Source organism: Mesobacillus subterraneus, from assembly GCF_000934845.1.
In the GTDB taxonomy this organism is placed as follows: Bacteria; Bacillota; Bacilli; order Bacillales; family Cytobacillaceae; genus Mesobacillus; species Mesobacillus stamsii.
This window is the reverse complement of sequence record NZ_JXIQ01000001.1, coordinates 1-56,773: the sequence shown is the minus strand read 5'-3', so window position 1 is coordinate 56,773 and position 56,773 is coordinate 1. Positions and strand designations below refer to the sequence as shown.

The following is a 56,773-nucleotide window of genomic DNA, read 5'->3' as shown; positions in this document are numbered from 1 at the left end:
ATCTTTAGTTCCGTCTATATAGAAAACCATCCTAAATGAGAAAAAGCTGTACAGGAGAATCTGCACAGCTTTTTCTGGTTACTATCAACACTTTTGTTTTTGGATGTCTAAGCTTGTTCTTGTCAATCTTTTATTAGAATGTATGGGCTAAATCCTTCGCACGCGCAATTCCGTTTTCTTTGATTTCCTGTGCTTTTTCAGGGGTTGCGTTGTGACCTTCAAGAATCAGGGATTCAATTGATGGTACGCCGAAGAAGTTCATGATTGTTTCGATGTACCGGTGTCCCATTTCTATGTCCGCAGCTGGTCCTTCTGAGTAATATCCGCCGCGAGCCTGGATGTGAAGGGCTTTTTTATCGGTCATTAAACCAATAGGGCCTTCTTGTGTATATCTGAATGTTTTGCCTGTGACTGCGACTGCATCTAGGTATGCTTTCATGACTGGCGGGAATGAGAAGTTCCATAGCGGTGTCACGAAAACAAATTTGTCTGCTGCTGTGAACTGGTCAACCAGCTCTGCAAGACGGCCGATTTTGGCCTGTTCTTCTGCAGTTAGTGCGGATAATTCAGTGCCTTTTTGCAGTTTGCCCCAGCCGCCTAAAACATCGGCATCAATGTATGGGATGTTTTCTTTGAATAGATCCAGATGAAAGACTTCATCATGCTGATTTTGTTCCTTGTATGTGTTAATAAAGGCTTTGCCAGCTGACAAACTGAATGACTGTTCTTCAGTCAGTGGATGTGCTGTGATGTATAAAACTTTTGCCATGATGTAATTCCACCTATCTATCTTATTTTTGGCATTTCGATTAAAATATGTCTCGAAATGAAAATAGTCCACTTCGAGATATTAATACGTCTTTTTATACTGGTCAATTAATTCGCTCAGTAAGACCTTTTTCGGAATTTTACCTATTTTCTCTATGAATAGCTTTTTTCCAGACCCTTTTCAGTAACACTATGTGCTCGTACCCGGGGCAAAAACTAAATTTCTCCATAAACTATACATAAAAATAAGTAATTTTCGCCAAACTATGCATAGAACTGGAGGTGTATGATTTTGAGTTTATTCAATGCGCTTAATCAATGGAGAAATACTAGATACGAAAACCACCTGACCAATATGAAGGATCAAAATAAATGCCCTGACTGCCATGGCAAGGGTTACTACGCTTTTTCCGCGAATGAATTTGTTTATTACACGGCACCGTATGAATGTCCAGGTTGCAATGGGAGCGGATTATATTCTGATTGGGATGAGAGCACAACTTAAAAATGGCGCTGCATAAGCAGAGCCATTTTCTTTATGGACAATTCTCACATTCTAAAAAGCAGACCCTGCCCTAACTGTGATTATTTCACCAATTTTTTCATCGCATGAATTTGGCCTAGGTGATAGGATTCGTGGAACAAGGCCATATTGGCTAGCTCCCCAAATGTCTCCAGTCCGAGAATAGGCTGTTTCAGTTTTTGATCGAGCATGGATGCCGGCACCTCATTGATTCTTTCGAGCTGCGCTTTCAATTGGTTAGCCAATTCCTCAACGGATGGAACATTTCCAGTCCAGTCTGACGGGCGTGTGCCCTTGCCAAAAAGCTCTATGTAATTTTCCGGAAGATGATTCGATTTTTTAGGATAACCCATCATGAACTGTTCTGTCACCGTCAGCACATGGCCTGTATTCCAGTGGATATTATTATTGAAGCCCTCCGGTTGAAAACTCGCCTGCTCAGGGTCTAATCCCTCTATCTCCTGCAAAAAATTTCGTCTCGTTAATGCAAATTGTTTAAACAATAGTTCGCTCATTATTTTCCCCTTTCCTGGCTTTTAATGTTTATTTTATCCATTCCTTATCTACTTGACAAGAAAAAAGCCTTATACCCTTAAGGGTATTTTATCCAAAAAGGGAAATGGTTGTCAAAAATTGTTCAAAACATTATGGCTGATGTGTGTCTTCACACTTTTTTCACAGATTTTCCTTCGTTACTTTGATATTTTATAAGTGTAATCATTATATTGTGAAGGGAAGCGATTTAGATGTTCGCTAATTGGTTAAGAGAAAACAATATTGCTGCTGGCCTGTTGACTGTGATTCGTGTTTGGCTCGGTTACAACTGGATGACTGCCGGATGGGGAAAATTGACTGGTGAAGGTTTTGACGCAACTGGATTTTTGAAAGGCGCTGTCGCCAATCCAGTGAAAGGTCCAGATGGACATATGGTGTATGGATGGTATGTTAATTTCTTGGAAAACTTTGCAATTCCAAACGTTGATTTATTCAACTTTATCGTGCCGCTTGGAGAGTTCCTTATCGGTCTTGGACTGATATTAGGTTGTTTAACAACTGCTGCAATGTTCTTTGGGCTTGTGATGAACTTCAGTTTCTTCCTGGCCGGCACTGTATCTCATAACCCAACGGACATCTTCTTCGGATTTATCCTCCTGTTTGCAGGCTTCAATGCTGGCAAATATGGCTTGGACCGCTGGGTCGTTCCTTTCATTCGCAAGGCTGTCTTCAAACAAACACCAGAAGCAGCACATAAAGCAGTTTAACCATTTCATATATAGAAAGCCCTCTGCCAAGCCGGCAGAGGGCTTTTTGTTTTTTCTTTAAAAGCAGCGGACAGCGTATGGTACAATAACGATAGCATGGAATGATACGGAGGAGTCAAGATGGATACACGGCAATTGGCTTATTTTGTGCAAGTCGCAAAGGATAACAGTTTTACAGTTGCAGCAAAGAATCTACATCTCTCTCAGCCTGCTTTAAGCAAAATGATAAAAAAACTGGAAGAGGAACTCGGAGTCCAGCTCTTTGATCGTTCCGAGCATAAAATGGCATTAACTGATGTAGGAGAAAAGCTTTTCGAAGAGGGTCAAAAACTGCTCCTGGAGATGGATTCCATCACGGAAGCGATTCAGGATACTAAAAATTTAAGGACCGGAAATGTGAGTGTTGGCATTCCTCCTGTCATCGGGACAAGCTATTTCCCTCCACTGATTGCAAATTTCAGAAAAAAATATCCTGGTATCAATCTTTCGATCATTGAAAACGGGGCTGTGACCGTGTATGAAATGGTGGAAAAAGGCTTTGTCGACCTTGGGCTTGTGATTTTGCCTAAGCTTTCTGACCAAATTGAATACATTCCTGTAACGGTGGATGAGATTGTTTTAATCGTCCATAACGATCATCCGCTGGCTGAAAAGGAGACAGTAGTATTCGAGGATTTGAAGGATGAAACCTTTGCTCTCCTGGATGACACCTTTCTTCTCCACCATCATGTCATTAAAGCGTGCCGGGAAGCTGGCTTTGAACCGAATATTTATTTTAAAAGTTCGCAATGGGACTTTCTTACGGAGTTGGTCAGTCTTAACCAAGGAATTTCGATCTTGCCACGGCCCATCCTCGCTAGATTCAACAGCAAAAATATTAAGCAAATCCGAATCGATCATCCGGAAATGAAATGGCGGATTGCCGTCATTGTAAAAAAACAGCGATACGTCTCTTTTGCCGCAAGGAAATTCATTGAATATATTAAAGAAAATATAGCAAAACAATAGTTCAGTATTTCAGCAGGAGTGCAAGGATCCCCAACCTTCACTCTTTTTTTATTCCATAACCAAAAGTTATTCATACTATGATTTATATGTATTTTCTTTTATTCGTGTTACCGCTTACATTATTAGTGTACTCATTTTAATTTACGTAGGGGGTTTACATTATGAACAGAATGGAAGATAAAGTTGCCATTGTCACAGGAGGAGCACGGGGCATTGGTCGCCAGATTGTGGAAACGCTTTCTCGCGAGGGAGCTAGACGCATCTATTCACTCGATATGGGAATCGGTGAATATGATTTGCCGAATGTACAGCAAGTTCAAGTAAACGTGACGAATCGTGACCAGGTAGCGAAATTTGTCGAAAATGTGAAAAATGAAGTAGGGAAAGTGGATGTTCTTGTAAATAATGCCGGTATCACTCGAGATGCGCTAATTCAAAAAATGACGGAGGATATGTGGGATGCAGTTATAGATGTGAATCTAAAAGGTGTCTTCAACCTGACTCAGGCAGTCGCTCCAATCATGATGGAAAATGGCAAAGGCTCCATCATTAGCATTTCCTCCGTTGTTGGCGTTTATGGAAACGTTGGCCAGACGAATTATGCAGCCACAAAAGCCGGTGTAATCGGCATGACCTATACATGGGCGAAAGAATTCACGCGCAAAGGTGCTGCAGTACGCTCCAATGCGATTGCACCAGGTTATGTAGAAACAGAAATGATGGCTACTGTACCTGATAAAGTCCTTCAGCCAATCAGGGATAAAACTCCGCTCGGACGTCTTGGGCAGCCGCAGGAAATTGCGAATGCTGTATTGTTCCTAGCTAGTGACGAGTCGAGCTATGTTAATGGACACGTTCTTGAAGTAAATGGCGGTTTAAGGCTTTAATCATACTTTTAGACAGAATGAGAAAACGACAATGAGGTGTTGAATATGTCTTCTGTTAAAATCATTTCATCACAGGATGCAGCGAATCTGATTACCGACAATGCGGTTGTTGGCTTAGGCGGGTTTATCGGCGTAGGAGTTGCAGAAGAGATTTATATAGAAGTAGAAAAAAGATTCCTTGAAAACCACTCCCCTAAAAACCTTACCCTGGTTTATGCAGCCGGGAATGGTGATGGAGTGGATCGCGGCATGAATCATTATGCCCATGAAGGATTAGTAAAAAGAATCATTGGCGGACATATGGGTCTCGCTCCAAAGTTCCAGCCACTAGTAGTAAATAATAAAATCGAAGCCTATAACCTGCCGCAAGGTGTAATTTCACAAATGTTCCGTGACGGAGCAGCTGGTAAGCCGCGCACTATTACACATGTCGGCCTTGGAACATTTGTCGATCCGGATATTGATGGCGGCAAACTGAATGAAACCACCAGCGAACAAATAGTCGAGAAGGTACATTTCGATGGTAGTCCCTATCTTGCCTATAAAACTCAGAAACTTGATTTCGCGTTGTTGAAAGGTTCGGTTGCTGATGAAAATGGGAATATCAGCTTCGAAAAGGAACCGCTTACCCTGGAAATCCTCTCCATTGCCATGAATGCACGCAACAGCGGCGGGAAAGTAATTGTCCAGGTAGAAAAGATGGTCAAAAATGGTTCGATCGACCCTAAGCTTGTTGCTATACCAGGGATACTCGTCGATTATGTGGTCATTGCGGAAAACCTGGCAAACCATATGCAAACCTTTGGCACGCAGCATAACGAAGACTTTTACCGAAGCGATGTCGTTCACAAGCAGTCAACAAAAAAATATCCACTCAACGAGCGCAAAGTGATTGCCCGCCGTGCCGCGATGCTATTGAACGAAGATATTAAAGTAATCAATTATGGAATTGGTGTTCCTGAAATTATCGCAAATGTCCTGCAGGAAGAAGGAATGAATGATCTGTTCACTCCTACGCTTGAACCAGGTGCGATTGGCGGCACAGCTGCTGGCGGATTGGACTTTGGCTGCTCGATCGGACCAGAGGCCATCATTGACCAGCCGTACATGTTTGACTATTACGATGGCGGTGGAATTGATGCCGCATTCCTTGGCCTCGCTCAATGTGATACAAAAGGAAATATTAATGTTTCAAAGTTCGGACCTAAAATCGCCGGATGCGGCGGATTCATCAATATTACCCAAAATGCTGGGACGATTGCATTTTGCGGAACGTTCACTGCCGGAAGCTTGAAGGTAGCGACAGGCAGTGGGAAGCTGGAAATTCTCCAGGAAGGCAAAGCAAAGAAATTCATTGAAGAAGTCGAACAAATTACGTTCAGCGGAGAAGTAGCACGGGAAAATCGCAAAAAGGTTATCTATATCACCGAGCGTGCCGTCTTTGAACTTTTTCCTGAGGGATTAACACTGACAGAAATCGCCCCAGGCATCCATTTAGAAAAAGATGTTCTGTCCCAAATGGGATTCAGGCCATTGATTGCGAAAAGCTTAAAATTGATGGACAGCAAGATTTTCACCGATGAGCCAATGGGTTTAAAAGATATCACGACTTCTGGTTTTCACAATCTAGCAATTTAATAAAAAAAACGATGTATTTGAGAGGAGTTTTCCAATGGAACTATTTATTATACTTTTGGCCTTGGGTTTACTGATGTTTACGGCTTATAAAGGATTTTCTGTTATCCTTTTTGCACCAATTGCCGCCCTTTTGGCTGTACTGCTGACGGACCCAAGCCATGTGCTTCCTTTTTTCAGCAACATCTTCATGGAGAAAATGGTCGGATTTATCAAGAGCTACTTCCCGGTATTCCTGCTGGGAGCGATTTTCGGTAAAGTCGTTGAAATGTCTGGGATAGCGGAGTCAATCGCCAAATCCATCATTAAATTAGTCGGCGGCACGCGCGCTATCCTGGCCATTGTTCTAATGGGCGCAATTTTAACATACAGTGGTGTCAGCCTGTTCGTTGTCGTTTTCGCCATCTATCCATTTGCTAAAAATTTATTCCGAGAGGCGAACATTCCGAAAAGATTAATCCCAGGTACCATTGCACTTGGGGCTTTTACCTTCACAATGGATGCACTTCCTGGAACACCACAGATTCAAAACGTAATTCCAACCAGCTTTTTTGGTACTGATATTTACGCGGCACCTGTACTTGGAATCCTTGGAGCAATTCTTGTGTTTACATTAGGAATGCTCTACCTGGAAACGCTCCGGAAAAAAGCGGCCAGACAAGGAGAAGGATTCTATGGAATGGATAATGCCGAATCTGCCGCTGCTGCGGAAGCTGATGCACTGGAGGATGGTGGCAGCACCATTGATATGTCAGCTAAAACAAACACCTATAGAGCTGTTTTGGCATTCGTTCCATTGGTCCTTGTAGGAGTTGCCAACAAGTTCTTCACAGTGAATCTGCCAAAATGGTATCCGAACGGTTTTGATTTTTCCAAAATTGGCCTTGAATCATACGGAACAGTCCAAATGTCCGGAGTGGTCGGAATCTGGTCCGTTGAGCTAGCCTTAATCCTTGGAATCTTGGCTACCCTTCTCTATAACTGGAAAAAGGTTACCGGAGGCTTTAAAGTTGGAATCAACGCAGCAATTGGCGGTGCCTTGCTTGCATCAATGAACACGGGAGCTGAATATGGTTTTGGCGGCGTTATTTCCTCTTTGCCTGGCTTCTCGGTTGTCAGCAAAGGTATCTCTACTACTTTCACAGATCCTCTGATTAACGGAGCAGTGACGACGACTACCCTTGCCGGTGTGACTGGATCTGCTTCAGGCGGAATGGGAATTGCTTTGAGTGCAATGTCAGAAACATATATGAAAGCAATCAATGAGTTTAATATTCCCCCAGAGGTTATGCACCGGGTCATTTCAATGGCGTCTGGAGGAATGGATACCCTCCCGCACAACGGAGCAGTCATCACATTGCTTGCAGTTACAGGATTGACTCATAAGCAATCTTACAAAGATATTTTCGCTATCACTGTCATAAAAACTTTGGCTGTGTTCTTCATCATTGCAGTTTACAAGTTAACGGGACTAGTATAATGATAACAGGAGAGGAGGAGCAGATCCTCCTTTCTAATTTCAATTCGGAAGGGGCAAGAAAAATGGAAAATACAATAGTGATTGCAAGTGCGGTAAGAACAGCTACTGGAACGTTTGGCGGGGCTTTGTCGAAGGTAGCTGCAGTTGACCTCGGAGCTGCTGCAATTAAAGCAGCATTGGAAAGAGCGAATGTAAGCACTGATTTGGTCGATGAAGTCATTATGGGAAATGTCCTTCAGGCTGGACTAGGTCAAAATCCGGCTCGACAGGCTGCATTAAGAGCGGGATTGCCTGACACATGTCCATCGATGACGATTAATAAACTTTGTGGATCAGGGTTGAAAGCTGTTCACTTGGCATATCAGGCAATAGCAGCCGGTGAAGCGGACATCATCGTCGCTGGCGGAATGGAAAACATGAGCCTGTCACCTTTTGTTCTCAAAGGTGCCCGGGAAGGCTTTAAAATGGGCGACCAAAAGCTTGTAGATACTTTGCTTAGCGATGGCCTCGTATGTGCAATCAATGATTATCATATGGGAATTACTGCTGAAAATCTTGCCGAAAAGTATGATATCTCCCGCAGCGAACAGGACACTTTCTCAGTCAAAAGCCAGAATAGGGCAGAAGCTGCAATAACGTCTGGGCGCTTTAAGGATGAAATTATCCCTATCGAAGTAAAGCAGCGAAAAGGTGACCCTATCGTCGTCGACCAGGATGAGCATCCTAAATTCGGCAGTACGTTGGAGAAGATTAGCAAGTTAAGGCCTGCCTTCAAGAAAGACGGAACAGTCACTGCTGCCAATGCTTCTGGAATCAATGATGGTGCAGCTGCAGTTGTCGTCATGAGTGGCAAAAAGGCAAAAGAACTAGGAATCACTCCGCTAGTAACAATCAAGGCAAATGCATCCGCAGGCGTTGACCCGTCCATCATGGGGATCGGACCCGTTCAGGCTGTCAAGAAAGCTCTTAAGAAAGCTGACATGGAGTTAACGGATATCGATTTAGTTGAGGCAAATGAAGCATTTGCTGCACAAGCTCTATCCGTCATGAAGGAACTGGGCATGAGCGAGGACAATGTCAATGTCAACGGCGGTGCCATTGCACTTGGTCATCCAATTGGTGCGAGCGGCGCAAGAATTCTCGTCACACTAATTCATGAACTGAAGAAACGCGAACAAAAATACGGTCTGGCCACCCTCTGCATCGGCGGCGGAATGGGCGTAGCAACCATCATTGAAAATATTTAATTAAGAATTTTATACTTTCTTATTCCTAAAAAAGGACGGATGCCAATTCATAACGGGTTCGGTTACTGGGGAGAAAACATTAAATAACAACCTAATTGAGGACATCATTCGCATATGAATTGGTGTCCTCTTTTTTGTTGTTATATCAATGATTTAACAGATTTAGCATACTAATTAGCACATAAATACGCATGCAAATTAACAACATCACATAAATTTATGCGATGTTGTTAAAATCAGTGCTAAAACTGGTGCTAATCAGGACACTATTTTTGAAGTAAATGGAAATTTTATGTTAATATAGAGAGAGTTTGTGAAGAGTTATTCTTAAACTAAAGAGCAGGTTAGTTGAACAAGAATATTACACAAATCAAATATTTGAGGTAGGGTGAATTATGAGTATTGATAAAGATAGACTTTTTTTAGAAATGGCATTGGTAGAGGCAGAGCAAGCATTAAAGGAAAATACATACCCAGTAGGGGCAGTAATTGTTGATGAAAACTTTAATTTAATTTCAACAGGACGAAATAGAGTACATCCAGCAAAAGATGTAACTGCCCACGCAGAAATTGATGCTATAAGAAATGCGGGTAATGCAATATTTAATGCAAAAATAAAAAGAGAAAAATTCACAATATACACTTCCTTAGAGCCTTGCCCTATGTGTACGGGTGGGATTTTATTTGCAAATATTAAAAGAGTTGTTTGGCTTCTAAATGACGACTTAGGATTTGGTGGTTATAAAAAAATAAAAGATTCAAAGGTCTTTGATGAAAGGTTTAATCTAGTAGAAATGATTGAAGAACCATATGAAGATTTAAAGAATAGGCAAAAAGATCTTATGAGTAAATGGGCAATTAATCCAAATAATGTTATAAACTTACGAAATGCAATAAAATAGATTTTCTTTATTCAATGAACGGAGCAGGTTAGTTGAATAAATGTACTTCAATATTTAATACAGAGAGGAAACAATATGAAGGGTTTAATTATAAAATCACTTTGGATTGAACTTATCTTAGAAGGAAAAAAAGTATGGGAGATTAGGGGTTCAAACACAAATATAAGGGGTCCAGTTGCTCTAATAAAGAGTGGTTCAGGTAAGGTGATTGGTGAAGCGAATATCATTGATAGTAAAGAGTTGACCTTGGAAGTTTATCAAACAAGTAGAAAATTTCACTGTGTTATGAGTGAAGATTCCGCCCAATTACCTTATAAAAGAACGTATGCTTGGGTGTTTGATAAAACTAATATATATAAAGAGCCAATTCCTTATAAGCATCCTATGGGTGCAGTTATTTGGGTCAATCTTTCCGATTCCATTTTTTAAGTCTTTATTGTGCTTACGGGTGCTTTACTTCAAGGGAATAATGCCTGCCCTTATTGAACTAAAGAAGCAGGTTAGTTGAACAAGGAATGATTGTAACTGAACAGGATAAACTAACCCTAAAATTAATAAAGGGTGATAAAATTGGATAAAAGTAAACCTCTACTATTTGTTTTATTTAGTATACTAATTTGTGGGTTGTATTATGGGACCGTATATGCAAAACCAAACGATACTCCTCCTTCTTTTGAGAAAATATTTGCTGAAGTAGGGTACAAATCAGTAGCTGATGCATTAGACGATTTTGAACATCATATTAACCAAGAACTTGAGTTACCGACAAGAGTACCACCAATTAGCTTTACTCATTACTTTGGTAGGTTTAATAATCTTGATGGCGAGATAAACGATACTTTAGAAGTTAAATTTATAAGTGACCAATTACCTGATAATCATTTCAAAATAGATGTTCGACCTATTCAGCATAAAATCACATTTAAAAAGTATAAATCAAAAGTCTTTAAGTTAAAAAATGGAACTAATGCAACATATATTTATGACCTGAAATTTGGTTTTAATTTGTTAGTCTTTGAACGAGATAATTGGCAATATGTGTTTAGTATTGATGAAGACGTATCTGATAAAGTGACACCCGAAATCCTCGTTCAGATAGCAAATTCTATTGATTTCTAAATAATTCTTATTCAGCTAACGGGTGCGTTAGCTCAATAAGTATAGTAAAAAACTACATCAAAAAACGCTCAGAAATCTGAGCGTTTTTACTTACCATTTATATTGCCAATTCACTGTAAATATCTATGCTACTTAGCATGATATTTACAGTGTTATTTGCATTTTTCTCTCCATCAAACGAACCCGTTAGCCAATTCATCCGTCCTTTTTTTATCTTCTATCTTTTCATGCATAATAGCTACGCTTTTTTCGACCAGCGCAGCTTGCTTGTTCCTTGTTATTTCTGCCACCAGGAGTCAAACATGGTTGCGGGCATCTGCCGTTTATGCTCTGAAGCAAGGTATCTGCCTTCAATTTTCGCAGCGGCTGCTTCCTCTATTTGCTTTCCTTCCAAATAATCATCAATTGCTTCATAGCTGACACCAAGCTCCGTCTCATCGGACTGAAGCGGTTTATTGTCCAAAAGGTCCGCAGTCGGCTCTTTTAAGTAAAGTTCCGGGCCAGCGTTCAATGCCTTGAGCAACTCCCGGCCCTGTCGCTTATTCAAGCCCGATAATGGCAGCAAATCGGCCCCTCCGTCGCCGTATTTCGTGTAAAAACCGGTTACTGCCTCGGCAGCATGATCTGTCCCAACTACCAGCATGCCTTCCTGTCCGGCAATAGCATACTGGGTAATCATTCTCATCCTTGCCTTTGCATTCCCTTTATTGAAATCCGTCATCTTGCCGCCGATCGCTGCTTCGAATTGTGTATTGAAAGTATCGACAGCAGGCTGGATATTGAAGGTGATTGTTTGGTCAGGCTGAATAAATTCCAATGCTTTCTGGGCATCATCCTCGTCCTTTTGGACAGCATATGGAAGTCTGACAGCCACGAACTTTGCCTCCTTGCCTTCCGACCGCAATTCCTCTGCAGCCATCTGGGCAAGTCTTCCACTGAGAGTGGAATCCTGGCCGCCGCTGATTCCAAGTACAAATCCTTTTGCCTGTGCTGTAAGCAAATATTTTTTTAAAAAGTCAATTCTGTTCCTGATTTCTAGCTGGGGATCAATTTGCGGCTTCACATTCAAAGCCGCAATGATCTGTTTTTGCAAACTCATGATAACCCTCCTCGAAAATCACGTGAAACTATTTAACCGTAGCATATCCAATTTAAAGTTCAAAGTCTAGATGTTAGTCAGAAAATCTGACATCTAGACTCATTTTACCCTTACGGTTTAGGAACGTAACATTTTGTCTGTTGCCTGTTTTTTGCTAGACTAGAATACATACAACTATTTGAAAGAACGGGAGGCAATCCATAATGACGAATCACGAAACATTTAAAGGATATTTCGGTACGTATACAAAAGGGGACAGTGAAGGCATCTACTCTTTTACACTGGATGTAGCAAATCAAAAGATTCTTAATGTAGCACCAGCAGCTGCGCTGGAAAATCCTACTTACCTGACCATAAGCGAGGATAACCGCTTCCTATACGCCGTTGCAAAAGAAGGTGGTAACGGGGGAGTGGCAGGCTTTGATATTCTCGAATCCGGAAAATTATCTTTCATCAATTCGCAGCTTGCTCCAGGATCATCTCCCTGCCATGTGAGCGTGAATCCGGACAACACCCTGCTTTTGTCCGCCAATTACCATAAAGGTTCTGCAGATTCTTATTTATTGAACGCTGAAACAGGAAGGATTTCGGCAACCTTATCCAGCGTGGCCCATGAAGGATCGGGGCCTGATAAGCGCCAGGAAAAAGCGCACACCCATTTTGCCGGTTTTACCCCGGACGGGAATTACGCTGCCGTGATCGACCTTGGCATCGACCAGTTGATTACCTACCAACTCGACAATGGCCAGCTGATAGAAAAGAGTAGAATGCATGTAAAACCAGGCAGCGGTCCAAGACATCTTGTTTTCCATCCAAATAAGAAAATCGCTTATTTGATGACCGAATTCAGTTCAGAGGTTCTTGTCTTAACATACGAGCGGGAAAATGGCAGCTTCGAACAGATGCAAGCGATCTCCACCCTGCCAGCAGATTTTACCGAAAACAACCAAGGCAGCGCGATCCATATTTCAACTGATGGAAGATACGTCTACGCAGCCAATCGTGGGCATAATAGCATTGCTGTTTTCCTGGTGGATCCAGAAAGCTTTAAGCTTACTTTTATTGAAGATACGTCAACAGAAGGAGATTGGCCAAGGGATTTTGTGCTTGATCCAAGCGAAAACTTCCTGATTGCCGCAAACCAGAACTCCAGCAATGTCGCGCTCTACTCTCGTGATGTTGAAACAGGCAGGTTAACTTTATTACAGTCTGATATAAAGGTTCCAGATCCGGTTTGCGTAAAGTTTTTAAATTACTAAAAAGGTAGGCAGGTGCTAAAACAACCTGCCTACCTTTTTAGTGATCGCTTGGAAATTTGACTCCCATTTGGTGCCTAGCCTCATCGAGAATCTTCATCGTGATTCGCGAGTTTTCGAGCGAATTGTTTTTGGATTCCATTTTCCCTTGCTGAATTAAGGCAATGAATTCCTCTGCTTCATAAAACATCTGATCTGCTAGCTGCTTTCTTGCTAGATCTTCTCTTCTGCCATCACGGTAAAAAATTTCCACCTTTTCAGGCGAGCTGATTTTATCAATGCGGATGTTTCCATTCTCTCCGTGTATTTCTGAAGGGAGCGTCGAATCCGTGATCTTTGAAAACAGGATGACCGCATCCATTTCATCGTATTTCAATAACAGGCTGCCTTCTCCATCGACACCAGACTCAAGTATGTAGCCGTTCGCCTGAACGGACCTGGGCTCTCCAAACAACACTATGAGCGGGTATATGCAGTAAATTCCGATATCCATCAGCGAACCAGCAGAGAATTGCGGATTGAAAGCATTCAGTACGATTCCTTCTTTGTATTTATCATAGCGAGAGGAGTACTGGCAATAGCTTGCAAAGTACCTTCTGATCGGACCGATTTTGTCCAGATTCTCCTGGACTGCCTTGAAGTTTGGCATTAAGGTTGATTTCAGCGCCTCCATCAATACCACTTGATTGTCTTTTGCCGTTTTGATCATATCGCCAAGTTCATGGCTGTTGGACGCAATCGCTTTTTCGGATAAAACATGCTTGCCGTTTTTCATAAAGATAATCGCCTGGCTGGCATGCAAAGAATTGGGGCTGGCAAGGTAGACGGCATCGATCGCATCGCTTTTGGCCATCGCTTCCAAATCCGTAAAAATAGTTTCCACACCGAACTTGTCTGCAAACTTAGCAGCACGTTCCTCCGTACGGGAATACACTGCAGCCAACTTGAAATCCATATGATGGCTTGCCCCTTTTATAAAAGCTTCCGTAATCCAATTTGTTCCTACCACTCCGAATCGCACCATCTCGTTCATCCTCTCCTTCAGCTCGTTTTATATCTTACCGAAAAGGTAGTTCAATCACAAACTTTGTCCCTTTGCCGTGTTCGCTCTCTACTTTAATTTTTCCCTTATGCATCTGTACTAGCTGCTTGACGATGGATAAACCTAGCCCAAATTCCCCGAAGGGATTGCTCGTTCTCGAGAGATCTGCTTTGTAGAACCGATGCCAAATTTTTTCAATTTCAGCCGGGTCAATGCCGATACCGGTATCCTCAATTTCCATTACAGTCATCTGCTCCCTCTTCCTGCCTCGTAGCGTGATCATCCCGTTTTCAGTGAACTGGATACTATTTTTCGTAATGTTAATCAAAATTTGGACAAGGCGGTCATAATCTGCATGAACTTTTGCCGAATCCTCCACTTCTATTCTAATTTGGTTATTGCGCTCCCCTGCCTGCAATTCAAGTTGCTCCTGGATGATTTCAAACACCTCTACCAGCTCAATATCCTCTAAATGTAGCTGCACTTGATTGGAGCGTATTTTATCATAATCAAGATTCTCATTGACGAGGCGAATCAACCGCTTCGTTTCCTGGCTGACAAGATTGATCCCCCGTTCTTTTTCCGCCTCGGGAATCATATCATTCCTTAGTCCTTCGACGATTCCGCTAATGGTAGTAAGCGGTGTTCTCAATTCATGGGACACATCGGACATGAACTGGCGGCGCCGATTTTCCAAATTTACAATTTCCGATTTCGATTCATTCAGCTTGTCAACCATGCTGTTAAAATCTTTTGCCAATTCGCCAATCTCATCAAAATCGGAACTCGGTACTTTTACCGTATAGTCCCCAGCTGAGACTGTGGAAGTAGCTTCCTGAAGCTTTTTGATCCTGTTGACGTGAATCCGCGACAGAATCCAGCTTAGCAAGAAAGAGACGAACAGACCGATCAGCATCGTATAAAACAAATACTTATTGATTTCGGCAATCGTTTCCCGTGTCCCGCTAATTGGCGAGGTCAGGAGAATACCACCAACAAATCGCCCACGATCTAAATATGGCAAAACCACAAGGGTCACAGCACGGTTATACCGTTCCAAGTCATAATTTTTGACAATTGGCTTCCCGTTTGTAAGCTGACTCCACTCTTTTTCCGTTAATTCAATTGCTGGCCCTCTCCACTTGATGGGATTCAGCAGCTGAATATTTTCATCAAACACACTGAATTGGATATCGCGGCCAAACAGAACTCGTGCATATTGATTGATCACCTGATCCGGCAGTTCCACACCCCGATCCAGGTCCCGCAGAATATTCTCGCCATAGGAAACAAGCTCCTCCGTCTTGTTTTTATAGACCAATGTTTCCACATACTTTGTAAAAACAAGACTCAGGATCAGGAAAGCAACAATGATGATGCTGATATGGCTGAGGAATTGCTGATAAATATACTTAACCTTCATGCACATCAACACTTTCATCGAATTTATAGCCGACTCCCCAAACCGTGTGGAAGAACGGTTGGTCAACACTACCCAGCTTCTTCCTTAACCGCTTAATATGGACATCCACCGTCCGTTCATCTCCGTAATATTGATAACCCCAAACACGCTCGAGCAGCTGTTCTCTAGTAAATACTTGACGCGGATGCTGGACGAAGAGGAGGAGCAGGTCGAACTCCTTTGGCGTCAAATTCGTTACCGGTTTGCCGTCGAGGCTTACCTCCCGTGTATCTTTGTTGATTTTCAAATGGCTCGTCCCGACATCACTGTTATCTTGCTTATGATACCGGCGCGTAACAGCCTTGATCCTCGCCATCAAAGTAAGCGGGCTAAATGGCTTCGTCACATAATCATCCGCCCCCATCTCAAGTCCTAGAACCTGGTCCGACTCGCTATCTTTCGCTGTCAGCATAATGATCGGAATCTCACTGCCCTCCTGTCTGACCTTCCGGCACAAGCTGACCCCATCCATCCCCGGCAGCATCCAGTCGACAATCATTAAATCCCAGTTCCCCCTCTTATATGCCTCATACCCCTTGAGGCCATCATTCACAAACTCTCCTTCCATTCCCTCTTTTAAAAAAAACATCTCAATCATTGCACACACACTCTCATTATCTTCAATCACTAATATTTTCACGGCAATCCCCTCTATTACATAATCAGTTATCTAAAGTCTATCATACAGAAAAGCCAGCTCACAGAATGAGCTGGCTTTCCTGTTATTCTTTTTTAACTGGAAGTCCTTCTGCTTCCCAAGCGTTGAATCCTCCTTCGAGATTGAGCACATCTTTATAACCATTTTTCAGAAGCAGGCTTGTTCCGATCGCGGAGCGTGCGCCTGACTGACAATGGGCAATGATTTTCTTGTCTTTTGGCACTTCGTCAAGCTTGTCGGTCAGGTTGCCGAGCATGATATGATGGGCACCAGGGATATGGCCGCTATCCCATTCACTCTGGTTGCGGACGTCGATGACAAAGTAGGTATCGTCCTCCATCATTTTTTTTGCCTCGCTGGCGGTGACGGTCTTGTATGCTTCCAGACTGCCGGCTAATTCTTTCGAATCAATGTATGCTGTTACCTGATCAAGCCCGATGGACTGCAGGGATTTTTTCACTTCAGCTAGTTCTTCTGGATCTGCAATCAATACAATGTCCTGATCGTAGCTTAATAGCCAGCCAGCCCAGTTTGTGAAGGATTTATTGTACGGGATGTTTATTGTTCCTTCCGCATGCCCTGCGGCAAATTCATTTGCCGGTCGGGTATCTACGACTACTGCATTCCCAGTGTCGGACGGCGACACTTTAGTGTCGGACGGCGACACTTTAGGTGTCTCTTCCTGTCTGAGCAATTCTGGACCTTCCTTGTTCAGTTTCTTCATCTGGGCGAAGTATTTCGGAGGTTCTGGCTGACCGGCTAGCAGCTCCTCCACAAATTTATTCTCCTCTTTAATCTGGAAAGCCCAATTAAATTTTTTCTCATAACCTAAAGTGGTCATCGGAACGGCACCGAGTGATTTTCCACAGGCACTTCCTGCTCCGTGTGCTGGCCATACTTGCAAGAAGTCAGACAGCTTTTCCACTTTCCGGAGGGACGCAAACATCTGGCGAGCGCCAGCCTCGGATGTATCTTTGATTCCTGCTGCTTTTTCGAGAAGATCAGGACGGCCGACGTCGCCGACAAACAGAAAGTCGCCCGTAAACATGCCCATTGGTTCATTGGCACCGCCACCTTTATCCGTCAATAAGAAGGAGATGCTTTCCGGGGTATGTCCCGGGGTATGGATCACTTCAAAATAAATATTCCCGATATGGAAGGTTGATCCTTCCGTAACTAATTCATGCTCATACTGGTCAACATATTGATACTTCCAGTCCTTATCCCCTTCATCCGATACATACAGCTTGACTCCATGGTGGTGGGCGAGCTCTCTTGCACCTGACAGATAATCTGCATGAATATGGGTTTCCGTTGCGGCAGTGATCGTAAATCCCTCTTTATTGGCTGTATCCAAATAAGGTTGAATATTCCTTGCCGGGTCGATAACAAGCGCCTGTCCCGTCTTCTGACAGCCGATGAAGTATGACATATGGGCGAGCTGGTCATCAAAATATGACTTGAAATACATCTAGATTCCCCCTACATTTTTATGTGCCTATATTCCTTTATACCCCTCTTCCTATTTTTTAAAAACAAGAAATTTAGGCTCTAGCTGGTTTTTTCATCATCAAAATATAGAGCAGGATCGAAACGAAAACGGAAACAGCGGAAGCGATGTAGATACTTCCATATCCAAGCCAGTGGCCAATCTGACCGAAAGCCATTGCCCCAACTCCGACACCTAAATCGAAAAAGGAGAAAAAGGTGGCATTCGCCATTCCTTTCCTGTTCATCGGTGCCTCCTGGACAGCCCAAGCCTGCAATGCGGGCTGGACAGAACCAAAACCGAATCCATATAGGCCGGCCGCAATGAACATCACCAGGCTGTTTGGAAGCCAAGCCAATAGAATCATCGCGATCATGATCAAAAATGTCCCAGGCAGAAAAACAGCACCATGGCCTCTTTTATCATAAAGTTGGCCGGCAAAAGATCTTGATAGCATTAACGTCACCGCAAAAATAAAAAAGTACCATTCGATCCCTGCAATTCCCTTCTGGGCTGAGTAGAGCGGCAGGAAGGAAGCGATACCTCCAAAGGTAATTGTTATGAACAACAACAGCAAGGATGGCTGCAGGGCAGTTTTCTCATATAAATCCCATCTGCGCTTCACCTGAACCTTTTCCGCTTTCTCTGCCTTTTTATAGGTTATCCTTGATGCGAGAACAAATGCAGCTAGACCAAGAGCGGCACTGATTAAAAATAATTGCTTAAAGGAAATAGCAGCAGCCAAAGCAAGTCCAAGCGTTGGTCCCATCGCCAATGCGACGTTCCCGGAGAGTCCAAAAAATCCCATTCCTTCCCCTCTCCGTCTCGGCGGAATGAGGTCCGTTGCGATTGTGCCAGACGCGGTTGTTGAAAATCCCCAGCCAACTCCTTGGATGATTCGCATGAAAAATAGCAAAGCCATTCCCGAAGCAAATCCAAATGAACCAACAGATACAACGAAGATGGCCAGTCCTGTCAGGTAGATGATTCCTCGCCCTTTCGTTTCCAGCATCCTGCCGACAAATGGCCGCACGAGTAATGCGGAAAATGTAAAAATACCAACGACAAAGCCGATTAACTGGTCATTGCCGCCTAAATGCTCGACGAACAGAGGAATGGTTGGCAATGTCATTTGAAATCCCATGAAGATAAAGAAATTCGCTAAAAAAATAAGCAGAAAATCCTTGCTCCAAATTTTCTCAGTGCCGTGATGCTGTTGAGCCTCTTTTGCTGGTTGATTCATGTCTTTCATCCTTTCTGACTATATGAGTGAAGGCACTGTGGCAAATTTTCTTTTTTATAAAATCTACGAAGTCACCGTGTTTCTGATTATTTTTTCACTACTTACAGAACAATAAATTTGAATATGGTTAAGCCTATTCCAATCAGAAAGCCGCACACCGCACCGTTGACCCTGATCCATTGCAAGTCTTTTCCTACATTATTTTCCATCATGTCAATGAGTGTTTCGGTATCAAGCTGATCCAAATTTTCCTTGACCAGTTTTCCAATTTTCGAATGGTTTCTGTCAATCTGTTCCGCAATTTTCCCATGAAGCCAGCTTTCGATCGCAGTTACCTTTCCTTCATCTGCTTTGATTTCGTCGAAAAACCTTTTCACTACTGGAATCACCATGTCATCCATAAAACGATCCTTTTCGATTTCCGCTACTAGGCGTTCCTTTGATTTTGCCAGGACTCCCTTGATTTGTCCGGTCACATTCATTTCCTCGATCATCTTATCTTTCCAGGACTGGATTTCAGCCATCAGGGCATCCCGTTCACTAATGCTTCCCAGTTCTTTGCGGAGTTTATCCAGGATCATATGGCGGTATCGATTATCATCCTGCTGCAGATTTTTCATTCTTTTTAAAATGAAGGATTGTAAAATCGTTCCTACTTTTTCTTCGGTAATCATATTGCTGAATGATTGAATGGCAAATTTCAAGAGACCATCAGCTTCGGTTGTATCAATGGCCTGTTTTCCGAGCTTGCCTAGAACCATTTTCGCTTCAGCATCAGCTGCCCATTTTTCTGTTTCTTGCAAAACATAGTCGAATGCAGCCGAATCATATTCTTTTTCCAGGATATGACTTCCTGCCTTTTGCAATAAATCGGAACTATCGGCTGAAAGCAGCATGTCTTTGATTTCTTTTTCGATCATCGGGGCGAACCGTTCAACGTCTATTTTTCTAACCATCTCCAGACTAAACCGATGAATGCTATTTTTCACAGCGTCAGAATGAAGCCCCTTCTCAGCTGTTTCAATGATTTTTTCCAAAATAGGAATTTGCTTGAACTTTTCCATGATACTTTCTTTTGTGAGCCAATCATTCTCAAGCATATTGATTAACGCACCCGTTACCTTATCACGATTTTTCGGCAAAAGCGCCGTATGCGGGATTGGGATGCCGAGCGGATGCCGGAACAGCGCCGTCACTGCAAACCAATCGGCTAGCCCGCCAACAAGACCGGCTTCAAAGCCCCCCATCAATAATTTCCCGACCAGCGACTCCTGAAATGGAATCATTGCAAGGAACCCTACTCCCATAATCGCCAGCGAAATAGCCGCTAAATGTCTAGATGTATTCATTCGTTTTTCCATATATCTCCCTCGGTTACTATTTGATTGATTCCCATCTATTTTACCCAAATGACCAGGGAGAAAGCTATTAAAAAGAAAAGCCCCCCAGAGAGGACTTTTCTTTACACGAGGACAAGTGCCCCATAAACGAGTGCTCCAGCGATGACATAGGCGGGGTGGATCTTCCATTTTTTCATCAGAACGAAGCTAATTCCGCCGATCAGGATGGTCTGGGTTACTCCTATCCCTTCATAGGAGGAGAATACAAAATCATAGGTCATCACTCCCATAAGCACTGCAATAACTGGTCTAACGACAATTGTCAGTCTTTTGACACGCGGAGAGTCCTTGAATTTCATCAGTAGTCCGAGCAGGGTGATCATTAATATCAAAGAGGGTGCTACTGTTGCAAACACGCCGACAACGGCACCGAGAATCCCCCCTTCTGAATAGCCAATGTATCCAGCCATCTTGGTTGCAATCGGCCCCGGAAGCGCATTGCCCATCGCCAGTACTTCACTAAATTCGTTGACCGTCATCCAGTCATATCGGTCAACGACTTCATTTTCAATCAGAGGGATCGAGGCAGGCCCACCCCCATAGCCTAAAATACCCGGAATGAAAAAAGCCAAAAATATTTGGAAAAAGATCATTTTCGCTCTCCTCCCATTTGTTTCTGTTCAGATGGGGAGGAGTCTTTTTTTACTAAAGCACCAACTAGCAAGATCAAAATTAATATTGCCGGATGGACATGAAGGAACTGAAGCAGCACGAGACTGGCAATCAGCGAAATACCTGTCCATGTCCAGCCCAGCTTCGATTTTCCCGACTTTTTGATAAAATCCCATGTCAGGACGCCCAGCATGACAGCAACAACTGGGACGACTGCTTCCGCCATTCCTTTTACCCAAGGTTGGTCCTTGTATGAGTTTAGAGCAGTCAGCAGGAAAATCATCAAAATAATGGTTGGGATCATCGTGGCACAAAGAGCGTTGACCATGCCCAGGACTCCCCCCACTCGAAAGCCGATATAGCCAGCCATTTTTGTCGCAATCGGACCTGGAAGCGCATTTCCCAGAGCAAGAATATCCCCAAACTCATCTGCGTCCATCCATTTATATTTATCGACTACTTCCTTATGTACAAGCGGAATCGATGACGGCCCACCGCCATACCCGAGGATCCCTACGCGGAAAAACGCCAAAAATAATTCCCTTTGCTTCAAAACTTCACCTTCTCTTATACAGTCTTCTATCAAGCTTATTTCCTTTTTTTTATTATAGACTTATATAATGGAAACTGTATAGGATTGCTAAAATTTAAAGGCTGAAACGGATTCATTCAATTCATTGGTCAGTTTTCGCAAGTCTGTAACCTTTCCTGAAAGCGTGCCGAATGCCGATAATTGCTCTGTAGTCGAGGCTGAAATTTCTTCGCTTCCAGCTGCTGTTTCTTCGACGACAGCACTAATCGATTCAACATTATGCAAAACCTTTGCTCCAAGTTCCTTAGAGGTTTCCATCCCGCCTACAAGCTGGGCGATTTTTTTCGAAATGCCGCTGACTTTTGCTTCAATATTTTCAAAAGCTGACATTGTCATGTTCATTGACTCCATTTGCTCATCAGCAATGACTCCGCCTTTGTTCACCGCTTCCCCAACTTCATCAAGTCCAGTCTTCAACAGATTGACCATATCGAAAATTTGCGTGGTTGCCTCGTTTGATTCCTCGGCGAGCTTCTTGACCTCTGACGCTACGACCGCAAATCCTTTGCCGGCTTCTCCTGCCCTAGCTGCTTCAATTGCCGCATTCAATGCAAGCAGATTTGTTTGCGCTGCGATTGCTGCAACAGATTTAGCCATGTCTTCTATATTTGCGGCATACCCAACAAACTTGCCCGTAGCCGCTTGGATGGAATAGGACGCCTTCTTATTTTCTGTAATCAAACCTTTTTGCCCATCAATTGCTTTTCTCCCTTCCCCAATTGCTATAACTGCTTCCTGGCTATAGGAAGAAGACTCCCGACTGTAGTCCAGGTTCAGCATGATTTCCTTATCCATTTCGTCAATCAACTCAACGGATTGCTGCAAGTCTTCCGAGACGGTTTGGGCACCTGCTGATAGCTCGTCCGTCGATACAGCGACCTGGTTCGAAATCTCGATAAGCACAACATTTTCCTGTTCAATTTCCTCTGCAAAATCTTCCACTTCTTTGCTTGCCTGATTCACCTTTTGCAGCAAGGAAGTCAATTGGGCAGCCATAATGTTAAAGGACTGATTTAAGGTCCCAAGCTCATCCTTATGCTTGTAGGATACACTTTCTATCTTTAGATTCCCTTTGGCGATTTCTTGGGCATTGATGGAAATTCGCTTTAACGGTCCTGTAATCGAGCTTGTCAGCCTCACTCCGATTCCTCCAGCAACAAGAACAAGCAGAATGCTGCCGAGGATTGCCGAGAAAATAATGAATTGAATCTGACTTTGTAAATCCTCCTGAAGAGCATCATAATAATCGTTTACCTGGATATTTAAGAGGTATAGATCATTCAAAATCCCTTCACTGCGGAGCGATTGCCGTTTCACTTCCTCACTGATTTTGCCATCAAGGGATTTTTTTGCTTCGGTGTTCAGGTCAGAAAACTTTTCTAAAGCCTTATCGAGGACTTTTCTGCTGTCCGCCTCTTGGATCAATCCTTTTGCCTCTGTGAAAATTTCCGATGTTTTCGCGATTTTTGCCAATGCATCCTGCCTGTTTCCATCGGTTGGATTAAAGGAAAAATTGCTTAGCGATTGTTTCGTAGCCGATGTTTCAGCCTGCAGGTTCTGAACGGTAAGCAATACCTGAACATAATCTTGATTCGATGTTTGAATCATCAGCATTCGATATATGATAAAAGAAATCATCACAATCGATAGACCGATAGCGACCAATAAGTTCAACAGTAATTTTCTTTTGATTGTCATGTTGGCTCCCCCAGTTGCAGCTGTTAGTCAAGCAAAATGGACACTTTATTTGCAGCTAATTTTGTTTCTAGTTCTTTCAAGTTCCTTTCCTGTTCCGGACTCAGCTTGATGACTCTAACTGGCGCAAGTCCGACTCCTTGTTCCTCTATCCCAAGCTCGATTTGTCTATCTCCAAGCTTCTTCCCATTTTTAAATTCCTTTATTGCATCATAAAGTGCGATATCCACATTTTTCAGCATAGAAGTAATGATCGCCTTTTCGGCGAAAAAATATTGGTCGCTATCTACACCAATGGCAAATTTTTTCCTCGCTTGTGCTTCCTTCAAAACACCTACTCCTGTAAACCCAGCAGCTGCATAAAGAACATCTGCACCTTGATCAATCATTCCAGCAGCAATCTCTCCCCCAAGATCTGCATTGCCAAAATCCTCTGAATAAGCGACCTTCACCTCAGCAGCTGGATTCACGGTTTTCACACCCTGTTCAAAACCAGCCTTGAATTTATGGATCAGCGGTACATCCGCACCACCCACGAATCCGACAACTTTTGATTTGGTTACCATTCCTGCAACAGCTCCAGCGAGGAAACTGCCCTGTTCTTCTTTAAAAGTAATCGATGTGATATTCTTCAATTCAGATACGGAATCAACCAGGATAAACTGTTGCTCCGGATATTTTTTTGCAACTTTTTCAAGATCTGCAAGAACCATGAACCCAAGCCCGATGACAAGATCATTTCCGTCCTCCACCAGCTCAGTAAATCCCTTTTCATAGCTGCCTGTCTGCTGCAGTTCCCGATAATCAAATAAGATATCCAATTCATCTCTTGCTTTCGTTAAACCGGCAAATGCTGCATCGCTAAAGGATTGGTCTCCTAGTCCGACGTCAGACAACATAATGCCGATCTTCACCCTTTCCTTCGCCTTCCTCTCTGTATTTCCACAGCCGGCAAGTCCTCCCGTTAGTAAAACAGCGATAAAAAGCATATACATTATTCGTTTCATCTTGATGACCTGCTCCCTTTTTGAGTAAATTCACAGTACTTTCATCGGTCACAATCTATATTTGTTAAGGACAGAAAAAAAGTAAATATTTTCTCTATTTTCAAACTAAAATAAAAAAAGCAGGCTGGTCGCTGCCATCCCACTTTCCTAATTATTTTAGTTTGGCGAATTTATTCAGGTCGCCATTTTCTCCGAGTACAATCAGAATATCCTCTGCCCGAAGTGTTTTTTCTGGATCTGGCGAAATATCTACCCTATCTGCCGTTTTAACGCCAATTACTGTGATATTGTATTTGGCACGAAGATTGATTTCAATCAGATTTTTGCCAGCCATGCTCATTGGCAGCTTGATTTCTTCGATACTGTAATCGTCCGAAAGCTCGATGAAATTCAATACATTTGGCGATGCCATCAGCTGATGAGCAACCCGTTCTCCCATGTCCCGTTCTGGAAAGATAACTTTGTCCGCGCCAACCTTGAACAATACTTGTGCATGGTGCTTGTTGAGCGCTTTTGCGACAACATTAGCAACTCCCATCTCTTTTAAAATCAGGACGGTAAGAATGCTCGCCTGAATGTCATCTCCAATGGCAACAATCACCGTATCAAAATTTCTGATTCCCACTGCCCGCAATGTTTGCTCATCCGTTGAATCCCCGATTACTGCATGGGTAACAAACTCTTTATAGTCCTCGATATGTTCCTCATTTTTGTCCAACGCCAGTACTTCATTTCCTTCATTATACAAGGTGGTGGCAACACTCGAACCAAAGCGCCCCATCCCAATGACTGCATATTGATTTGCCATACTAGTATCCTCCTACCCGATCATCAGAATGACCTTTATTCTTTGTTATCGCTGAAAGGTTGAAATGATTTTGCTATGTGAAAGCCCTACAGCACCAGAATACTGAAACTGTTGTTATCATACCTCCTTCTCATCTAGGTTGTAAACAGGAGTCGGGTTGAAATACAGCGTTTTTTTCAAACACAGACTGCTATTCCTGTAATTCACATTAATTTTTTCTAAATGGTTTATTAATAGAATATCAAAGGTAAATAACTGAGATAAGTTATCATAGATTGGAGGTTGTTCGCATGAAAACAATGATTATCTTAAATCCTTCTTCGGGCAAGGAAAAAGCGGAGGAATACGCAGAAAAAATAGATGTAACCTTGCGAAACAAATATAAAGACATACAGTTTAGAACAACCGCAAAAGAGGGGGATGCAGCTGCATTTGCAGCGGAAGCAAGCGTTTCTTTTTTTGATGCGGTTATCGCTATGGGTGGGGACGGAACGATCAATGAAGTGATAAATGGACTAGCCGATCAGGCTCACCGGCCCAAACTAGGAATCATTCCCCTCGGAACTGTCAATGATTTTGCCAGGGCACTTCATATTCCTTTGGAACCATATGAAGCCATTTCTATTTTAGAACACCAAAATCTTCGTCCCGTCGATATTGGAAAGGTTAATGAATCTTATTTTGCCAATGTTCTTGCAGTTGGGGCGATTGCAGAAGCCTCTTACAAGGTGAGCACGGACCAAAAAACGAAACTTGGACCGCTTGCTTATTTTATCGAAGGAGCAAAATCTTTCCTAAATGGGAATGCGATTACCATTAGTGTGGAACATGAAGGAGGAAAATGGGAAGGGGAGACCTTCCTTTTGCTTACAGCCCTTACGAATTCCGTTGGTGGCTTTGAGGCACTTGCTCCTGAAGCGGACGTGAATGATGGGGTATTCCACACGTTTATCATCAAAAAATTATCCATCCCAAAAATTGCAACCCTCATCCCTTCCCTTTTGAAAGGAGAATTGGCAGAAAGCAAGGATATCGAATATTTCCGCTCCGCCTATCTTACTGTCGCTTCGGATCAAGAACATGTGGTGAATGTGGATGGAGAAGAAGGTGAGTCTTTGCCTTTTTGTGCAAAAGTACTCCGAGGACATCTCGATGTTTTTGTTCCAACAAAAAAAACCTGAACAGGAATTTATCCATGCTCAGGTTTTTCGCCTTATTTTACACTTGAATCAAAGTTATAGAAAAACTTAGCGGTAATCGAGCCATCTGCATTTTCTTTGATACCAGTTACATGGATACCGGAATCAGCAGGTGTAGCACCATACCCTTTCCAGAAGTAGTAAGAGCCTGTGTGGACATTTCCGGAAACAGGAGTGATTTTGCTGCCAGACTGAAAGAAGTCCCCAGCATCTCCGCGGTTAAGATTCTTTTCCAAATCATATTTTCCGTCTGCTTGAAGAACGGACAGACCATAATGCGTTACCACATCTCCATTGCTTGCCGTCTGTGACTGGTTATACTGGAAGCGCTTGTTCATCCAGTTTTCCACGTTATTCGGACGGAAACCAGCTGTCTGATATAGGTTAATGACATTTTCATCCACATGCCATGCTACTAGACCATGAGCATCTTCTCCTTGACGAATCATCCCTTTGTTGAAGCCATCCTGCTGCATGTTTTCAAAAAGAAAGTATTCGGTCCCGTTCGATCCTGGAACTTCCATTTTCACGATTCCGTTGTCAGCTGTTGCTTTGTTTACAGCTGGTAAAGTGATTTCCTGCACGCCGTTTTCAGGAGTTACTTCGATTGGATTAGCCCATCCCAGGAAAATCTTTGAGAACGGATCGAAGTGTGTCGGTGAATTTCCGCCATATTCAGCCTTGTCAGGATAACGCATCCATGAGCCACCCGCCATCATGGAGTAGTTCCCTACCCCTTCTGAGGAGTAAAGAGTATCATAGAAATCAGGCAATCCTAACGCATGCCCAAATTCGTGTGCATAAACACCAGTTTGAACTGGGAATGGACCTGTTTTCGCTTCTTCTTTATACATGTTAGTCGCTGCATCGAAGCCAGCTACGTTACCGCCAATTCCCGGTTGGATATTGTAATTGTTAACGACGACGCCATCGTAAGTCATGTCTTCCTTGATTGTATCTGCAATCCACTGGTCTTGATCTACACCTTCATACTGAGGAGCTGGTTTGCCAGTTTCATAGTATTTTCCATAGTATAGTGCGCTAAGGATATTCCACTTATGAGACCAGAATTGTCCCGGGTCCCGGCTGTATTCTGCTCCAGTCCCTTCATGGATGACGAAAACATTGGGAACTTCACCATTTTCATCTGCATATTTGGAAAAATCGACTTGGCTATCCGCTGCTTTTAAAAGGTCCCGGATGAATTCGCCAGTATGGGCATCTCCGTTCACATTGCCAAGCTTATAGACACCGCCTTCTGCGTATTTTCCTTCCTGGTCAAGATAATAAGAGGCACCTTTAGGCATCTCTACCCAAACAAATTCCGTATTTTCTTTACGGACTAGATTCACTTTTCCATAACTTGATTCCTTGTAAGCATTTTGCATCGTACGGTTTTTGGGAACATCCAGACCATCATATTTCTTAAACTGTGGCAGTTCGTAAGGATTATATTCCGCACCAAAAATGAGATCTTCAAAGTAATGTGCCGGAACTTGTCCTGGCATATCACCTATTGGTTCATCTCCATTAGGATATTTCGCTAAAAGAACGAGCACCGGAATATCACCAGACGCCTCTTTATAGGCAACATGATTATCACCCGGTTGTTGGAATTTCACTCCAGTTTCTGCCGTTTTTTCAGCAGGATCAACTTTAGAAATATCGATACCTAACTCCTTTGCTCTATCAACAAGCTCTGGAGCTGCACCTACATGATGCGCAAGACTCAGTTCATATTTGCTTTGCGGTTTAACCTCGGAATTACTTGCATTTACTCCCGCAAACACTGCGCTTCCTGCTAAAGCAACAGACAACGCCGAAGCTGAAAGGACTTTTAACATACATTCACTCCCTATCAGAAAATTTCCACTACCTAAATAATATAAAATATTAAGTAAATTCAAAATAGGGATTGCGACTTATTTAGTAGTTTCTCCGATGCATCAAAAGCCTTAATTTCTGGCAATTTCATGTTTATATCATGATTATTCGCTAAGAGGGATAGCACCGTTGAGGGTTCTTGACAACTTTTACCCTTTCCATCCGAAAGTTGTCAAAATAACCTCTCTTTCTTGACAACTTTTACCCTTTTCACCCGAAAGTTGTCAAAATAACCTCTCTTTCTTGACAACTTTTGCCCTTTTCACCTGAAAGTTGTCAAAATAACTACTCTTTCTTGACAACTTTTGCCCTTTTCACCTGAAAGTTGTCAAAATAAGCTCTCTTTCTTGACAGCTTTTACCCTTCCCACCCGAAAGTTGTCAAAATAATAGATTCGATTCAAGACAATTATCCCAGTACCACAACAAAAGACTCCGCTTCCGCGGAGTCTTTTCCATACCTGAATTTTACAGGATATCCATCCAGATTTTGATTGCTGTACCAAGGATTAGTACTGCAAGGATATATTGAAGAATTTTTGTATTTACTTTTTTTCCTGCGTTTGCTCCTAGTGGAGAGGCAATTAGACTTGCTACAACCATGATGAGTGCCGGCCAGAAGTCTACTTGGCCAGTGGCTATTTTCCCAGCTGTTGAACCGATTGAGGAAATGAATGTAATGGCCAGTGAAGTCGCAATGGTCATCCTTGTTGGAATTTTTAGAACGACGAGCATAATTGGCACGAGCAAGAATGCACCAGCTGCGCCGACAATACCAGCACCAACTCCGACGATCAAGGCGAAAAAGGCGGCAAGCCATTTGTTAAATGTCACCTGATCAAGCGGAATATCATCGATGTTTTTCTTAGGGATGAACATCATAACTGCGGCGATTAAAGCTAGAATACCGTAAACAAGGTTGATGCCGCCTTCGGACATGAATTGGGAACCGTAACTTCCGATCAAAGATCCAACCAGGATGGCAGCACCCATGTAAATGATCAATGTTTTGTTCAGATATCCACCTTTACGGTATGCCCAGACACCGCCGATGGTCGCAAAGAAAACTTGGACCGCACTGATACCTGAAACCTCATGTGCGCTGAATGTCGCAAGACCAAATAATGGCGGAATATATAATAGCATTGGGTATTTTATGATCGAACCGCCAATTCCAACCATCCCGGAAATATAAGAACCGATAAAGCCAATTAAAAATATCACGATAAAAAATGAAAAATCCATCGGGCTTTCTCCTCCGTTTCAGTAACTGCTGTATATTTCCTTCACCGTGTTCTTCAACCCGGTCCGTTACGCAAAAAAATCACAAGAAAAAGGGAGACAAGCTCCCTCGTTCCATTAGGCCTTCTTCATCCAGAACATGAACACACCGTTTTCTTCTTCATGCTTCAGTAGTTCATTTCCAGTTGATTGTGCCCAAGCTGCAAGATCTTTTACAGCACCTTTATCAGTTGTATGAATTTCAAGTACCTCTCCAGATTGAAGGTCCGTGATAGCCTTCTTAGTTTTTACGATTGGCATCGGACATGCAAGTCCTTTTGCGTCTAATACTTTCGCTACGATCATGTTAACATCCTCCTTGGTTGATAAAAAAGTTTCCGATACTGGTCTGGAAGCAACAGCGCCCCGTTGCCAGTTTATCTCACTGCACATCGGTTTGGTCCGATTTCCATTTCTCTTTGATTTTCAATGTCTGGGCTGATTTTGCCCATGTTCGTTTCGCGGATCTCCTGGTATGCATTTGGCTGAGGAGGCAGGTTCTCTGTTACAAGTCTGCGGAATTCCGCTTCGTCTTCAATGTTCAATCCATGGTTTTTCGCAAACAGTGTCCCTAGTTTTTCCGATACGCTGCCATTCTCATTCAACTCATCGATGATCATGAAGTGTGCTGGAAGAACAAGTAGGTCATCAGAAAGCTGCTTATAACGGTTGTATAGGGAGTCTCTTAAATCTGCTACCCAGTCTTCCGCTTTGCCCGCAAGGTCCGGGCGTCCAATTGAATCAATGAATAGGATATCCCCGGAAAGAAGATACTTTCCATCAACTACAAACGATGTAGAACCAATTGTGTGTCCTGGTGTATAAAGCGCGTTAATGTCAATACTAGTTTTTCCAATCTTTACAACATTGCCATCTTCAAGAGGCTGATATTGAAAGCTTACTTCATCTGCATCTTTTGGAGGCAACCAGTAAGTTGCACCTGTAGCTTCGGCAATTTTTCTGCCGCCAGAAATATGGTCTGCATGCAGATGGGTATCGAATACATGCTTGATTTCAACGCCCTGTTCTTTAGCGAAGTCCAGGTAAACATCCGTCATTCTTGTAGCGTCAATCAAAGCAGCTTCCCCGTTGGAAACAACTGCATAGGAAAGGCAGCCTTTCCCAATGCGGACGAACTGGTACAAAGAACCTCCGTCCTTCAGTTCCCCAACCTTCACTGGCTCAAGATGTTCGCTCCATGCTTTCATTCCGCCTTCAAGATAAGATACATCACGGCCAGCTTCATCAAGCATTTCAGCAATCATTACAGAAGATCCTTCTTTTGCGCAAACAACAAGCACTTCTTTATCAGTTGGCAATTGATCGAGAATTTCTTCTACTCCATCAAGAAGATCAAAGTATGGAATGTTCAAATGTTCGAAGTTCTCGCCTTCAATTTTCCAGTCTTGGAAGTCGGTATCATTACGGACATCTAGGATAAATAAAGGCTCTTTATTGAATATTTTTTTTGTTACTTCTTTAGACGTCATTGCTTTCATAGTGTATGTTACCTCCCTGGGTATATTTTTCTTTAAAAAAATTACTTTACCTGCGTTTCTGTTGGTCCAGTCCATTCAGACATGCCTGGAACGACATTCCAAATCTTTGTGAAACCTTTGCTTGCGAGTGCTTGGGACGCCATGTCACTTCTGTTGCCAGTGCGGCAAACAACAAGGATTGGTTTGGATTTATCTAGTTCTTCCATCCGGTTTTCAAGATCGCCGAAAGGAATCGAAATTGCATGTGGAATATGTCCAAAGGCATATTCAGCTGGTTCCCTTACATCAAGGACAAGAACATCTTCGTTCGCTTCCAGCTTTTTCAAAAGCTCCTCGTTTGACACAATGTTCTCGAATTTTGTTTCTTCCTGATCTTCAACTGAACCGCCTTTGCGGATGTAATGCTTAAGAACGTCGCCTTCTTCAATCGTTCCCAGGTACTGATGGCCAGAACTTTTAGACCAAGCTTGGATATCTGCCCTTGAACCTTTATCCGTTGCGAGCACTTCTATCACTTCGCCAGGATTCAAATTATTGATAGCTTTCTTTGTTTTGACAATCGGCATTGGGCAGGCAAGCCCTTTAGCATCGACTGTAGTATTTGTCTTAACAGTTTCCATTTTTTGACCTCCAATGAAAAATCTATTTGATGAACAGGCTGTCATTGCCTTGTTTAGCATCAAGCTGCACTAGCAATTCGACCTCATCGATAATTTCTTCTCGTCTTAGACCAAATAAGTCTACTGTTAACTGCAAACTGTTCTTATGCCATTTCCTTTGCAGTATATAAATTATATGTTTGATAACGTGATTACAGTGCTAAATCGCCAAAATACCTCACAGGGTATATACTATAAAATATTTACCTTGTTGTCAACCGTAATTATGAATTTTTTTTGACATTTTTTAAATAGGGCGCTGCACAGCGAATCACTGCTTTTTTACACAGATATCATCATTCTATGCAAAACAGAGGAAAAGTTGTGAAAGATTTTCTAATTCTTTTACTAGGGGAAAAGGTTTTCTAGTATAAAAATAATTGGAAAGGCCGGGGCATTCAAAGGCGGGAAAACTGCGGAAATAAAAAAACCTAAAGTGAAGCATCTTTCAATTAGCAGATTGTAAAGATTTGCTTCAGGCTCATTAATCTTCGTCTAGCATTCTATATTTAACACTTTCATCGTAAAGCCCATTTTTCTTGCTCCATGCCCAGATGATTCCTGCTGAAGCAGTAAAGGCGATCATGACGCTCAATAAAATCCATGCTCCCGGTACCATTCTTCCACCCCCTTTTCTTAATATCATTACTTTCGAAATACTTTAACAGAAATTTTCGAAACCGTCCAGGGGTTGTAAAAAAAAAACGATCGGATTACAATGTGATCATCTAAAAAAGGAGGCTGAAAAATGGATCATCAATCCCTTGGCTTTTTCTTCGATTTTTTCTACTACATCGGAGTGCCCATCCTGATTATCTTCATCCTTGATACACTCCGAAAAAAGTATAATAAAAAGGAAGAGCAAAACTAAATCCCCCTCCACAGAGCGATTAAATTTCGTTCTGTTTTTTTTTGCCCCAACTCGCTTAAATAGACAAGGATAAAAGAATTAGATAACACGATAAAAAAATTGAATAACTATAATTCCTCATGGGATGTATCATGTAACATAGCAGATTGTGAAGAAATTGTGAAATTTTTATGTTTATTTTATGAACAAGGGAGTGGAAAAATGTTTACAGACGAAAAATGGAGTTCTTCCAAGAATTGGTTCATTGCTGCTGTTATTTGGATTATCATCGGCATGAGTATGGGACTTCTTACTGCAGCAAAACAAATCTGGCCTGATCTATTGAACAATCGCTGGACAACTTACGGTCATATTCGCTCAGCCCATGTCATGCTCGTCATCTATGCATGGTTATCAATGGCTTATGTAGGATCGATGTTCTACATGATTCCTAAGCTTGCTAAAACAAAAATATACAGTGAAAAGCTCGGGAATTTTTCTTTAGTATTTTACAATATTGTCATTTTAGAAGGGTTCTTCGCATTGCTTGACGGGCAAACCTCTGTCATTGAGTACGGAGAATTCCCACTCTGGGTGGATGTTCAGCTCCTGATTGCAATCGTAATTGTTGCTTATAACCTTTTCAAAACAGTTGGCCAAAGAACAGAGAAAATGCTGTATGTTAGCCTGTGGTACTTTCTCGGATCTTTGCTGTGGCTGCCATTGACATGGATTGTTGGAAACTTTCCGGCACAATGGATTCCAAGCGGCGTACAGCAGGGCTTGATGGGCTGGTTTTTAGGGCATAACGCAATTGGGCTTTGGATGACAACAGTCGGTGTTGGACAAATTTATTACCTGCTTCCTAAATTGACTGGACGTCCGCTTTACAGCCACCAGCTATCGATGATTGGGTTTTGGGCAATTGCCACCTTTTATGTTTGGAATGGCCCTCACCATTTGATGAATGGTCCGATTCCAAGCTGGATATCAAAAGCTGGCGTTATTCCTTCCATTGTGCTGTTAATTCCGGTTTGGGCCGTATTAGCCAACTTCTGGGGAACGATGAAAGGATCATGGGCACAGACTAGAACAAACGTACCGCTTCGCTTCACAATGGCCGGGACAATTTTCTACCTTTTCGCTTGTCTTCAAGGTCCTTTGCAAGCCCTTCCATCTGTGAGTTCTGTCATTAAATTCACGCACTGGACTGTTGGGCATGCACATATGGGACCATTCGGTGCATTCTCTTTCACCTCTTTCGCTGCCATTTATTACATCCTGCCAAAAATCGTCGGACGGGAAATGTTCAGCAAAAAAGCAATGGAGGCGCACTTCTGGTTCTCTACAGTCGGGTTTCTTGTATTCGCTTTCTCGCTGTGGATTGCTGGCGTTGTCCAAGGATTCGCATGGATTGAAGGCGTTCCGTTCCTGCAGACTGTATTGATGATGGAACCATACGTGCAAGGCCGCGCAATTGGCGGAACGATGATGTATGTCGCCCAGTTCTTCCTGGCTTGGAATATGTATAAAACAATTAAAGTTGCAAAACAAGAGAAAAAACAGCAAGCACTGCACCAAGCTGTTACTGCTTAATGAGGAGGGAATAAGTTGGAACGTAAACCATCAGCTGTATTAATGGTTGCATTGATTTTATGGATGTTCGGTGTCGCCGGAACGGTCATCCTTCCGCTTTTCGACCAGGAAATCAATTCTGCAACAGCAAGCGGGGAACTTCGCAACTATCCAGAGGATTCTGCTGAAGCAAAAGGACGGGAAATTTATATTCAAAACGGCTGCCAGACATGCCATACACAATTTGTACGTGCATTGCCTGCCGATACAAACCAAAACCTTGGACCAGTTTCTCAAGGCGGTGACTACAAATATGATTTGCCACATCTTTTAGGTTCTAACCGTACAGGTCCGGATTTAATGTGGGTTGGCCTGAAATATAACGAAGACTGGCATCGCCAGCACTTAATTGACCCTCAATCCACAAGTCCTGGTTCGATTATGCCATCCTTCGATTACCTGACAAATAAGGAACTGGATGACCTAGTTGCTTACTTGATGAGTCTTAAGCCAACGGAAGAAAGATTAGCAGAGTACAAGAAAGAGCGGGAAGAGCAAAATTCAATGAACGATAAATAATATTGGTCCCATTCTCCTTGCCTTGAATCCCTGCGGCTGAAGGCAAGGAGTTCTATCACAGCTTTAAAAGGCAGGTGTAAACCGTGAAAAAAGAAAATCAGCAACATGATGAGGATCGCAAAGACGAGGATCTAGTCTCCGGTATTAAAATTGAACACAATAAAGTTCCGAAACTTCTGGTGGCTGTATTTTATGTTGTCGCCATCTGGGCGATTGGCTATGCAATCTTCATGCCTGGAAAGCTTGAAGTTGAACCCGAGGCAGCTCCACAGGATAACAAAGGAGAGCTTATTTTTACCGGAACTTGCCTGAACTGTCACGCTACGGGGGCAGCCCCTGACTTAAAGGGTGTTACAGACAGGCTGAAAGAAGAGGACATTAAAAATGTCATCAAAAACGGCCGCAATACGATGCCGGCAATCGGACATCTTTACACAGACAAAGAGATCGATAAGGTTTATGAATTCTTAGAGGATTATCGATGAAGAGAGGGGGATTTTCGTGGGGAAAAAAATAACTAGATGGGCCTTTTTCATCCTAATTTTCACACTGCCATTCTGGAACGGTTTCCGGATGGATATCGACAAGGAACAGCTGTTCTTGTTCGGCTTTCAATTATCCTATGAAGCTGGCTATTTATTTTTTGTGTTCTTATTTTTGTTCATGATGGCGTTTCTTGCACTGTCCATGATTGTGTACAGGGCTTTTTGCCAGTATGCGTGCCCACACAATACCTTCAGCATGCTTTTGAACAAAATCGAAACGAAGTTGGGTGACAACGGCAAAGTAGTTTCCTTCCTGCTCGCGTTGGCTGTTAGTGTCTTCATGGCGTACTCGACTGTCAGTTACTTTTACAACCCACTGACAATTTGGGAGTCACTCGCCCATTTCAAAATGGATAAATACTTCTTCCTTGTTACTTCTACTGCTGTTCTTTATACCGCTCTGTCTTACAAGGCAAGAAACTCTTTTTGCAAAGTTTGCCCATATGGACTTGCCCAGAGCATTTCCCGTGTGGAGGACAAAACAAAATGGCTTACCCATCCTGGAGTATGGATTACATGGGGAACAACAACTGTGCTTGTTCTGATCCTGCTTGTTGGCTGGTTCTAATTTTATTTTTAAGAGCGAGGTGAAAATCAATAATGAAAAAGAGCTTAAAGCTATCCGCGTTCGTTCTATTAGCTGTCTCCCTTACCGCATGCACGGAGGCCGCAGTGAAAAATACCTCTCTTGCTGAGGTGAATAAAAAAGAGCTTCCGCCTGTTCATGAAGATTATTCTTCCAACTGGTGGAAAGACCAGCCGAACGGAAATGCAGATACCAATACAGATTGGAATGGCGAAGGCTGGATTCTGTCATCAAATGAAGTTAGCAACGGAGTTGCCATTGCTGACATCAAAACGGGGAATGTCGTTAAATACATTCAAAGTTCAGGTACTCCCCACCATATTCATTTGAACAAAAAGCAAACTTGGGCTTTTGCAACACAGCGATACGGAACTAGCGTTTTAGCCATCAACATGGAGACATTGGAATCCCATAACATTGATTTTCCAGGCTTTGAAAATGCCCCAGCGCCACAGCATATGACGATGTCAAGAGATGGCAAGTATGCCTTCACCTCCTTGAATGGCGTAGGAGCTGTCGGGATGATTGACGCCAACAATGCTGAACTTATTAAGGTGTTCAAAGATGTAGGCAAGAAACCAAGGGATTTAAATGTTACGCCTGATGGCAAAAAGCTGTTTGTCAGCTTACAGGCGGAGCCATTCATTACCGTCATTGACATTGAAACAGGCGAAATGAGAAAACTGGAAAGAACTACCACCGACTATGGGAAAGGAACAGGATCTGGTCTTGATATGTCAAACGACGGAAAATATGTTGCGGTTTCAAATACAGCAGACAATGAAGTCGCCCTTTACGATGCCAAGTCCGAGAAGCTTCTGAAAAAATTCGGAGATATCCCGAAACCAGTTAACGTGAGCTTCATGGGCAACACGCATATTCTTGCAACTGGAAATCGGAATGATGGGTCCATTTCGATTATGGATGCGGATAAATTGAAATTTATCCATACGATCAAGACTGGTCCAGGAACAAATATCCCTTATCTTGGTCCGGACGGATACTGGTATACCTCCCAAAATGGTGCAGGCTATCTAACTGTAATGGACCCGGAAGATAATTTTAAAATTGTAAGGAAAATCTGGGGAGTCCAGAATATCCACTGGCTAAGCTGGAGCCCGGATGGCAGCATGGTGTTCGGTTCCAACTGGGGCGACAAGACGCTCACAAAAATCGACCTGACGAAAAAGAAAGACTTTAGAACCACCATTCCAGTCGGGTTAAATCCTAACGGCATCGCGATCAAGACGAATGTTCCAAAAGAACTGCTAGTCAAATACCAGCAGGAACAGAATGCAGAAGAAGCAACTCGAATCAAAAAAGCATCCACGCTTATTTTTCCAAAAGCACGAGATGTCAATGAAGAAGCCTTTCTTGGCACTTGCCTCCAGTGTCATGATATTGGACGTATCATGAGGAACAACAGCAAAGGTGCGGAAGCTTGGACTTCTGTTGTCGACCGAATGAAGGGGAACGGCGCAAAAATGAACGATGAACAAAGACAGCAAATCATCGATTACCTTGCTTCTGACCAGCACAAGTCACTCTCAATTCAAACGGAATTAGAAGCAGAACTTTCAAAAGAGAAGCAGGATAAGAATAATAAATGAAAAACACGTTAACAAGGAGCTTTCGGATTTCCAGCTTGACTTCTGATAAAGTTCCAAACTCTCTCATGGAGGCTTGACTTGAACTGCTTCTCCTTCCTTAACAGGTAGAATGGGCGAAAGCGGTCCCTGTCTTTAAAATGACTGACATTGATCTGTCCGGATTGAACCTCCGGACAAATAGCCAGATTAGAAAACACTGCAACACCAAGACCATTCTTCACCCCTTCCCTGATTAGCGTATTGCTGTTATAAACAAGGACGGACTTCGGTTCGATGTTCAAGCCTTTCCATAAATCCAGTGTAGCCTGTCTAATTGCGCATCCGGGTTCGCGAATCAACCATGTCATTTCTTCAAGCTTTGCTGGATCCTGGTTTTCCGGATGGACTCTGAGCTGCGGGGACACTCCAAGTACGAGCATATCATCATAGAATTCATGGGAAATAAAATCATAGCGTCCAGCTTGTCCCTCAACTAGCGCTACATCGATGTCAGATGCATAGAGAAAATCAGTAATTTCGATCGATGTTCCGATTGTGACTTGGATTTGGTGGCTTGCTATATCAGGATTCCATTTTATAAGATCCTGGATCATTTTGGATATGAGGCATTCACCAATCGTATTGCTACAGCCAATCTTGATTGTTTCACTACGATCTCCTTCAGCGAGAAGGCTTTCCAGTTTCGCATTTAATGCCAGGAGCTGCTGACCATGCTCAAACAGGATTTTCCCTGCTTCTGACAGCCTTATTTTCCGATTGGCCCTAATGAACAATTGTTTATTATAGTATGTCTCCAACTGGCTGATTTGGTGGCTGACTGCAGGCTGCGAAAGATTCAGCATCTTTCCTGCCTGGGAGAAGCTTTCATATTTCGCAGCTGCAATGAATGTCTTCAGATGTTCAAGATTCAATATGATCGTGCCCCTTTACTTAAAGATTGGTGGGAATTATAATGAAGAAACTAGATTTCGCAGTTACCGTTATTGTATTATCCGCTTTTATTTTCGGGTTAATGTACTTCACTAAAGGCGATTCTATCAGCAATCGCGATTTGAAATTTGAAATTGCGTCGATGGCTATATTAGCAACCGTATCCCTGTTCACTTATTTCGGGATCAGAAGAAACTTACATCATTAATAGGCATTATACCACAAAGCTGTAAATGCGGAGGTAAAATAAGGAAGAATTAAACCCAGGAGCACTCCTGGGTTTTATTTTTTTCAGGAACACAGTATACTAGCTAGCAAATGGTAAAAAAATCAGTTCTCACTTGAAAGAGAAAAAAATTGAAAGTCACTCTCAGTCATTATACAATATAGTACGTTATATACCAATTGGGGTATAACAGGAATTTTTCTTCATTAATCCTTAACAAAAACTGCCCAAAATAGTTGATAGAAAAGGAGTGAATATGAATATGTCAGATATTGGTTTGTTTTTTGCGTTTACCGCCGGGATTTTATCATTTTTCTCCCCGTGCGTGTTCCCTCTCCTCCCCGCTTACATCACTCATTTAACAGGAGGCAAAATTGAGGGATCAAAGGTCGCGGTTAATCGGACAACGCTTTTTACCCGGTCATTTGGATTTATTATTGGTTTTAGTATCATTTTCATTATCATGGGTGCCTCAGCAACACTTTTGGGACAGCTCTTTGCAAATTACAGAACGATCGTTATGCAGATTGCTGGATTGCTGATCATCATTTTCGGCTTGCAGATGGCCGGATTGCTGAATATTAAATTTTTAATGATGGAGAAAAAGGTTCATTCGGAAACGAAATCGAAGGGCGTTTTCAGTTCAGTGTTTCTAGGAATGGCGTTTGCAAGCGGATGGTCCCCATGTGTCGGATTAGCGCTATCCTCCATTCTGCTGCTGGCCAGTTCATCCGACACTCTATATCAAGGAATGTACCTGCTGATTTCTTACTCGCTTGGAATGGCGGTGCCTTTCCTGGTTATCTCTTTCGTCATTTCCTATTCATTAAATGCGATCAAGAAAATCAATAAATACCTGTCAAAACTCTCACTCATAAATGGTATGATAATGGTAGGCATGGGTTTCCTAGTCCTATCTGGCCAAATGCAGAAAATAAGCGCTTGGCTATCAGCATACAGCTTGTTTGGATTTTGATTTTAAAAAGGATCTACCTTACTACCTGAAGGAGTGACCTATTTTTGTGAAGAAAGAACTGATCGGCAAAAGTGTATTGGTAGTCGAAGACGATCCAAAAATAAGGACGCTTGTCAAAATCTATTTAACGAATGAGGGCTATGAGGTGCTCGAAGCGGACAATGGAATTGACGCCCAGGAGATGATTGAAAAATATGATCCTTGCATCCTTTTGCTTGACCTGATGCTTCCTGGCAAAAGCGGGGAAGAAATTTGTCGCTGGCTGCGGAACGATTTGGAAAGCATGATGCCTGTCATCATGCTGACTGCAAAGGCTTCAGAAAAGAGCCGAATTGAAGGCTTCAAGCTTGGCGCCGACGACTATGTGGTAAAACCATTCAGTCCTGCTGAGCTTATGGTCCGAATCGAAGCCGTTTTACGAAGGACGGCAAGCAGATGCGGGAAGCTGACCTTTACAGGACTGACGCTTAAACCGGCAAAGGGCCAGGCGCTGGTGGATGGTGCACCACTCGATTTGACCAATTTTGAGTTCAGGCTCCTCCATATGTTCATGCAGCATCCGGGACAGATTCTTTCGCGGACACAAATACTTGATACCATTTATGAAAATAACGAAAAGGCCGTGACTGAGCGGACAATCGATGTCCATATTAAAAATCTTCGTGAGAAAATCAAGGAGAAAACGCCAAAGGATTATATTCAGACTGTGAGAGGAATGGGGTATAAATTTGCGGCGAATTAAAGGCATTGCAAGCTTGCTGTTATCGAAGCTAGTTGCGATCAACAGCATCGTCATCCTGCTGGTCATTATGCTTGCCGGTATATCAGTAAAAGACTATGCCTGCTACCTCGTCAATCACGAACAAGTGACTGGCCAGCAGCTCGTAGAAACCTTGAATTCATTCCTGATCAAAGTAAGCATGATCGCTTTCATCGCCGCCGGGCTTTTGCATTATTTTTCAGTCAAAAGAATTGTGAATCCTGTTAAAGCGATGTCAGCTGCCGCAAATCAGCTGAAAACAGGAACGATCCCTTCGAAAATTGATGTACAGGCACGCGGGGAGTTGGGGGAACTCGTAACAAATTTCAATGCCATGACCGATGCTCTTTCGGTTGTTCAAAAAAGGCGTGAAGAAATGCTAAGGGATATTGCCCATGAATTAAGGACACCGCTGACGAATATCAATGGGTATCTGGAAGCTCTCCACGGTGGTGTTTTAAAGGGGGATCAGGAGCTTTTCGGATCGCTTCTTGAAGAATCCCGACGAATCACAAGAATTGTCGACTTGATAGCCGAGCTGGATGAATGGAGCCAGGAGTCCCATTTCCCTGAAAAGCAATTTGAGGAAATGGATATGAAACAAGTATTGACAGAAGCAGTTGCAGCGTTTCATCTAAAGCTGTCAGCTAGATTTCAGGCCGTGAACCAGAGAATCGACCATGCTCCTGTTCTCGGCCATAAAGATGGCTTGAAACAAGTGCTGTCTAATCTGCTGCAAAATTGTATCGATTATGACACTGGTGGGCATCTTGCTATCCAAGGGCAGCGAGAAGGGACAGACTACAAAGTGACTTTTACCCATGAAGGAACTTATATCGACCCGAAAAATAAAGACCTGATTTTCGAACGATTTTACAGGCTTGAAGAATCCCGCAGCACAAAAGCGGAGGGAGCCGGACTCGGTCTTGCGATTGCCAAAAGTATCATGAATGCCCACCAGGGACATATTGGTCTCGATACAGATGGGCATACTCACTCATTTTGGATCAAGCTCCCACTCCAATCCCAATTCTTAATCAATTCTTAACAATGCGATAGCATACTGTTCTGAAAAATTGGTTTTCGTATGAAGGAGCGATTTTTATGAAATTTATTTATATTAATGAAAAGCTTACCGGACAGATGGAATATGGGTTGCTTCCAATTTCTCCAAATGCAGAATTGGGATACAGACCGTTGGAGCTATTCGTATCCTCCTTGACTGGCTGCAGTACTTCAGTGCTCGCTAATATTCTCGCCAAAAAGAGAATAGACTATAAAAGCATCGACGTAAAGGTGTCAGCTGTCAGAAATCCTGAAAAAGCAAACAGGATTGAACAATTGACTTTTCATGTTGACGTACAGACTGAGACAGTGGATAAGGCGAAGCAAGCTGAGAAGATTGCTTCGCTTGTCCTGAAAAATTGCGGCATGATTCAATCCGTCATTGAAAGCATTGACATCCGATACGAGATTGAATTTTTGTCAGACCAGCCCAAAAAAGGTGATGTTGCTTGAATTATATAACAGTTGGCAGATTCACGCTGCCGGCAGATTTGCTTGCGGCGTTTGCTGCCATATTTATTGGTGCCATGATCTTTCGGGCCAAAGAAAAAAAGAGCATCGGGGATTGGTACTGGAACAGCTTTTTCCTTTACATAGCCCTCTACAAGCTAAGCTACGCGGTTTTTAATTTCAAAATGTTCCTTGACACCCCCTTCTCCCTCCTTTATTTTAACGGTGGCACAGAAGGCCAAATTCTTGGTTATGCAGGGATTGCAGGCTATTTATTTTGGATTGCAAGGAAACAGGAAAGCATCATCAAAAGCACAGATTATCTGCATGCCTATTTCCTTTTCTTCTTGCTTTATTGGACGGGACTGTTCGCATTTTCAGAGAATTTCATCGCTGCAGGTGTACAAGTACTCCTGACGTTGATCTATGGAGCCTTTTACTTACAAGGGAGGCAGCTTTCGAAGGAGTATGCAACTTTCTTCTTGATGCTTGAAGCACTCGTACTCAGTCTTTTTTCAAATTTGCTTTCAGTGGAAAACCTGCTGATCTATGCACTTGGAATTTTTTTACTAGTATTCCAGAGTTTCCATAAGGAGGAATTACAGGATTGAACAAAAATCTATTATCATTCGCAATTTTAGCATTGGCTGTCGTTATTTTGGTCGTCAACATCTGGAAACCAGGATCGACCGAAAGCGAAAAGACTACACCCGCCCCAACAGGAGAATCCGTTGATACAACGGAGGATATTCCTGGCGCAAAGCTGTCTTCCTTACGAGAAGGGGCTGAGGCACCAGATTTTGAACTGAAAACGCTGGGAGGAGAGATTGTTAAGCTGTCCGATTACCGCGGCAAAAGGGTGATCTTAAACTTCTGGGCGACTTGGTGTCCTCCATGTAAGGCCGAAATGCCACATATGCAAAATTTCTATGAACAATACAATGATCAGGGCGTTGAAATCCTTGCTGTCAATTTGACTAGCATGGACAAAGGGGTGGAAGAAGTCCAAAAATTCGTGGACGAATACGGGTTAACCTTTACCATTCCTTTGGATGAAGAAGGGGATGTAGGAACAACCTACCAGGCCTACACGATCCCAACGAGTTATATCCTTGATGAAAACGGCGTGATAACCAAGAAAGTCATTGGACCGATGGATGAGAAAATGATGAGGGAACTCACAGGAGTAAAATAAAAAAAGTCACGGCGAAAGGCCGTGACTTTTTTTATTTGTTTTGGGGAACCGAAAATTTTTCCTGCCGTTGTGTTTCTTGCCCTCGATATTCCTTAGATGCTGATGATCCTCGGTTCCTGAACAGCTTTGTATGTTCCCCGTTGTTGTAAAAACTTCTTGATAACGTCGATTGCCTGAACACCGTGATATGTTTTGCGGGCTTCTGCATTTTTGAACAGCTGTTTCCCGCCACCGGCGATTTTATATTTTTTTGTCAAGCTGATTTCTTTGCCGCCAACGAGCAGCTTCTGGATCCTGTTGCCATCAGGATTGTACGGTTTGAAGGCCATGAATAGTCCAGAGGATCGCAGGATATATCCGCCTTTTTGTTTGAATGGATCCCTTGAAAATACCATCTCCAAGTTCTTTTCGAGCGCATTTATCAGCTGCTCCCCGCTCATTTCAAGCGTGAACATTTGTGGATTTGTCGGGATGATCGAATGCAGATCGTATTCCGTTATATCACCAGGCCTGATAGGTGTGCCATAGCGCCAGCCGTGGGAAAAAGCCAAGTCGCACTCAGGAAAGCCATCGAGATACGCATCCGTGATTAGCTGGTCCATCGGAGCTTCATTCAAGGTCATTCTGTGTAAAATCGACTCCGTCCTGCCAACGATGTTTTTCCGCTCCTTCTTGTAAGGAAGCAGAATCTCTTCGATGATTCCTTCCATTTCCTCATCCACAGGAAAGCTTTCATCGATTGCTCCCAATTCATACTGATAGTCAACTATTTTACCGTCTTTCAAAGTGATCTCCAGCTTCCCAAGGAAAGAGGCGCTGGAACCAGCCTGGACAACGAGAGCACCATTTACGGTAATCGGTCTTTCGATCCGGTCGTGACTGTGTCCAGATAAAATGATATCAATTCCCTCGACTAGAGTTGCCAGTTCCACATCAAGCGGGAGGCCCATATGGCTCAGCAGCACGATCAGGTCCACACTGCCTTTCACCTCTTCGACACAACGCCGGGTCTCTTCCACCCCTTTTGAGAAGGAAAGACCGTTAGCAAAGCTTTCCGGCATCGTCTCATCGACATATGGATAGGTCAAACCAATTACCGCTATCTTCATTTCCTTAAACTCTTTGATCATATAGGGTTTTAAAAAAGATGAATCGGAATTTGACTCCTTTACATTGCAAGCGACAGCAGGGAAAGGAAGGGCATTTGCCAACGAAGATAATTGCTCTTTTCCATAGGCGTAATCCCAATTTCCTGGAACCCAGCCATCCAGTTCCATTTTATGTAAAGCAGGAATAAGCGCTTCTCCTTTTGAAGCAACCAATGGAAGTGTGCCGTGAAATAGATCGCCGCCATCAAGAAATAGCACATTTTCTGTTTTCGATTTGAGATTTTTAACATATTTTGCAATTCTCGGAAGGCCGCCAGTCTTTTTAAGCTCTGGCTGATTGTCATTCCAAAATAATTCATCATGCAAATCCAAACTTCCGTGTGTATCGTTCTGCTGAATGATTGTCAACTTAGCCATAGAATCCTCCTTATTATTTTACGATTTAAAATTACCCAGTTTTTTCGTCATACTTCCTAATTTACTTAACATTTATTCTTTCTTATTATAAAGGAGTACCCAATACATTGGTACTCCTTTCTTGATCTTGCCAGTCTGATTGTTAGAATGATAATGTAATGTCTGCATCGCTTGCATAGTGAATAAAGGAAGCTGCACCGCCAACTTCAATGCCATCTACGAACTGGTCTTTTTCCAAAGACATAACGTCCATTGTCATTTGGCAGGCAATCATTTTGACACCCAATTCTGCTGCCATCTCAACAAGCTGCTCCACAGGAGGTACATTTTCCCTAGCGAAGCCTTCCTGGAATTGCTCCGTTCCTTCAGGTGTCGGAAGCTGCTTATACGCTTCCTTGTGGATCAGATTAAGACCTTCAAATGTGAAGAAAATTCCTACTTCTGCGTCTGATGCTGCTGCCGCAGTGGCGATATTGAATACTTTATATGCGTCGAACATTCCGCCGTTAGAGGCGATGATAGCTACTTTCATTTATTAGTCCTCCTTAGTTTTCAACTGATGTTTCTGTCGGGTTCGTTCATCCCGAAAACAACATTTATTGGTTTTTTCGTGTTGACAATCGAAATTGGACATGAAGTCCTTTAATTTCAGTACTTTATCCGCAGAAATGGATATCACTTTCCCCCTTCCTAAAGCTTAGTATTTTATGAATTCGCGGAATCCATACTAAGTTGATATACCTCCTACGGTAAACACTATGCGTATATTGTAAAAAAGATTAACCAAAACAGCAACCATTTTGACTTCATTTTCTGCTCTTTGCAAGAATAGGTGTGGAAGCTGGAACCCAAAAAACGAGTTGAGATCGATTTTCCAGCCTGGTTTTTCATTTTACTAACGTAAAATAGGGTAGCGTTGCTGCTGAAAGCGACAGCAGGAAGATCGCAATCGAACCAGGCTTGTTGTTCTGCTTCCAAAGAGTGACTGAAAACAGGATCGAATAAAAGCTTACAAGGAATACCGCAGCCCAGATAAAATATATCAATGTTAATCCCTCACTTCTTTCAGTTTAGGCAACTTTGTCTGACGGCCAAATTCCCCAAAGTGAATTTCCACTTTCACGTTGACTTCTGCGTCGGGATACGTTTTCATCCAGTCAAAATCGCGGAATTCCCCTAGTGTAGCAAAATGCTTCCTAAAAGGGACAGATAGGTGGAAGGTATCTCCTTTGAATTCCTTCTGAGTCTTCTCAATAAACTGTTGCATCTTTTTCTCAATATTGTCAGTCAAATATTGTTTCAATTTTACCACTTTCTGTTTATTTCCGGCATAATTGACCATGCTTGGATCACTTAGTACTTCAATGTATAGAGGGACGGTAATTTCAAAATGCGGCCTGCCATAATCATTTGTTAGCTTATATGTATTATTTTTTTGCTTGGACATTCTCACTGTGAGTCTATACCTTTCATCAAATGGGTCTGGATATGCCGTCAATATATCCACGGCATTCCATGTATCATCCAGAAGGCTCGAAATTCTCGTTTCCTCGCCTGTCATTTTTCCAATCATCTGCCCTTGGCTAAAAACGGCAGAACCAATCATTTCCGTATTATTGGACGTTCCCTCTTCCTTAATTTCTCCCGCGATCAAATTATCATCACTTGTATTTTCTTTGTCACGTTGCTCCTTATCAGTCGTTGCATAAATAGCGAGGAAAAAATCTGCATCTCCTTCCGTATCGGTAAAAAAACTCTTTAAGTTTGCGTCAGGGATCATCCCTATTTTTTGCCCTCTATTAATGATTAACCCAAAATAATTATCAGGCCTGGTTTCCAGCTTAGGTTTATTATTGTTAATGAATGCTTCTGCTTTTTCCTTTGTCACAATAATTTTTAAGCTTCTTTTGATTTCCCTGTCCTTGGCAGCACTATATATTAACCGGATGAAGTTTGGATCTCTCGCCAAATCCTCTGATACAATCAGCACGGACAGCAAATTATAAGAAATGCTCTTCGCAACAATTGCGTTGGCCGTATCTCTTGAAGAAATAAAATCATCCGCCACGAGCGAGATGATTTCCTGGGGGGGCTCTTTTGTAGTTCCCCCTGCCTGCTGCGCTCCTGCCTCAGGGTTTGTGATTAAGTAGGTTACTTTTACCTTCCCTTCCTCTTCATCTTTATCGAGTCCGATGCCAATCACAAAAGCTTTCTCATTAAGCTCTTGTTTATCCCAGCAGCCGGCAAGCCCCATCGTAAGCAGACACAAAAGAATGATTTTGAGCCATCTATGCTGTTTCATTTTTGAAGTCACCCCGTATTTTTGCCAATATCCACATTAATGGCGGGAGCACAAAAAAGGCTGGAGTTAGCAATTGAAAATTCATTTTTCTGGCAGCAGAAAGGGTAATCGAAGGACTTTCCGGTGCTGCTCCCAATAAGATCACGATGGTCGTCAATAATGGAATCAAGTATTCGAATTCCTTGATTTTTAGAATTCCTCCCAGTAAGGTTGCACTCAAGTATAAATAAAAACTGAACCTAATAAATGTCGCGACCAGCCAAAACGGAAAGAAAAATGTTTCTACATTTGAAAGAAACCCTATATGAATATAGCGAATTGTTTCATGAAATGGGTAAGCAAGCATTTCTGCCGTCGTGTAATCAAATAACATCACAAATGCCACCATGGCAATGCATATTTCAAACGTGACAATGGCTAAGGCCCAAATTGTTCCTTTTTTTAACACTTTAAAGGAAGTTACCAAAGGGGCGACTAAACCAATGTAGAGAAAATCCGCATAAATAGACATATCCTTTGCTACCGTTTTTATGATTGGCAGCATACCTTCTCCCCATAAAGGATATATGAACCCGAAGGTGCCACCCCCGAAGGAAAATAATAAGACAATAAACAGGGTGATTTTTACATAAGGAAGCAATAGCCAGGCGGCTGTGCCGATATGTTCAAACCCTCGTTTCGCACCGTATGCGCACACCATCATCAAAATCGAATATACAATAATTGGCGGTGTCTTTGTAAAATAAAAAGAGCTAATAATATCGGTAGAAATTCCGGAATCCACAATCAATGCGAATACTCCGCCAAACAGCAGCAAAACGGACACGATGTTTCCAATGAATTTTCCGAAAAGGTGAAGGATAATTTCATGAAGATTCTTTTCCCTATGAACTGAAAACACTTTCAACATGAACAAAATAGGCAGAACGGACAACAAGCCAATCAATGCAACCGCAATCCATCCAGCATTTTTAGCGTTTTCGAACAGAATGGCCGGAGTATCATCACTTAGCTTGGCACCTACGGTCAGAATTACGAGAGCGATATATTCCTTAATCCCAATTGTCCCCTTATTTTGTTTCATCTTATATGCCCCATTATTGTTTTTTTTGTAAATCGGAAGGCTTTAAAAATCCTGGCCGGAATTTCTCATTTCTTAACAGCCTGCGAAACATTGTGTCACTAGATGATTTATAGCTGGGTGACATTGGCGCCAAGTAGGGAACGCCGTACGATTTAATGGAAACCATATAATAGACGCCTGCTACAAAAAAAGCAGTCATCCCATACATCCCCATAAAGGCGGCACATATGATAAATACAAAGCGAATTAACCTAACGGCAAAGTTCAAACTTATGTCACTTACTGCGAATGAACTGAGACCACTCAGAGCTGAAACGATGATAACGATCGGACTGATAATATTCGCCTGAACCGCAGCTTGTCCAAGAATCAGCGCTCCTACTATGCCGATTGTTGGTCCAATTGGGCTTGGTACTCGCAGTCCTGCCTCCCTAATTAGTTCAAACGCAAACTCCATCATCAAAATTTCAACTACAGCCGGAAAGGGTACTTTTTCACGAGAAGCCGCAATCGCAAGCATTAACTCAGAAGGGATCATCTCCGAATGATAAGCTGTTATCGCGATATAGATCGCCGAGGTAAACACCGTAATAAACATTGCTGCCATTCTTAATGCTCTCGTGAAATTGCCGTAAAGGAATCTGAGATAATGATCCTCCGGACTGTGAAAAAATGACCAAAAAGTTGCCGGGAGAACAAGGCAGTCAGGAGAATTGTCCATTAAAAGAACGATATAGCCATCCTCGAGAAAGGTGGCTGCCCGATCTGGCCTTTCCGTAGATAATATACTAGGAAACAAAGAGTAGCTCCGTTCTTCAATATACTCTTCCAGCAATGACAAATTTTGAATTGAATTCACATCGAGGCGGTTCAATCTGTTTTTAATGTTCTCCACCAGCTTGTCATTCGCCAGGTCATCAATATATAAAATATATACTTCACTTTTCGATCTTGCCCCGACGTCTATTGACTCGACGACCAGATTTTCATCTTTTATTTTTTTTCTTACCAAGGAAATATTGACGTCGACCTTTTCAATAAATGCTTCCTTCGGCCCTTTAATTAAAATTTCCGTATTGGGCTTTTCAATTGTCCTGCCTTGAAAATTCGGACAGTCCATGGCAAAGCCTTGGGAACATCCATCTATTAATAGAACCGTGTTTCCCTGATTAAGATTCTTGACAGCATCCTTAAAAAGGTGAATTTCTGTTACTGCCTGTATCGATACAATTTCCTTTATTTCCTTTCCAGACTTATTTGTGAGTAAAGGTTTTAGGATATTCTCTTCAATGCTTTTGACATCAGAAATCGTACTAATAAATAGCAGGCAAGCCTTTTTATTTAAGCCTTCAATGTATAACTCCCTTACCTTAACGTCGTTATTTTTAGGGATATGAAACAGTTTTTTTAGAGTTTGAAAATTCTCTTCGAGGTCACTGGATATACTTTGTTCTTTTAACTCCGTCTGTTCTCCGACAAGCTGCTGTTGCATGGAGAGTGGTTTTTGTTTCCTTTTCTTGAACACTTGAAACATTTCCTTAAGCATCTAATCTTCTCCCCGCTACAATCTCACTTTTTCCTATTCTTAACTTTTACTAAATTGCTAAGATTTATGTATAGAAAAAAATTCGTTATTTGATGAAAAAAATGGGAAGAATAATGCAGCAGGGTGGAGAGAGGAGGATTCGAAATGACCAACCAGTTTTATATTCGCTTTGTCAGGCTGCCGATTTGGACGAGAATCCTGATGATGGCTGCTTTTATGGTAGTCCTGTTTGGATCGGTCATCCATATTATTGAGCCTAATCGCTTTCCAACTGTTTTTGACGGGGTTTGGTGGGCTATTGTTACCGCCTCCACTGTGGGCTACGGAGACTTTTACCCGGTTTCCGCAGCAGGAAGAGTAACTGCTATGATCCTTCTCCTGTTCGGGACTGGGTTTTTGTCCTCTTATTTTATTCACCTTTCCGCAGCAACAGTGACAAAACAAAACGCATATATGGAGGGGCGTGTTGGTTATAAAGGGTCCGATCACATGATCATTATCGGCTGGAATGAAAAGTCGCGGACGATCATCCAAAATCTTATGAAAACAGAATCGATCATCCTAATCGATGAGACACTGGAGTCCCATCCAATAAAAGCTGACAATGTTCATTTTATCAAGGGACGAGCGAACAAGGATGAGACATTATGGAAAGCCCGGATTTCCACTGCAAAAATAGTAATGATTACTTCAGATCAAAATCTAGATGAATTACAAGCTGATATGCATACGATATTAACACTGCTTGCCATCAAAGGATTGAATCCAGATATCCGCTGTATTGCCGAAATTCAAACGAGTGAACAAGTCAATAACGCGAGAAGAGCAGGAGCGGATGAGCTGATCCCAGCTAATGCTTTGACGAGTGCCGTGCTGATGAACACGATCTCCTCTGTTGACGCAGTCAGTCCATTACTTGATTTGCTAGCGGAATTAAAGAGCAACCATTTGGCTTATATACAGGTGGAATCCTTCCTTCACGGCAAAGATTTTCAAGTAGCAAGCAGCTTATTGCTAAAGGAAAATAACGTCATCCTAATCGGAATAAAAAGAGGGGATGACCTAATTGTCAACCCCCCAAAAAATCTCAGCATTAAAAAGGAGGATCAACTTCTCGCCATTTCGAATGATTAATGCGGCAATAAGATTGATTCCACTTCGTGGACAAGTGCTCTGCCCACTTCTATATACTTTTTTGGAAAGCTTGCATCCTTATCAACCGGCTCTTGGAACTGGTTAAAGGAGGCGCTGGCATTTCCAATTTCCGCATGGTCATCCAGTCCACGCTGATAGTTATGTGATAGCAGGAATGGCCGCTGTAATGCAACAGTGCAACCTTTAGAGTCTAACTGCCCATCAATCGCCTTAAACGGGAGGCGCAAAAATTGATAGCCCGCCTCATCATCCATTTTATAGTCAAAGGCTCCATGATCATAATCCCAGTTTCCGCCTACCGAATATCCCAACGGTTTAAGCAGCTGCTCCAGTTTGAAAAGCTCAAAATGTTTGCCCTCTAGCTCCGATTGTATCTGAATCAATGGTCGTTCCGCCTTTCCATTCATTTTCGCTTAGTTTTAACCAAAAGCGACCTTTTAATTAGTGGACTAAGGTCGGAATCTGACTGGAAATTGGTTTATACTTCCGAAATTTTGCTATTTCTGTCCGCCCACAAGCCGGATGACGGACAGTTTTTCTAGTGCCATTACATTTATTGGCGATAATTTATTTTTATTCGCGGTTTTCACTACTTTATTGGCGATAATCCAAATTTATTGGCGATTTTCACAGACTTATTGGCGATTTTCAAAATTTATTGGCGAACTGGAAATTCCACGCGATTTTTTCCAGTTTCTAAAATTAAAAAAGGAGCACCCGTTTCTCGTTCGGGTGCTCCTTTCACTATTATTTAAGCCGTTTTTCCAATTCTGCTTTCTTTTCTTCGAAGCCTGGTTTTCCAAGCAATGCGAACATGTTCACCTTGTATGCTTCCACGCCTGGCTGGTCGAAAGGATTTACGCCAAGCAAGTAGCCGCTCATTGCGCAGGCTTTTTCAAAAAAGTATGCGAGGTAACCGAAAGTATACTCATCAAGCTGAGGAATTTCCACAACCAAATTCGGAACGTCTCCATCTGTATGGGCTAGCATTGTTCCTTGAAACGCTTTATTATTTACGAAATCAACTGTCTTTCCAGCAAGATAGTTCAAGCCATCAAGATCGCTTGCTGCTTCGTCAATTGTCAGTTCATGACGAGGCTTCTCCACTTTGATGATCGTCTCGAACAAATCACGGCGCCCTTCCTGTACATACTGCCCCAGTGAATGGAGGTCAGTCGAGAAGTTCGCAGAGGAAGGATAGATGCCCTTCTGATCTTTTCCTTCGCTTTCGCCGAACAGCTGCTTCCACCATTCTGAGAAGTACTGAAGAGATGGCTCATAGTTGATCAGCATTTCAATGGTTTTGCCTTTATTGTAAAGCGTGTTTCGGACCACAGCATACTGATAAGCCGGATTTTCTTCCAACTCTGACTTGCCAAAGTCTTCCCTTGCCTGTGCAGCACCTTTCATCATCGCTTCGATATCTGATCCGCTGACAGCAATTGGCAGCAAGCCGACTGCCGTTAATACAGAATAACGGCCACCAACATCATCCGGAATCACAAATGATTCGTAGCCTTCATCATCAGCAAGGGTCTTCAATGCACCGCGTGCTTTGTCAGTAGTTGCGTAAATGCGTTTGCGTGCTTCTTTGGCACCATATTTCTCTTCAAGCAGTTTGCGGAAAATACGGAAAGCAATCGCAGGCTCGGTTGTTGTTCCAGACTTCGAAATCACATTGATCGAAAAGTCTTTGCCTTCCAAAAGGTCGATCACATCTGTCATATAAGTGGAGCTGATATTGTTTCCGATAAAAATGATTTGCGGAGTGCTCCGTTTTTCTTTTGGTAAAGCATTGTAGAAGCTGTGCTGCAAAAATTCAATCGCAGCACGTGCGCCTAGATAAGATCCGCCAATTCCGATAACGAGCAAAACATCAGAATCGCGCTTGATTTTTTCCGCTGACTTTTGGATGCGGGAAAATTCTTCTTTATCATAGTCAACAGGCAGATCAATCCAGCCTAAAAAGTCGCTGCCTGCACCCGTTTTTTCGTGTAAGGAATGATGGGCTACTTTTACAAAATCCCTTAAGTATGTAACTTCGTGTTCACCAAAAAAGCTAAGCGCCTTTGAGTAATCAAAACGAACATGTGTCATGTCTGATCCTCCAATATTTTATATTCTCTATCACTTTATCGAATTGAATCCGAATAATCAAGAAACACCCTTAGATGTAAGCGTGCCCAATTGTGAAATCTTTTTTACGCTTCTGTAATTCCTTTTTAAAACCAAGGATCCGGGGAAATTCCCGGATCCGGTTGATTTTATAAGGATCTACGATAAATATCAAGAACATCTTCACGATTCAGTTTAGCAAAATTGCCAAATTCGCCATTCACCATTGCTTTATCCGCCATCAATTCCAGTTTGCTGTCATCGATGTCATAATCAGCAAGTCGAGATGGTGCACCGATGCTGCTCCAGAATTCGCGCAGCTTTTCGATTCCTTCCAAACCAGCTTCTTCATCTGTCTTGCCTTCCGGATTCACGCCGAAGACTCTTACAGCCATTTTCTTGAAGCGTTCTGGTTTTACCTGCAGATTATGCTTCATCCAGTTCGGGAACAGGATCGCCAAACCGCCACCGTGAGGGATGTCGTATACAGCTGAAACGGCGTGCTCGATGTTATGCGTAGCCCAGTCACCGCGATAACCCATATTAAGGATTCCATTCAGCGCCATTGTTCCAGAGTAAAGAATTGTTGCACGGTATTCATAGTTTTCCAGGTCTGCAAGAAGCTTAGGAGCTGTTTCCTTCACAGTCATCAGTAAGGATTCACACATGCGATCCTGAAATTCTGTGTTCTCGGTCAAGTGGAAATAGTGTTCAAATACATGAGACATCATATCCACAATTCCATAATTCGTTTGATCTTTAGGGACTGTATAAGTGTTTACAGGATCGAGGATCGAGAATTTCGGGAATGTGACAGGGCTGCCCCAGCCGTACTTTTCATTCGTTTCCCAGTTGGTGATGACAGAACCGGCATTCATTTCTGAGCCTGTAGCGGCCAAAGTGAGCACTGTTCCAAAGGGAAGTGCCTCTGTTGCCATCGCCTTCTTGGTGACCAGGTCCCAGGCATCGCCTTCATATTTTGCCCCGGCAGCGATTGCCTTCGTGCAGTCGATGACACTGCCTCCGCCTACTGCCAGAAGGAATTCAATGCCTTCTTCTTTACAGATCTTAACGCCCTTATGGACAGTTGAAAGCCGCGGATTCGGTTCCACACCGGAAAGCTCGAATACTTCGGCGCCGATTTCTTTTAGAGTGCCCATTACGGAATCATAAAGTCCGTTGCGCTTGATGCTTCCGCCGCCATAAACCAGCAGGATTTTCTTTCCGTATTGTGGAACCTCGTTTTTAAGTTCCTCCAGCTGGCCTTTGCCAAAAATCAGTTTTGTTGGATTGTAAAAAGTAAAGTTATCCATTTAAATCACCTTCCTCTAGAAACTATTATGTTCTTTTTTTAAAAGCATTGCAAAAAATACACTCCTTAGTTTTAGAAAGGATACAAGAAAAATACATCAGATGAATAATTCACACCGTACTGAAACAATCTATATATGTACAAATTTAATGTAAGGAGGAATTTGCCATGAGCGGCATGCAACGTGCAGCACTTGTTCTTACGATAATCGGAGCAATTAATTGGGGACTAGTCGGATTTTTCCAATTTGATCTTGTTGCAGCAATCTTCGGCGGCCAGGATTCAGCGATAGCAAGAATCGTCTATGGTTTAGTAGGACTTGCCGGTTTAATCAATATCGGACTTCTTTTCGCGCCAAGCGAAAGCGAGGAAAGAGCAACAGAACCGCGCCCAACCCGGTAGGATAAGAAAAACCCGCCAAGAAGCGGGTTTTTTTCATTTTATGACAAAACTTTCTTGATTCGCTCGATCGCCCAGTCCAGTTCTTCCTGGCTGATGACAAGCGGTGGGGCAAAACGGATGACGGTATCATGTGTTTCTTTGCACAGCAGGCCTTCTTCTTTCAATTGTTCACAATATTTGCGCGCTGGTTCTGCTAGCTCGACACCAATGAACAGGCCGCGGCCACGAACATCCTTGATCATTGGGTTGTCGATTTCACGAAGCTTACCGGCAAAGTATTCTCCGAGCTCGAGGGAACGGTTTGCAAGTTCCTCTTCGATCAGCACATCTAAAGAGGCAATCGACACCGCACAAGCCATTGGATTGCCACCGAAAGTCGATCCGTGAGAGCCAGGATTAAAAACTTCTAACACTGCTTTGTCTGCCACCACACAGGAAATTGGGAATACCCCGCCGCCGAGTGCTTTTCCGAGAATATAGACATCAGGCTCGATGCCTTCCCATTCGCATGCGAACATTTTTCCGGATCTGCCTAGCCCAGCCTGGATTTCATCTGCAATGAACAGGACATTGTTTTCTTTGCACACGTCAAAAGCGGCTTTCATGAAGCCTTCAGGTGGAATCACGATACCAGCTTCTCCCTGGATCGGTTCAATCAGGAATGCTGCAGTATTTGGAGTGATTGCTTCTTTCAGAGCTTCCATATCTCCGTAAGGAATCAGTTTGATTCCTGGCAGCATTGGCCCGAAACCGCGCTTGTATTCTTCCTCAGAAGATAAAGAAACAGCTGTCATCGTGCGGCCGTGGAAGTTTCCGACGCAAGCGATGATCTCCGCCTGGTTTTCTGTTACTCCTTTGACATCATAAGCCCAGCGTCGAGCAGCCTTTACTGCCGTTTCGACTGCCTCCGCACCCGTGTTCATCGGCAGGGCCATTTCTTTATTCGTCAATTTGCAAATTTTTTCAAACCAAGGTCCAAGCTGATCATTGTGAAATGCCCTTGAAGTAAGCGTTACGCGATCTGCCTGGTCCTTTAACGCCTGGATGATTTTTGGATGGCGATGCCCTTGGTTGACAGCAGAATATGCACTAAGCATATCCATATATTTATTGCCTTCAGGATCCTCTACCCACACTCCCTCTGCCTTCGAAATTACGATTGGCAGCGGATGATAATTATTTGCACCATACTTTTGTGTCTGTTCAATCAGCGAATTCGTTTTTAATTTCATGAATCTTCCTCCGTTCCAATGAAAAAGTTGGTAGACACTCCTATTGTAACCTGCAAACCTTTTCATTTTAACCCCCAACTAAAATAAAAAAACCAGACGCAATGTCCGGTTTCAGGTTTAAAACTTATTTTTTAGCCATATCTGACTGGTTGATCCAATCTTGAAGCTTATCTTTCAGCGTATTGAAGCCTTGTGCTGAGTCGTCCTGATACTGAACAACTGCAGCTGGTCGTTTATTGCGTGGTTTTTTAGCGCGTTGCGGCTGTTCAGGAGCTTCTTCCGTTGCACGGATAGATAAGCCAATTTTTCCAGCTGCTTCATCAATTGACAATACTTTCACTTTCACTTCGTCGCCAACTGACAGCTGCTCGTTAATATCCTTAACAAAGCCGTGCGTAATTTCCGAAATATGCACAAGACCTTGTGTATTTTCATCTAATGCTACGAAAGCGCCATATGGCTGGATTCCTGTTACTTTTCCTGTTAAAACACTGCCTACTTCGATTTTCTCTGACATGGAAACACTCCTAAATATTTTTTATTTTATCCCATTAATACGCAATTAAAAATTATATCACAATCTATAGGATTAATCAAAAAGAATAAGTTAATGCAATCAAACCGAAAGTTTAGAAAACGTTCAAAATATTGTCGGTATTTTCAAAATTTTAATGATAAACTACTAGTAACAGTTTTTTGGAGGTGAAGAGCGATGGTTGCAATTGGACATAATATCAAAATGTTTCGTGAGCGAGCCGGAATTTCCCAGGAAGACCTTGCTTTTAAAATCAGGGTAGGTACTCGAACGATCCAACGATACGAAAGCGGGGAGCAGATACCTACGATGCAAACGATGTTAAAGATTTCTACAGCACTCGACGTTCCAGCATCCGAGCTGATAAGGGAAGTTTATTATGCTGCACCGTCTTACCTAAGCGAAAAATCTACTGATGTATAATGAATAAAAAAACGAAAACTACAGGTATATTATTCTGTCAAATCGGTTATCCTACTCCCAGCTCTGAGGAGTAAACTTA

60 protein-coding genes are annotated in these 56,773 nt (G+C 42.6%); 28 read left to right on the top strand and 32 right to left on the bottom strand.

All coding sequences use genetic code 11. The features are described 5' to 3' along the window. Nucleotides 1-133: 133 nt before the first annotated feature. Nucleotides 134-769, bottom strand: coding sequence for an FMN-dependent NADH-azoreductase (locus tag UB32_RS00280; protein WP_044390218.1), 636 nt, complete (start codon nt 767-769; stop codon nt 134-136). A 291-nt stretch (nt 770-1,060) separates the two neighbouring features. On the opposite strand from UB32_RS00280, the gene UB32_RS19155 reads away from it, so the two are divergent. Next, nucleotides 1,061-1,273, top strand: coding sequence for a methionine aminopeptidase (locus UB32_RS19155; protein WP_084221658.1), 213 nt, complete (start codon nt 1,061-1,063; stop codon nt 1,271-1,273). Between the two features lie 80 nt (nt 1,274-1,353). Here UB32_RS19155 and UB32_RS00275 read toward each other — a convergent pair whose 3' ends face one another. Next, on the bottom strand, nt 1,354-1,806 hold the full coding sequence (locus UB32_RS00275) for a DinB family protein (protein ID WP_044390217.1): 453 nt from the start codon (nt 1,804-1,806) through the stop codon (nt 1,354-1,356). 231 nt (nt 1,807-2,037) lie between these two features. Here UB32_RS00275 and UB32_RS00270 point away from each other — a divergent pair, with 231 nt between their 5' ends. The 9 genes from UB32_RS00270 to UB32_RS00230 all read left to right on the top strand — a co-directional run bounded on the left by UB32_RS00270 (nt 2,038) and on the right by UB32_RS00230 (nt 10,831). After that, nucleotides 2,038-2,553 (top strand): DoxX family membrane protein, encoded by a 516-nt coding sequence (locus UB32_RS00270; RefSeq protein WP_044390215.1) that lies wholly within the window; start codon nt 2,038-2,040, stop codon nt 2,551-2,553. A gap of 120 nt (nt 2,554-2,673) precedes the next feature. Beyond that, nucleotides 2,674-3,561 carry a LysR family transcriptional regulator gene (locus tag UB32_RS00265; protein WP_052806883.1) on the top strand — a complete coding sequence of 296 codons (888 nt, stop codon included), beginning with the start codon at nt 2,674-2,676 and terminating at the stop codon, nt 3,559-3,561. A gap of 161 nt (nt 3,562-3,722) precedes the next feature. Next, nucleotides 3,723-4,448, top strand: a complete 726-nt coding sequence (locus tag UB32_RS00260; RefSeq protein ID WP_044390214.1) for a beta-ketoacyl-ACP reductase — start codon at nt 3,723-3,725, stop codon at nt 4,446-4,448. A gap of 45 nt (nt 4,449-4,493) precedes the next feature. Further along, the gene (locus UB32_RS00255) at nt 4,494-6,086 is read left to right on the top strand and encodes an acyl CoA:acetate/3-ketoacid CoA transferase (protein WP_044390213.1); all 1,593 of its coding nucleotides are present in this window, start codon (nt 4,494-4,496) and stop codon (nt 6,084-6,086) included. A gap of 34 nt (nt 6,087-6,120) precedes the next feature. Further along, nucleotides 6,121-7,563, top strand: a complete 1,443-nt coding sequence (locus tag UB32_RS00250; protein WP_044390212.1) for a GntP family permease — start codon at nt 6,121-6,123, stop codon at nt 7,561-7,563. A gap of 62 nt (nt 7,564-7,625) precedes the next feature. Beyond that, a complete protein-coding gene (locus UB32_RS00245) occupies nt 7,626-8,810 on the top strand; it encodes an acetyl-CoA C-acetyltransferase (RefSeq protein ID WP_044390233.1) in 1,185 nt (394 codons plus the stop codon). Nucleotides 8,811-9,205: 395 nt separating this feature from the next. After that, entirely contained in the window at nt 9,206-9,712 is a 507-nt protein-coding gene (locus UB32_RS00240) for a nucleoside deaminase (RefSeq protein WP_044390210.1), read from the top strand. A gap of 75 nt (nt 9,713-9,787) precedes the next feature. After that, nucleotides 9,788-10,141 carry an ASCH domain-containing protein gene (locus tag UB32_RS00235; RefSeq protein ID WP_044390208.1) on the top strand — a complete coding sequence of 118 codons (354 nt, stop codon included), beginning with the start codon at nt 9,788-9,790 and terminating at the stop codon, nt 10,139-10,141. 132 nt (nt 10,142-10,273) lie between these two features. Further along, nucleotides 10,274-10,831: a hypothetical protein gene (locus UB32_RS00230; RefSeq protein WP_241768388.1), complete on the top strand. Its 558-nt coding sequence runs from the start codon at nt 10,274-10,276 to the stop codon at nt 10,829-10,831. 277 nt (nt 10,832-11,108) lie between these two features. Here UB32_RS00230 and nadE read toward each other — a convergent pair whose 3' ends face one another. Next, a complete protein-coding gene (gene nadE, locus UB32_RS00225) occupies nt 11,109-11,930 on the bottom strand; it encodes an ammonia-dependent NAD(+) synthetase (protein ID WP_044390207.1) in 822 nt (273 codons plus the stop codon). Between the two features lie 203 nt (nt 11,931-12,133). On the opposite strand from nadE, the gene UB32_RS00220 reads away from it, so the two are divergent. Continuing rightward, the gene (locus UB32_RS00220) at nt 12,134-13,189 is read left to right on the top strand and encodes a lactonase family protein (protein ID WP_044390206.1); all 1,056 of its coding nucleotides are present in this window, start codon (nt 12,134-12,136) and stop codon (nt 13,187-13,189) included. A 37-nt stretch (nt 13,190-13,226) separates the two neighbouring features. Here the strand turns inward: UB32_RS00220 and UB32_RS00215 are convergent, their stop codons facing one another. The 11 genes from UB32_RS00215 to UB32_RS00165 all read right to left on the bottom strand — a co-directional run bounded on the left by UB32_RS00215 (nt 13,227) and on the right by UB32_RS00165 (nt 25,194). Further along, nucleotides 13,227-14,210: a Gfo/Idh/MocA family protein gene (locus UB32_RS00215; RefSeq protein WP_044390204.1), complete on the bottom strand. Its 984-nt coding sequence runs from the start codon at nt 14,208-14,210 to the stop codon at nt 13,227-13,229. A 34-nt stretch (nt 14,211-14,244) separates the two neighbouring features. After that, nucleotides 14,245-15,651, bottom strand: a complete 1,407-nt coding sequence (locus tag UB32_RS00210) for a HAMP domain-containing sensor histidine kinase (protein ID WP_044390203.1) — start codon at nt 15,649-15,651, stop codon at nt 14,245-14,247. After that, on the bottom strand, nt 15,641-16,330 hold the full coding sequence (locus UB32_RS00205) for a response regulator transcription factor (RefSeq protein WP_044390200.1): 690 nt from the start codon (nt 16,328-16,330) through the stop codon (nt 15,641-15,643). The genes UB32_RS00210 and UB32_RS00205 overlap by 11 nt, the downstream gene beginning before the upstream one ends. A gap of 82 nt (nt 16,331-16,412) precedes the next feature. Beyond that, entirely contained in the window at nt 16,413-17,819 is a 1,407-nt protein-coding gene (locus UB32_RS00200) for an MBL fold metallo-hydrolase (protein ID WP_044390198.1), read from the bottom strand. Between the two features lie 73 nt (nt 17,820-17,892). Continuing rightward, nucleotides 17,893-19,080 carry an MFS transporter gene (locus UB32_RS00195; RefSeq protein ID WP_044390197.1) on the bottom strand — a complete coding sequence of 396 codons (1,188 nt, stop codon included), beginning with the start codon at nt 19,078-19,080 and terminating at the stop codon, nt 17,893-17,895. Between the two features lie 101 nt (nt 19,081-19,181). Beyond that, nucleotides 19,182-20,441 carry a DUF445 domain-containing protein gene (locus UB32_RS00190; RefSeq protein ID WP_052806882.1) on the bottom strand — a complete coding sequence of 420 codons (1,260 nt, stop codon included), beginning with the start codon at nt 20,439-20,441 and terminating at the stop codon, nt 19,182-19,184. A 101-nt stretch (nt 20,442-20,542) separates the two neighbouring features. Then, nucleotides 20,543-21,073 carry a chromate transporter gene (locus UB32_RS00185; RefSeq protein WP_044390196.1) on the bottom strand — a complete coding sequence of 177 codons (531 nt, stop codon included), beginning with the start codon at nt 21,071-21,073 and terminating at the stop codon, nt 20,543-20,545. Next, a complete protein-coding gene (locus UB32_RS00180; RefSeq protein ID WP_044390195.1) occupies nt 21,070-21,645 on the bottom strand; it encodes a chromate transporter in 576 nt (191 codons plus the stop codon). Before UB32_RS00180 ends, UB32_RS00185 begins: the two co-directional genes overlap by 4 nt. Nucleotides 21,646-21,732: 87 nt before the next feature. Then, a complete protein-coding gene (locus UB32_RS00175; RefSeq protein ID WP_044390194.1) occupies nt 21,733-23,382 on the bottom strand; it encodes a methyl-accepting chemotaxis protein in 1,650 nt (549 codons plus the stop codon). A 23-nt stretch (nt 23,383-23,405) separates the two neighbouring features. Further along, nucleotides 23,406-24,386: a BMP family lipoprotein gene (locus UB32_RS00170; protein ID WP_044390193.1), complete on the bottom strand. Its 981-nt coding sequence runs from the start codon at nt 24,384-24,386 to the stop codon at nt 23,406-23,408. A gap of 151 nt (nt 24,387-24,537) precedes the next feature. Continuing rightward, nucleotides 24,538-25,194: a potassium channel family protein gene (locus tag UB32_RS00165; RefSeq protein WP_044390191.1), complete on the bottom strand. Its 657-nt coding sequence runs from the start codon at nt 25,192-25,194 to the stop codon at nt 24,538-24,540. 290 nt (nt 25,195-25,484) lie between these two features. On the opposite strand from UB32_RS00165, the gene UB32_RS00160 reads away from it, so the two are divergent. Further along, nucleotides 25,485-26,375 carry a diacylglycerol/lipid kinase family protein gene (locus tag UB32_RS00160; protein WP_044390190.1) on the top strand — a complete coding sequence of 297 codons (891 nt, stop codon included), beginning with the start codon at nt 25,485-25,487 and terminating at the stop codon, nt 26,373-26,375. A gap of 32 nt (nt 26,376-26,407) precedes the next feature. Here UB32_RS00160 and UB32_RS00155 read toward each other — a convergent pair whose 3' ends face one another. The 6 genes from UB32_RS00155 to UB32_RS20615 all read right to left on the bottom strand — a co-directional run bounded on the left by UB32_RS00155 (nt 26,408) and on the right by UB32_RS20615 (nt 32,334). Then, the gene (locus tag UB32_RS00155) at nt 26,408-28,237 is read right to left on the bottom strand and encodes a M6 family metalloprotease domain-containing protein (RefSeq protein WP_044390189.1); all 1,830 of its coding nucleotides are present in this window, start codon (nt 28,235-28,237) and stop codon (nt 26,408-26,410) included. Nucleotides 28,238-28,744: 507 nt separating this feature from the next. Then, nucleotides 28,745-29,521 carry a sulfite exporter TauE/SafE family protein gene (locus UB32_RS00150; RefSeq protein WP_044390188.1) on the bottom strand — a complete coding sequence of 259 codons (777 nt, stop codon included), beginning with the start codon at nt 29,519-29,521 and terminating at the stop codon, nt 28,745-28,747. Between the two features lie 114 nt (nt 29,522-29,635). After that, entirely contained in the window at nt 29,636-29,863 is a 228-nt protein-coding gene (locus UB32_RS00145) for a sulfurtransferase TusA family protein (RefSeq protein ID WP_044390186.1), read from the bottom strand. Nucleotides 29,864-29,934: 71 nt separating this feature from the next. Next, nucleotides 29,935-31,056 carry an MBL fold metallo-hydrolase gene (locus UB32_RS00140; RefSeq protein WP_044390183.1) on the bottom strand — a complete coding sequence of 374 codons (1,122 nt, stop codon included), beginning with the start codon at nt 31,054-31,056 and terminating at the stop codon, nt 29,935-29,937. Nucleotides 31,057-31,097: 41 nt separating this feature from the next. Further along, the gene (locus UB32_RS00135; protein WP_044390182.1) at nt 31,098-31,676 is read right to left on the bottom strand and encodes a sulfurtransferase TusA family protein; all 579 of its coding nucleotides are present in this window, start codon (nt 31,674-31,676) and stop codon (nt 31,098-31,100) included. A gap of 523 nt (nt 31,677-32,199) precedes the next feature. Further along, nucleotides 32,200-32,334 carry a hypothetical protein gene (locus UB32_RS20615; protein WP_277813862.1) on the bottom strand — a complete coding sequence of 45 codons (135 nt, stop codon included), beginning with the start codon at nt 32,332-32,334 and terminating at the stop codon, nt 32,200-32,202. A 129-nt stretch (nt 32,335-32,463) separates the two neighbouring features. Here UB32_RS20615 and UB32_RS20610 point away from each other — a divergent pair, with 129 nt between their 5' ends. The 6 genes from UB32_RS20610 to UB32_RS00110 all read left to right on the top strand — a co-directional run bounded on the left by UB32_RS20610 (nt 32,464) and on the right by UB32_RS00110 (nt 37,460). Continuing rightward, nucleotides 32,464-32,586 carry a hypothetical protein gene (locus UB32_RS20610; protein ID WP_277813861.1) on the top strand — a complete coding sequence of 41 codons (123 nt, stop codon included), beginning with the start codon at nt 32,464-32,466 and terminating at the stop codon, nt 32,584-32,586. Between the two features lie 201 nt (nt 32,587-32,787). Further along, nucleotides 32,788-34,161 carry a cbb3-type cytochrome c oxidase subunit I gene (locus tag UB32_RS00130; protein WP_044390181.1) on the top strand — a complete coding sequence of 458 codons (1,374 nt, stop codon included), beginning with the start codon at nt 32,788-32,790 and terminating at the stop codon, nt 34,159-34,161. Nucleotides 34,162-34,176: 15 nt separating this feature from the next. After that, nucleotides 34,177-34,719 carry a cbb3-type cytochrome c oxidase subunit II gene (locus tag UB32_RS00125; protein WP_044390180.1) on the top strand — a complete coding sequence of 181 codons (543 nt, stop codon included), beginning with the start codon at nt 34,177-34,179 and terminating at the stop codon, nt 34,717-34,719. Between the two features lie 83 nt (nt 34,720-34,802). Beyond that, on the top strand, nt 34,803-35,204 hold the full coding sequence (locus UB32_RS20320) for a c-type cytochrome (RefSeq protein ID WP_052806881.1): 402 nt from the start codon (nt 34,803-34,805) through the stop codon (nt 35,202-35,204). A 16-nt stretch (nt 35,205-35,220) separates the two neighbouring features. Next, entirely contained in the window at nt 35,221-35,832 is a 612-nt protein-coding gene (locus UB32_RS00115) for a 4Fe-4S binding protein (protein WP_044390179.1), read from the top strand. 32 nt (nt 35,833-35,864) lie between these two features. Beyond that, nucleotides 35,865-37,460: a beta-propeller fold lactonase family protein gene (locus tag UB32_RS00110; protein ID WP_044390178.1), complete on the top strand. Its 1,596-nt coding sequence runs from the start codon at nt 35,865-35,867 to the stop codon at nt 37,458-37,460. Nucleotides 37,461-37,468: 8 nt separating this feature from the next. Here UB32_RS00110 and UB32_RS00105 read toward each other — a convergent pair whose 3' ends face one another. Next, nucleotides 37,469-38,371, bottom strand: coding sequence for a LysR family transcriptional regulator (locus UB32_RS00105; protein ID WP_044390177.1), 903 nt, complete (start codon nt 38,369-38,371; stop codon nt 37,469-37,471). A gap of 41 nt (nt 38,372-38,412) precedes the next feature. On the opposite strand from UB32_RS00105, the gene UB32_RS00100 reads away from it, so the two are divergent. From UB32_RS00100 to UB32_RS00070, 7 genes are all read left to right on the top strand, one after another. After that, entirely contained in the window at nt 38,413-38,598 is a 186-nt protein-coding gene (locus tag UB32_RS00100) for a hypothetical protein (RefSeq protein ID WP_044390176.1), read from the top strand. 274 nt (nt 38,599-38,872) lie between these two features. Then, a complete protein-coding gene (locus tag UB32_RS00095; protein ID WP_347230901.1) occupies nt 38,873-39,592 on the top strand; it encodes a cytochrome c biogenesis CcdA family protein in 720 nt (239 codons plus the stop codon). Nucleotides 39,593-39,638: 46 nt separating this feature from the next. Further along, nucleotides 39,639-40,334, top strand: a complete 696-nt coding sequence (locus tag UB32_RS00090) for a response regulator transcription factor (RefSeq protein ID WP_044390174.1) — start codon at nt 39,639-39,641, stop codon at nt 40,332-40,334. Beyond that, complete coding sequence (locus UB32_RS00085; RefSeq protein WP_241768387.1) at nt 40,321-41,400, top strand: sensor histidine kinase; 1,080 nt, start codon at nt 40,321-40,323, stop codon at nt 41,398-41,400. Before UB32_RS00090 ends, UB32_RS00085 begins: the two co-directional genes overlap by 14 nt. A gap of 56 nt (nt 41,401-41,456) precedes the next feature. Further along, entirely contained in the window at nt 41,457-41,870 is a 414-nt protein-coding gene (locus tag UB32_RS00080) for an OsmC family protein (RefSeq protein ID WP_044390173.1), read from the top strand. Further along, nucleotides 41,867-42,478, top strand: a complete 612-nt coding sequence (locus UB32_RS00075) for a hypothetical protein (protein WP_044390172.1) — start codon at nt 41,867-41,869, stop codon at nt 42,476-42,478. Before UB32_RS00080 ends, UB32_RS00075 begins: the two co-directional genes overlap by 4 nt. Beyond that, complete coding sequence (locus UB32_RS00070; RefSeq protein ID WP_044390171.1) at nt 42,475-43,062, top strand: peroxiredoxin family protein; 588 nt, start codon at nt 42,475-42,477, stop codon at nt 43,060-43,062. The genes UB32_RS00075 and UB32_RS00070 overlap by 4 nt, the downstream gene beginning before the upstream one ends. Nucleotides 43,063-43,154: 92 nt before the next feature. Here the strand turns inward: UB32_RS00070 and UB32_RS00065 are convergent, their stop codons facing one another. The 6 genes from UB32_RS00065 to UB32_RS00045 form a co-directional block, all read right to left on the bottom strand. After that, nucleotides 43,155-44,588 carry a bifunctional metallophosphatase/5'-nucleotidase gene (locus tag UB32_RS00065; protein WP_044390170.1) on the bottom strand — a complete coding sequence of 478 codons (1,434 nt, stop codon included), beginning with the start codon at nt 44,586-44,588 and terminating at the stop codon, nt 43,155-43,157. Nucleotides 44,589-44,730: 142 nt separating this feature from the next. Then, nucleotides 44,731-45,120 carry a DsrE/DsrF/DrsH-like family protein gene (locus UB32_RS00060; RefSeq protein ID WP_044390169.1) on the bottom strand — a complete coding sequence of 130 codons (390 nt, stop codon included), beginning with the start codon at nt 45,118-45,120 and terminating at the stop codon, nt 44,731-44,733. 355 nt (nt 45,121-45,475) lie between these two features. Beyond that, nucleotides 45,476-45,634 (bottom strand): hypothetical protein, encoded by a 159-nt coding sequence (locus UB32_RS19925; RefSeq protein ID WP_157841599.1) that lies wholly within the window; start codon nt 45,632-45,634, stop codon nt 45,476-45,478. A 2-nt stretch (nt 45,635-45,636) separates the two neighbouring features. Further along, nucleotides 45,637-46,890 (bottom strand): Ger(x)C family spore germination protein, encoded by a 1,254-nt coding sequence (locus tag UB32_RS00055; RefSeq protein WP_044390168.1) that lies wholly within the window; start codon nt 46,888-46,890, stop codon nt 45,637-45,639. Beyond that, entirely contained in the window at nt 46,877-47,974 is a 1,098-nt protein-coding gene (locus UB32_RS00050) for a GerAB/ArcD/ProY family transporter (RefSeq protein ID WP_044390167.1), read from the bottom strand. The genes UB32_RS00055 and UB32_RS00050 overlap by 14 nt, the downstream gene beginning before the upstream one ends. Nucleotides 47,975-47,987: 13 nt before the next feature. Next, nucleotides 47,988-49,520 (bottom strand): spore germination protein, encoded by a 1,533-nt coding sequence (locus UB32_RS00045; protein ID WP_084221655.1) that lies wholly within the window; start codon nt 49,518-49,520, stop codon nt 47,988-47,990. A gap of 144 nt (nt 49,521-49,664) precedes the next feature. Here UB32_RS00045 and UB32_RS00040 point away from each other — a divergent pair, with 144 nt between their 5' ends. Next, nucleotides 49,665-50,654 (top strand): potassium channel family protein, encoded by a 990-nt coding sequence (locus UB32_RS00040; protein ID WP_044390166.1) that lies wholly within the window; start codon nt 49,665-49,667, stop codon nt 50,652-50,654. Here UB32_RS00040 and UB32_RS00035 read toward each other — a convergent pair. The 3 genes from UB32_RS00035 to UB32_RS00025 form a co-directional block, all read right to left on the bottom strand. After that, nucleotides 50,651-51,058 carry a YugN-like family protein gene (locus UB32_RS00035; protein ID WP_044390165.1) on the bottom strand — a complete coding sequence of 136 codons (408 nt, stop codon included), beginning with the start codon at nt 51,056-51,058 and terminating at the stop codon, nt 50,651-50,653. The two genes, UB32_RS00040 and UB32_RS00035, sit on opposite strands and share 4 nt — an antisense overlap. A 364-nt stretch (nt 51,059-51,422) precedes the next feature. Continuing rightward, the gene (locus UB32_RS00030) at nt 51,423-52,772 is read right to left on the bottom strand and encodes a glucose-6-phosphate isomerase (protein ID WP_044390164.1); all 1,350 of its coding nucleotides are present in this window, start codon (nt 52,770-52,772) and stop codon (nt 51,423-51,425) included. Between the two features lie 167 nt (nt 52,773-52,939). Beyond that, nucleotides 52,940-54,103, bottom strand: coding sequence for an iron-containing alcohol dehydrogenase (locus tag UB32_RS00025; RefSeq protein ID WP_044390163.1), 1,164 nt, complete (start codon nt 54,101-54,103; stop codon nt 52,940-52,942). Between the two features lie 167 nt (nt 54,104-54,270). Here UB32_RS00025 and UB32_RS00020 point away from each other — a divergent pair, with 167 nt between their 5' ends. Next, nucleotides 54,271-54,504, top strand: a complete 234-nt coding sequence (locus UB32_RS00020) for a DUF378 domain-containing protein (RefSeq protein ID WP_044390162.1) — start codon at nt 54,271-54,273, stop codon at nt 54,502-54,504. Between the two features lie 38 nt (nt 54,505-54,542). Here UB32_RS00020 and UB32_RS00015 read toward each other — a convergent pair whose 3' ends face one another. Both UB32_RS00015 and yugI read right to left on the bottom strand, forming a co-directional pair. Further along, the gene (locus tag UB32_RS00015; protein WP_044390220.1) at nt 54,543-55,736 is read right to left on the bottom strand and encodes an ornithine--oxo-acid transaminase; all 1,194 of its coding nucleotides are present in this window, start codon (nt 55,734-55,736) and stop codon (nt 54,543-54,545) included. A gap of 124 nt (nt 55,737-55,860) precedes the next feature. Continuing rightward, the gene (gene yugI / locus UB32_RS00010) at nt 55,861-56,253 is read right to left on the bottom strand and encodes a S1 domain-containing post-transcriptional regulator GSP13 (protein ID WP_044390161.1); all 393 of its coding nucleotides are present in this window, start codon (nt 56,251-56,253) and stop codon (nt 55,861-55,863) included. 195 nt (nt 56,254-56,448) lie between these two features. On the opposite strand from yugI, the gene UB32_RS00005 reads away from it, so the two are divergent. Continuing rightward, complete coding sequence (locus tag UB32_RS00005; protein ID WP_044390160.1) at nt 56,449-56,694, top strand: helix-turn-helix domain-containing protein; 246 nt, start codon at nt 56,449-56,451, stop codon at nt 56,692-56,694. Nucleotides 56,695-56,773 lie beyond the last annotated feature (79 nt).

Excerpts from the sequence above, each read along its gene's own strand:
- UB32_RS00280 (WP_044390218.1), bottom strand. The coding sequence starts at position 769 with ATGGCAAAAGTTTTATACATCACAGCACATCCACTGACTGAAGAACAG.
- UB32_RS00275 (WP_044390217.1), bottom strand. The coding sequence starts at position 1,806 with ATGAGCGAACTATTGTTTAAACAATTTGCATTAACGAGACGAAATTTT.
- UB32_RS00270 (WP_044390215.1), top strand. The coding sequence starts at position 2,038 with ATGTTCGCTAATTGGTTAAGAGAAAACAATATTGCTGCTGGCCTGTTG.
- UB32_RS00265 (WP_052806883.1), top strand. The coding sequence starts at position 2,674 with ATGGATACACGGCAATTGGCTTATTTTGTGCAAGTCGCAAAGGATAAC.
- UB32_RS00260 (WP_044390214.1), top strand. The coding sequence starts at position 3,723 with ATGAACAGAATGGAAGATAAAGTTGCCATTGTCACAGGAGGAGCACGG.
- UB32_RS00255 (WP_044390213.1), top strand. The coding sequence starts at position 4,494 with ATGTCTTCTGTTAAAATCATTTCATCACAGGATGCAGCGAATCTGATT.
- UB32_RS00250 (WP_044390212.1), top strand. The coding sequence starts at position 6,121 with ATGGAACTATTTATTATACTTTTGGCCTTGGGTTTACTGATGTTTACG.
- UB32_RS00245 (WP_044390233.1), top strand. The coding sequence starts at position 7,626 with ATGGAAAATACAATAGTGATTGCAAGTGCGGTAAGAACAGCTACTGGA.
- UB32_RS00240 (WP_044390210.1), top strand. The coding sequence starts at position 9,206 with ATGAGTATTGATAAAGATAGACTTTTTTTAGAAATGGCATTGGTAGAG.
- UB32_RS00235 (WP_044390208.1), top strand. The coding sequence starts at position 9,788 with ATGAAGGGTTTAATTATAAAATCACTTTGGATTGAACTTATCTTAGAA.
- nadE (WP_044390207.1), bottom strand. The coding sequence starts at position 11,930 with ATGAGTTTGCAAAAACAGATCATTGCGGCTTTGAATGTGAAGCCGCAA.
- UB32_RS00220 (WP_044390206.1), top strand. The coding sequence starts at position 12,134 with ATGACGAATCACGAAACATTTAAAGGATATTTCGGTACGTATACAAAA.
- UB32_RS00215 (WP_044390204.1), bottom strand. The coding sequence starts at position 14,210 with ATGGTGCGATTCGGAGTGGTAGGAACAAATTGGATTACGGAAGCTTTT.
- UB32_RS00210 (WP_044390203.1), bottom strand. The coding sequence starts at position 15,651 with ATGAAGGTTAAGTATATTTATCAGCAATTCCTCAGCCATATCAGCATC.
- UB32_RS00200 (WP_044390198.1), bottom strand. The coding sequence starts at position 17,819 with ATGTATTTCAAGTCATATTTTGATGACCAGCTCGCCCATATGTCATAC.
- UB32_RS00195 (WP_044390197.1), bottom strand. The coding sequence starts at position 19,080 with ATGAATCAACCAGCAAAAGAGGCTCAACAGCATCACGGCACTGAGAAA.
- UB32_RS00190 (WP_052806882.1), bottom strand. The coding sequence starts at position 20,441 with ATGGAAAAACGAATGAATACATCTAGACATTTAGCGGCTATTTCGCTG.
- UB32_RS00185 (WP_044390196.1), bottom strand. The coding sequence starts at position 21,073 with ATGATCTTTTTCCAAATATTTTTGGCTTTTTTCATTCCGGGTATTTTA.
- UB32_RS00175 (WP_044390194.1), bottom strand. The coding sequence starts at position 23,382 with ATGACAATCAAAAGAAAATTACTGTTGAACTTATTGGTCGCTATCGGT.
- UB32_RS00170 (WP_044390193.1), bottom strand. The coding sequence starts at position 24,386 with ATGAAACGAATAATGTATATGCTTTTTATCGCTGTTTTACTAACGGGA.
- UB32_RS00165 (WP_044390191.1), bottom strand. The coding sequence starts at position 25,194 with ATGGCAAATCAATATGCAGTCATTGGGATGGGGCGCTTTGGTTCGAGT.
- UB32_RS00160 (WP_044390190.1), top strand. The coding sequence starts at position 25,485 with ATGAAAACAATGATTATCTTAAATCCTTCTTCGGGCAAGGAAAAAGCG.
- UB32_RS00155 (WP_044390189.1), bottom strand. The coding sequence starts at position 28,237 with ATGTTAAAAGTCCTTTCAGCTTCGGCGTTGTCTGTTGCTTTAGCAGGA.
- UB32_RS00150 (WP_044390188.1), bottom strand. The coding sequence starts at position 29,521 with ATGGATTTTTCATTTTTTATCGTGATATTTTTAATTGGCTTTATCGGT.
- UB32_RS00145 (WP_044390186.1), bottom strand. The coding sequence starts at position 29,863 with ATGATCGTAGCGAAAGTATTAGACGCAAAAGGACTTGCATGTCCGATG.
- UB32_RS00140 (WP_044390183.1), bottom strand. The coding sequence starts at position 31,056 with ATGAAAGCAATGACGTCTAAAGAAGTAACAAAAAAAATATTCAATAAA.
- UB32_RS00135 (WP_044390182.1), bottom strand. The coding sequence starts at position 31,676 with ATGGAAACTGTTAAGACAAATACTACAGTCGATGCTAAAGGGCTTGCC.
- UB32_RS20615 (WP_277813862.1), bottom strand. The coding sequence starts at position 32,334 with ATGGTACCGGGAGCATGGATTTTATTGAGCGTCATGATCGCCTTTACT.
- UB32_RS20610 (WP_277813861.1), top strand. The coding sequence starts at position 32,464 with ATGGATCATCAATCCCTTGGCTTTTTCTTCGATTTTTTCTACTACATC.
- UB32_RS00130 (WP_044390181.1), top strand. The coding sequence starts at position 32,788 with ATGTTTACAGACGAAAAATGGAGTTCTTCCAAGAATTGGTTCATTGCT.
- UB32_RS00110 (WP_044390178.1), top strand. The coding sequence starts at position 35,865 with ATGAAAAAGAGCTTAAAGCTATCCGCGTTCGTTCTATTAGCTGTCTCC.
- UB32_RS00100 (WP_044390176.1), top strand. The coding sequence starts at position 38,413 with ATGAAGAAACTAGATTTCGCAGTTACCGTTATTGTATTATCCGCTTTT.
- UB32_RS00095 (WP_347230901.1), top strand. The coding sequence starts at position 38,873 with ATGAATATGTCAGATATTGGTTTGTTTTTTGCGTTTACCGCCGGGATT.
- UB32_RS00080 (WP_044390173.1), top strand. The coding sequence starts at position 41,457 with ATGAAATTTATTTATATTAATGAAAAGCTTACCGGACAGATGGAATAT.
- UB32_RS00065 (WP_044390170.1), bottom strand. The coding sequence starts at position 44,588 with ATGGCTAAGTTGACAATCATTCAGCAGAACGATACACACGGAAGTTTG.
- UB32_RS00060 (WP_044390169.1), bottom strand. The coding sequence starts at position 45,120 with ATGAAAGTAGCTATCATCGCCTCTAACGGCGGAATGTTCGACGCATAT.
- UB32_RS00055 (WP_044390168.1), bottom strand. The coding sequence starts at position 46,890 with ATGAAACAGCATAGATGGCTCAAAATCATTCTTTTGTGTCTGCTTACG.
- UB32_RS00050 (WP_044390167.1), bottom strand. The coding sequence starts at position 47,974 with ATGAAACAAAATAAGGGGACAATTGGGATTAAGGAATATATCGCTCTC.
- UB32_RS00045 (WP_084221655.1), bottom strand. The coding sequence starts at position 49,520 with ATGCTTAAGGAAATGTTTCAAGTGTTCAAGAAAAGGAAACAAAAACCA.
- UB32_RS00040 (WP_044390166.1), top strand. The coding sequence starts at position 49,665 with ATGACCAACCAGTTTTATATTCGCTTTGTCAGGCTGCCGATTTGGACG.
- UB32_RS00030 (WP_044390164.1), bottom strand. The coding sequence starts at position 52,772 with ATGACACATGTTCGTTTTGATTACTCAAAGGCGCTTAGCTTTTTTGGT.
- UB32_RS00025 (WP_044390163.1), bottom strand. The coding sequence starts at position 54,103 with ATGGATAACTTTACTTTTTACAATCCAACAAAACTGATTTTTGGCAAA.
- UB32_RS00020 (WP_044390162.1), top strand. The coding sequence starts at position 54,271 with ATGAGCGGCATGCAACGTGCAGCACTTGTTCTTACGATAATCGGAGCA.
- UB32_RS00015 (WP_044390220.1), bottom strand. The coding sequence starts at position 55,736 with ATGAAATTAAAAACGAATTCGCTGATTGAACAGACACAAAAGTATGGT.
- yugI (WP_044390161.1), bottom strand. The coding sequence starts at position 56,253 with ATGTCAGAGAAAATCGAAGTAGGCAGTGTTTTAACAGGAAAAGTAACA.
- UB32_RS00005 (WP_044390160.1), top strand. The coding sequence starts at position 56,449 with ATGGTTGCAATTGGACATAATATCAAAATGTTTCGTGAGCGAGCCGGA.